The following is a 57,138-nucleotide window of genomic DNA, read 5'->3' on the forward strand; positions in this document are numbered from 1 at the left end:
GAAGGCATGTCACATGACTGAATACGTTCTCCCCGAGCTGGACTACGACTACGCCGCACTCGAACCGCACATCTCCGGCGAGATCATGGAACTGCACCACAGCAAGCACCACGCCACGTACGTGGCGGGCGCCAACAGCGCAATCGAGCAGTTGGCTGCTGCACGCGAAGACGGCACGATCACCGCGAAGGCGCCGCTGCTCAGTAAGAACCTCGCCTTCCACCTCGGCGGCCACACCAATCACTCGATCTTCTGGAAGAACCTCTCCCCCAACGGCGGTGAGCGACCAGAAGGCGAGTTGGCAGCCGCGATCGACGAGCACTTCGGTACCTTCGACGCATTCGTCAACCACTTCTCCGCTGTAGCAACGACTTTGCAGGGGTCCGGCTGGGCGGTACTGGCCTACGACATGGTCGGGCAGCGCCTGGTCATCGAGCAACTCACCGACCAGCAAGGCAACATCAGCATCGGTATCGTTCCGTTGCTCATGCTCGACATGTGGGAGCACGCCTTCTACCTGCAGTACAAGAACGTCAAGGCCGACTACGTGAAGGCCTACTGGAACGTCATCAACTGGGAAGACGTTGCACAGCGATACGCGACGGCCACAGCCCCGACCGGCTTGATCGTCCCCGCCTGATCGTCCCCACCCGATCACTGCCATACCACCCCGATCAGCCCAGCTCGGCACGGTGGCTCCGTTGCCGAGCTGGGTTTTTGCACCCCCGAGATCGATGCATGTGAAGGCAGGTAACATACACCGAGCGCGGCTGACTCGGCCGTCCGCCGATTCGACTCCGAGGGGAACCAGTGCTCGATATCCGTGGTTTGATCGCGACGTGGCGTCCGACGCTGGACACCGCAGCGCGCAATGCATGGGGACTCTCGTTCGGCGACGGTGTCGAGAAGGCCGAACGCACGCCGTCGGTGCTGATCAGCGAAGGTCCACACCGCGATCTGTATCGCTTCGGCGCATTGTGGACGCCCAGAGGGAATCCGGTCCTCCTCGTACCTCCCCTCGCGGTTTCAGCCGACTGCTACGACCTTCGTGCAGGCCAGAGCTTCGCCGCACACCTACTGGATGGCGCGAACACGCCCTACCTCCTCGACTACGGGACCATGCGGTACTCCGACCGCGGAATGGGTTTCGAGGCCTGGGTCGACGACATCATCCCGGAAGCGATCCGTACGATCTCGGACTTACATGACGGCGCACCTGTTTCGCTGATCGGGTGGAGCCTCGGCGGGACCATGTCTCTGCTCACGGGCTCCGCTCACGCCGACCTTCCGATCGCATCGATCACGGCAATCGGCACGCCAATCGATTACACGAAGATTCCCGCTATCAGCCCGTTGAGGCTGATCGGCAAATACACGGGCGACACCCCGCTCACGTCCGCGACCAATCTGGTCGGCGGACTGCCTGCTCCACTCGTTCAGGCGAGTTACAAGGTGACGGCGTTGCAGCGCGAAGTCCTCAAGCCATGGTTCATCGTCCGCAACCTCCACAACACCGAGACTCTGGCTCGCATGGAATCGATAGACAAGTTCATGGCAGCCATGCCTGGATACCCGGGCAAGGCATTTCAGCAGATCTGCGAACAACTCATGCTCGGCAACAATCTCTACAACGACGCTGTCACGCTTGCCGGACGCGAGATCAGACTGTCAGCTCTGAGCGTTCCCGTTCTCGCGATCGGCGGCACCACTGACGTGATTGCACCCATCGCTTCGGTGGAAGCAATCACGTCGGTCCTCACCGGCGCGCCGTCGGTCCGGTTCGAGAAGGCGCCGGGAAGTCACCTCGGGCTCGTTGCCGGCCCCACCGCGAGAGACTCCACCTGGGCGCACATCGACGAATTCTTGAAAGAGAATGCACCGCAGTTGGTTTCGACCAGCTAAATCACGGCGTCGTGATGCCCGCGGCCACAGCTGCCTTGTGCCAATCCGGGAATTCACTCAGCAAACGGGTGTACAACTGGGCGTCGTCGACGGTGTCGATGTCGTCCAGCGCGAAGAATCCGGCATTGTCGACCACCCTGCCGTCGAGGTCGTCGAGCTTCTCCAGCACTCCGTAGTTGGCCTTGCCGATTCCGACGAACTGCCAAAAGGCCGGGAGCCCAGACGCTTCGCGCATCAATTTCGTGATTTCCTTGCGCTCGCTGAAGCCTCCGTCGGTGAAGAACAGGACGAGCGTCGGCGCCGAACCACGTGTCAGGCCGGAGAGAATCTCAGTCATGATCGGCACTTCACGATTTGCGGCGCCGATCTTGTCATAGTTGAATCCGCCGTGCGAGCCGCGCAAGTGCAGGTAGGTATCCGACCACTCTTCCGCGTCATGGACAGAGATCTCGGGAAGCTTGACGAAGCTGACTGCATACAAGTACGGCTCCAGCTTGCCGTCGTCGTCGAGCTGGATCGCAACGGGAACCATGCGTTCGACAACACGATGCACCACTCTGGTGCGGTACTGCTTGGCCATACTTCCGGTTTTGTCGATCACCAGGACCACTCGCGCCCGAATTCCGTTGCCACCCTTGGTCAGCAGGACCTTGGCCACTTCGCGCTTTCGGAGGTCCAGTTTTTCCCGCTTCACCATCGAGAGTTTGGCTTCGTCGGGCACGGTCCGAATGCCATCTGCCGATTCAGCCGAGTCGGGTCGGCTCTGCGGTTCCTCGTCGACCGAGACTCCGAATGCAGTGACCAGATCTGCCAATCCGCTGTCCCAACCCGCCGAAACGTTCCGAACCTTCCAGTCCGTGCCGCGGCGATAGATCTCGACGAGGACCGCTGCCCTCTCACTCGTCAAACCCAAAGCCTGAGCCACGATAGCGATGGAACCAGCCTGCTCCACCACGACACCAAGGCCCCCGACAGCAGAAAGGGTTCCGTTTGCCGCCGCATCAAGCGCCACGGCAACACTCAGCTGGTGGATGTCGGCGGGCAACCTCGCAATGTCGATTTCGATGACGCCGCCGGACTCCAAGCGCACCGCACCTTCGGGCGACACCGGCTGATTGAAGAAGACAAAATCTGCGTCGTTCCGCACCTTGTTCCGTTCGTCGAGCTGGAACACCATCAGGTCCACCGTGCCCGGGGCGCTACCGTTCACCGCCACCTTCAGCGAAGTTCCGTCAACGACTGTGTTCGCTCCACGCGCCAGCTCCATGCCTGAAGATTAGCGGGCCACCAAAGAATCAACGGCCCCGCAGTCGGAAGAATCACAGCACACTTTCAGCAATCGCCAGGATTCTCGAGGCAGACTGTTCGTGGAAGATTTGTCGCACGCGGGACCAAGAGCCTGAACATCGACAGAATCTTAGGGTCGATCAGGAGGTCACCAAATGCCGCACGGCCAGGCGCGCACCATCCCGATGTTGCCACTCCTGCCACCACTGACGAATTTCGACGACGCAAGTCGCTCGATCGTGTCCTACCTCGACGAATATCTTCCGCTGGCACTGTGGTCGATCACGCGGTTCGACGGGTCGAATCAAATCTTTCTCACCGTCTCACCCAACCCACTTCACATCGAAGTCGGCGAGACCCGGACTTGGCAAAACACCATGTGCAGCGAGGTAGTCCTCGGAAATGCGCCGCCAGTCTCATCGAATCGCGCACTCGTACCTGCACTTTCCCGAGATGACAGGTGGGAAGGCATAGGCGCATACGTCAGCATCCCAATCCTTCACAATGACGGCAGTCTCTTCGGCACTCTGTGTGGCGCCGACCCGATTACGGGCGACTCCGTACTCGAGGACAACCTGGCCCTCCTCACTCTCCTGTGCCGACTCCTCGGAACGATTCTCGATGTCGACTATCAGCGCGCGCAGTCAGTGCGACTGGCCGAAACTGCGCAACTCGATGCCGAGACCGACCCGTTGACAGGTCTTCTCAATCGGCGCGGGTGGAACCGCATCCTCGAGGCCGAGCAAACTCGGTACCGCCAATTCGCCGATCCGGGATCTATCATCATCGTCGATCTGGACGGCATGAAGACCATCAACGACGAACTCGGTCACGCCGCGGGTGACGAATATGTTCAACGGGCCGGCAAGATCTTGGCAGCATGCGCGCACCCTGGTGCGGTGGTTTCACGGTTGGGCGGAGACGAGTTCGGAATCGCTCTGCCCGATACACAGCCGCGCGCCGTCGACTACCTGGTCGAGTGTTTGGAGAAGGCGTTCCGGAATGCCGACGTCTGTTGTTCGATCGGTCGAGCCGACTTTTCCATGTTCCAAAGCCTTTCCGAGACTTGGGATACGGCCGATGCCGAGATGTACCGCCACAAGCGCTCGAAGCACTGATTCGACTCCCCCACGGCCTGTTGGCACCGCATCGGAGGATCCCTTCGATGCGGTGCTGGCCCGTGTTCTGTTGTGCCTGAGGTTCGTCCTCAGGTTTTGAAGGTGGTGTTCGCCGGCCGCGGGTGCTGCTGCGGGTCGATCGAGGGTGGTGGGATGAACCACGGTTTGTTGTCGACGCCGATGCGGATCACCCATTTCCCGACGAACCCGGATTTCCGGTGCATCAACCGGTGATGCGAACGGCACAGTAGGACAAGGTTGTTCATCACCGTCGGGCCACCGTTGGCCCAGTGCCGGATATGGTGCGCATCCGTCCACGCAGGCACGCACGTGCAGCCGGGGAACGCGCAGCCCTTGTCTCGGGCGATCAACGCCACTCGCTGCTCCGCGGACACTAATCGCTTGCCGGGTTTCGCATCGAGCGGCGCCCCGTGATCGTCGAGCAGAACAGTCGAGAGGAAACAATCGCACCCGAGGAGTCTGGTCTGCGAGACCGACAGTGGCCCGAGCCACGGCATGTGCCCGACATCGAGATCCGACACAGCCATTCCGTCATCAGTTGGTGTTGCGGCGCAGTCCCGATGCTCCGCCAGATCACGCGCGTTGATGTGCACGTTCACGTGCGGACGCTGGCCACCGTCGGTGCCGGTTTTGGCGCAGTCGAGGTAGCGGCGGATCAGTTCGGTGAACCCGTCCGCGGTCCGCTTCGCCGCCGACCGGGTATCGGGGGTTCCATCCGGTGCCGGGGTGGGCATCGTCAGATTCGACAGGGCGGAGAGCAGCATTTCACCGGTGAGGGCGTCGAAATCTCCGCGCACCACCACCCGACCATTCAACGTCGACGCGATCCGCAACTCATTCCGATCCACATCCTCGGCGGGCGGAACCTCATCGGACTCGAACACTCGCTCCAAGGTCGCGATCACGTTCCGCACCTTCGTCGTCGTCGCCTCCACACCCGACGCAGCAGCCAACAACAAATCGATACAGCGAGGGAGCGCTTCCTCCGGCATGCCCTTCGGCGGTGATTCGCAGAACGCCACGATCAACACGGCATGCTCGAAGGAGCAATCCCCGACATCGAACCGGGCCGCCACCGCCGGAAAAGGCCGCAGCGCCGCACCCAGGGCGGCGATCTTCTTCCCGTCCCGAACCTGCAGCATCGTGTTTGCCGCCAACCAGCAACCCACCCCGCGGCTCGCAATCACCTGATCATCGGGACGCATCGAGAGTTCGTCGACCACCGCCACACGAACAGCCTCGAGACGAAGAATCTCCGCACTCGCCGACACCGCAGCAGCACGCAACTCAGAAGCCGTCAACCGCCACATGCGTCCGCGCAACCCCACCGCAGAACCAGACACCACATCCGACAACAGAACACTCATTGAATCCCCCGATCCCCACCCCAAACAATACTCGAACACGTGTTCGAGTCAATACCTTGCTACCAGCACAAATGAGAGCGGGGAATAGTTCGATCGATCCAGGCGTATTATTTGAGTAAGCAATACTTGCGAGCGCAAATAAATGGAGGCTGTCACCGATGACTACCGACGAACGTCGACGCGGTTCCGTCTGGCGTGACCTAGTGGTCAGCCACAGCGTCATCCTCGGCAAGATGGAGGCGGACCTTCGAACCACCACCGGGCTCACCCTTGGCCAGTACGACGTCCTGCTCCGACTGCACGAAGCGCCGGGAAACACGATCCGAATGGGCGATCTGGCCGAACTGGTCCTGGTCACCACCAGTGGCGTGACGCGCGTCGTCGATCGATTGGTCGAGGCAGGACTGGCAGAGCGCGTTCGACCGGAAAACGATCGACGCGTCGTGACGGTATCGATGACGCCTGCGGGCAAGAAGACGCTTCGAAAAGCGTCCGCCATACACACGCGAGGGATCGCCGAATACTTCTCCGATCTCATTGAAACCGAGGAGCTTCCGGTACTCGAACGCTTCTTCTCCCGACTTGCCGCACATCACACGAATCAAGGCGGCGCATGCGATGCGCACGTAGAACAACTTTCCATCACCCCCACGAACAGATAGCGAGAAACAACATGGCTTTCGAATTGGGCGTCTACCATTTCGGTGAACTCACCCCAGATCCCACTACCGGCGCGATGATGAATCCCGGTGTCCACCTTCGCCATTTAGTCGAGCAGGCAACCGTTGCCGATCAGGTTGGACTCGATGTCTTCGGCGTCGGCGAGCACCATCGCACCGACTTCGCAGTCTCAGCCCCTGCAGTTGTGCTCGCGGCAATGGCTCAGGCTACCGACAACATCAAGCTGTCCAGCGCCGTAACTGTACTCAGTTCCGACGATCCCGTCCGTGTGTTCCAACAGTTCGCGACAGTCGACCTGCTTTCCGAAGGCCGTGCCGAGATCATTGCCGGCCGAGGTTCGTACACGGAGTCATTTCCGCTTTTCGGGTACGACCTGTCCCAGTACAACGAACTCTTCACCGAAAAGCTCGATCTACTACTGAAACTGCGCGACGAGAACCCGATCAACTGGGAAGGGCAACTTCGCGCACCACTGACCGACGGTGACGTGACGCCCCGCCCGGACCGTCAGATTCCGGTGTGGATCGCAGTCGGAGGTACTCCGGCCTCTGTCGTCCGTGCCGCGAAACTGGGCCTGCCCCTCTCACTGGCCATCATCGGTGGAAGTTACCAACAGTTCGAACCGTTCGTCGATCTGTACCGCAGGGCTGCAGCGGAGTTCGGACACGATCCGAAGAAGCTCGCTGTCTCGATTGCTTCGCCAGGATTTGTCGATACCTCGAAGCAAACAGCACTCGACACGTCGTACCCGTATTTCCAGGCCGGGTGGATGCAGAATCATCATCAGCGGGGGAACGGAGTTCCCATGCCGCGCAGGGCATACGAGGCGCAGGCAACCACCGCGGGTGCGTTCTTCCTCGGCGGCCCGCAGGAAATCATCGACAAGACGATGGCGCAGTACGAACTGTTCCATCATGACCGCATCATGATCCAGATGGGGTTCGGCAATGTGCCACAGAAGGACATGCTGCGTGCGATCGAGATCCTCGGCACCGAAGTAGCCCCCGTTGTGCGTAAGGAAATCGAATCACTGAAGTCGTCCCAAGAATAGGAGTTTCGATGAGCACACCGCTCAAAATTGTTGCCGTTGTCGGCAACCTTCAAAAACCCTCCAAGACTCGTGCCCTCGTCGACCTGATCGTCGAAACCTTGGGAGACTTCGAGCAGATCGACACACGAGTTTTCGAGATCGTGGATCTGATTCCAGGTCTTGCATCTGCTCTGGATCGCGATCACGTCGACTCAGTGACCGCCGAAGCGCTGGCAGCAGTCGAGTCCGCCGATATCGTCATCGCGGCGTCACCGGTGTTCCGCGGCTCGTACACGGGAATGTTCAAGCATTTCTTCGATCTCGTGGACCAGTACGCGCTTGCCAACACTCCGGTGATTCTTGCTGCGACAGGTGGCAGCGACCGCCACGCTCTCGTGTTGGACCATGCCCTGCGTCCACTGTTCGCTTTCTTCCAAGCGCTGACCGCTCCGGTCGGGATCTATCTCAGCTCAGGTGATTTCGACGGAACGACTATCCTCAACCCCGAGGTATTCGAGCGTATCGAGATGGCAGCAAAGGACGTCCTGCCGGTAGCGAGGATGCTCGCGGAGCGGGATCGAGTTGCGCTGACGTGAACGCCCCTCATTCGCACAACACGGCAACAGTTGCCGGTCTGAGGATGATCGAACAGCTACGTCAGGTTCACGAACCTCTACGAGCCGATATCGAGGTACTCGAGAACGCCCTGCAACTGTTGTCGGACGAAACCGCCGATCTGACTCGGATACCCGAGATGATCGACAATCTGACGATCGCGGATTTCGTCTGGCAACTACGGGTCAACTGCGACTTCTACTGCAACACGCTGACTCTGCACCACACCATCGAAGATCAACGTATGTTCCCCGTAATGACCAGGAACTTTCCCGAGTTGGCCCCTGCGGTCGAACGACTGCAGGCAGAACACAAGCTTGTCGGGGAGATCGTGTCGGAAGCCAAGCGTGCGTCACTCGCGCTGAGCACCGAATCCTCCACGGTCAATCGGGCACACGCCGCAATCTCCGAATTGGCGGATCATATGCAGTCGCACCTCGATTTCGAGGAGGCCACACTCTTTCCGTACTTCCGACGGATGGATCGCGACTGGCATTACGGCTGATCGTGCACACTCAGTGATTCTTCAGCTCCATCGCAGTAGCGTCGAAAGGGCCACCTCATGTCAGGAGCCCCCATGACCAACCCGGATCAACCCACCGTCCAGCAATCCGTTCCTCAGCACCCGATTCGACCGCCCGTCAATGCGGGTTGGGCAGTGGTCTCGCTGCTGTTCTTCTGGCCGCTCTCCTTCTCCGCTTTCACGCACGCCTTCAACGTGTATCCGCTGTGGGCCGACGGCGATGTGGCCGGGTCGCGGTACGCGTCCGATCGAGTGAAACGACTCGGTCAGATCTCGCTGTGGATCGCAGGCGGGCTACTACTCCTGGTCTGCATCCTGTACGCGATCGCGGCAATCGTGTGGTTCGCCAACGGTGGCCACGATTACGGGCCGCGACGTATGCGCTGAACAACCACCCTGAAACAACAACACTGAAACAACAACACCGCAACAACAACACCGCCGAACATCACCTCATCAATCGATCGATGAACTCCATGGTCTGGTCCATCGAAGCGACCGTCGTTTGGCCGTGGCTGATTCCGCTGAGTTCTTGATACTCGAACTGCGTTCCTCGCGAACGCATGTCGACCAGTTGCGCCCAGGTAAGGGCGACAGGAACCGTTGTGTCCGACACGCTCTGCACCACACGCAGTGACCGGTCGTAGCCGTCGACCGGCACCTGCATCATCTCGCGAAACAGATCGTGGAAGCGTGGCGTCCACACCGACCGAGAAAACAACGAGCTCAACTGGATTCGTTCGGCGCGAATGTGGCGGCCGAGATCTCCGGCGCACAGTGTCCGAGCCTTTTCCATCCACTCGATCCCCTGCGGCGAGAGAACCTCCCGAATGTTCTCTTCGGGTCGTTGATCGTCGATCCCGGCCAGAACGTACAGCGCGTATCCCACCAACCCGGTGATGCCGATGTCGGGAAACAGCGGTCCGCCCAACGGAAACAAACCTTCCATATGGGTGGGGCCGGCAACAACGACCGAGCCGCGGAAATCCAATTCCGGTGCACGAGTGGTGGCCTCGTGTCCCGCGAAGTACGCCGCATGACCGCCTTCGGACAAACCCGCGACCATCCACCGCGGACTCAGCACACTGCCGTACAACTCGTGCGCAGCCCGCACGATGTCGACCGCATTCGCGCCGGCGGCATGTCCGTCGAGATAGGCCAGCACCCCGTCGGTACCAAGTCCCGAGTAGTCGGTAGCGACTACCGCGTACCCCTGCTCCAACCAGCGTTCGATCGGTTCGATCTCACCCGGACCGAATCCGGTCGACGAGGGTGCACACTGATCCGCACTGCCCAAAGTTCCGTGGGCATAGGAGATGACGGGCCAACCGCCCGCCGGTGCGGCACCTTCCGGCAGAAACACGGACCCTGACGACTCCCCCCATCTGTCAGCGGTACGCAGAGTTCGATACACGACCCGCTGCGTCTCACCGGCGCCGACCGGAAACACTGCGGCCGAGAGTTCGCCATAGGACTCCAGCGCGCCCGCGACTTCCGGTTCGTCCGTCGTCGCCGCGGCAGCACCTGACCCCCACCCGAGACTCGACAACAGAATGCTCGCCACCACGGCCGCAACAAAGGTTCTACCCGAACGACTCACCACGCCAACCCCTCCCGACCTGTGCAGAGCATGATGTCGATATGCAGATCATCATCACCGGTCACAGCCTGCCCGGACGTGAGTGTTCCGAAACCGCAACCTTCGAAGGGCGCAGCAACATCCACGTCGGCGTTCAGCGCCGAGGCAAGCCACACGAAATCCTCGACCTCGTACCAGGAGATACCGAGACAGTGCGATGGGAACTGACAGCGAGTCTGGAGCGAAAGTCCGGTGCCTGGGACATTCTCGGTTCACACATCCAGGGTCCACCTCGCGGACGCTTCATCTACCTGTCCTGGGTGACGGTATCCGATGACCAGACGTTCGAGATGTTTCGGCGCGCAAAGCTGATGCTCGACGCGATCCCCGAGCACATCGTCGAGCAGGCCGACGCTTCCGGCGTACTCCACGGAGACCTCGGGCTCACCGACGCCGCAGGTAAACCACTGTGCGCGGCAATCCGACCACCAACGATCACATGGTCCTCCTCGCCTTACTGAGCATCGTTCAGTAGTGTGGTGATCGAGCACTAACTCTGCCGGTGGCCCCACATAGTCGATACGGAGTCCGAACTGATGAGCACCGAACACCTCGATGTCCTGATCGTCGGCGCCGGCTTGTCCGGCATCGGTGCTGCTTATCGACTCCAGACCGAGCTCCCAGGAAAGTCGTACGCAATCCTCGAGGCCCGAGCGAACAGCGGCGGAACCTGGGACCTCTTCAAGTATCCCGGCATCCGATCGGATTCCGACATGTTCACGCTCGGCTACCCGTTTCGCCCGTGGACAGATGCCAAAGCAATCGCCGACGGTGATTCGATCCTGCGGTACGTGCGCGACACCGCGCGAGAGAACGGGATCGACAAGAAGATTCGGCACAACCGGAAGGTGACGGCCGCATCATGGTCGTCGGCGGACTCGACCTGGACAGTCACGGTCACGACCGGCGACGAAGACGAAACATTGACCTGTAACTTCCTCTATCTCTGCAGCGGGTACTACAGCTACGACGGCGGATACACCCCCGACTTCCCCGGACGTGAATCGTTTGCCGGTGAGGTAGTGCACCCCCAGTTCTGGCCCGAAGAACTCGATTACTCCGACAAGAAGGTCGTTGTGATCGGAAGCGGCGCCACCGCAGTCACTTTGGTCCCCACGATGTCGCGGAACGCAAGCCACGTCACGATGCTCCAGCGATCACCGACGTACATTCTGGCGCTGCCGTCCAGCGACAAATTATCGGACACCATTCGCGCGGTACTGCCGAATCAACTCGCGCACAGCATCGCTCGATGGAAGAGCGTCGTAGTGAACCTGAGTTTCTACCAACTGTGCCGACGCAGTCCGGCGCGCGCAAAGAGGATGCTGAACCTCGCGATCAGTCGTCAACTCCCGAAAGACATCCCCCTCGATCCTCACTTCACACCCTCCTACAACCCCTGGGACCAGCGCTTGTGCGTCGTACCCGACGGCGATTTGTTCAAAGCCCTCCGATCCGGCAAGGCCTCGATCGAGACCGATCACATCGACACCTTCACCGAGACCGGGATCCTTCTCGCGTCAGGTCGCGAACTCGAAGCTGACATCATCGTCACTGCAACAGGATTGAAGATGGAGGCGTGCGGCGGGATGTCCATCGAAGTGGACGGCGAACCCGTCACCCTCGGTGATCGTTACGTCTACAAGGGCATGATGATCAGCGACGTACCGAACTTCGCGATGTGCGTCGGCTACACCAACGCCTCGTGGACTCTGCGAGCAGATCTCACGTCGATGTACGTGTGCCGACTGCTGACGGAGATGGACAAGCGCGACTATTCGAAGTGCGTGCCGCACGCGACCGAAGAAATGGACCAGCGGCCGATCCTGGATCTGGCGTCGGGGTACGTCATGCGTGCCGTGGAACAGTTCCCGAAGCAGGGATCGAAGTCACCGTGGAACATGCGTCAGAACTACATCCTTGACCGTCTTCACTCCACGTTCGGGAGCATCAACGACCACATGACGTTCTCGAAGGCACCAGCTCGACATTCGACGCCGGTACCGAGCAAGAGTTGAGCGGACCACGAACAACCAGGTAGAGCAGTCTGGCGAAGCCACCAATCGATCCGACGACAAAGAACACGCCAGAACCTGCGACCACGGCACAGAGCGCACCGAGAACGATGATCGTCGACGCCTCTACCATTCGACCGGCTGACTCCGATCCTAGAACGTGTATTTCATCAACTCCTTCGTTCATAAAACTATTTTCAGCCAACCGTCCAGCCGGTTTGTAGGGACTTTAGTCACGAGTCGGGTCAAAATGGACTCATAATTGCAGGTCAAGCGTTCAGTTGGCCACTCCGGTCGGATGAACTGCAGACCGTTCCGTAGTGTGCGCATCACAGAAAGTGGAACCAACGCCGGGGGGAACATCATGAAGGTCGTCGTTTTCGGGGCAACAGGAATGGTCGGCAACAGCGTCCTGAGGGAATGCCTCGACGATCCACGAATCGACGAAGTCGTGACCGTCGGCCGCAATCCGTCCGGTACAACCGCCCCGAAGATCGTCGACATCGTTCACCGCGACATGCTCGACTTCTCGGCGATCGAAGCCGATCTGACCGGCGCGGATGCCTGCTTCTTCTGCCTCGGTGTCTCCTCTGCCGGCATGAACGAAGCCGACTACACCCGCATCACGCGTGACATCACGCTTGCCGCCGCCACGACACTGTCGGGTGTGAACCCTCAGATGGTGTTCGTCTACGTGTCCGGCGAAAGCGCCGACTCCACCGAAACCAGCAAGACCATGTGGAAGCGAGTACGTGGCGCGACCGAGAATGCGCTACTCGCACTCCCTCTCACGACCTACATCCTCCGGCCGGGATTCATCCGTCCGCGCCCGGGATCGCCGTCGAAGACCTGGTGGTACAAGGCCTTCTATCAAATCTCCGTGCCTCTCTACCCACTCTTGCGCAAGGTTTGGCCCAGCAGCGTGACCACCAGTGAAAACATCGGCAGGGCAATGATCACCCTCGCGGCAAACACGCCCGATCTTCCCGACCGCGTCCTTCGCAGCGACAAGATCAACGAACTCGCGCAGGCCTGACAGTCTTACCTCGAAAGACGAAGCCGCGGGCGACGAGTTCCAACGCCACGGCGACCGAGCAGGTTTGCGCCAACAGCAGCCCTGCCAGCACAAGAATTTGCACGGCACCGGCTTGAACGGCCGACCCCGTCGCGAGCAAAACGCCGACAAAAGCTCCCGGCAATGTCACGAGGCCGACGGTGCGCGTCTGGTCGACTCCCGGTAGCAGGGCGTCGGAGGCTGCGGTGCGGGCTACTTCCCACCGTGCATCGCGCTGGGAAAATCCAAGGCTCAGTGCGGCTTCGACTTCCCCGTATCGATCATCGACGGCGCCGAGTCCGCGTTTGGCTGCCATCGATGTTGCAGTCATCGCGCCGCCCAGAACAATTCCGCCGATCGGCACCAGAGCGATGCCTTCCAGCGGAACCACTCCGGACAGCAGCATCAGTGGCAGAACCACACCGATTCCCGACGCCAAGGCGATGGTCAGCCACGCTCCGGACGTTCCTGCGCCGCAGCGTCGTGCCGCGGTGAACGACGCCGCAGCGAACATGCCGACGAGCACGAGGAGCGCTGACCAGATGTGAGCCAAGGCTGCGGCGAGGATCAACGAAATCGCAGCCAACTGAAGAGCGCCACGAGCGAGTGCGCCGGGGACTACCCGAACGCTACCGAGAGAGGTGAATCGGTAGACGAGCGTGGCGACAAGAGCCATGACGATGCAGAGGACAGCCAGACGGATGCCGGAGTCGGCTATCGAAAGGCTCATAGGTCACAGTGTTCCCTACGAGCCGAGTCCGATTCGAATTCGAGAACCGCTCAGAAAACCCAACCGCGAAGAGCGACGAATCGCAGGCCACCGACAATTCCACTCACTGCGATCACAAGCCCGGCTTGAAGAAGTCCGTCGGCTCCGGGGAGAAGGAAGCCGAGCGCACTGATGGCGGCCGAACTGGCGATCAACCCGACCAGAGCGAGTCCACCGCCTTCCCACTGCGCGGTGAACCAGTTGACGCGATCCGCGGCATGGAAGGTGAGCCGGCGATGCAGTTCGTTGGCCAGAATGGTGCTCAAGACTGCACCAACGGCGTTGGCGACCAGCGCTCCGTCACCGCGCAGCGCCAGAAAAGCGGCAAAGTACAAGATGTTGCTGGCTCCGCCGACGAGGGCAAAACGAACGAGCTGAGCAAAGGCGCCGTCGCCGGCAAGAGCACGAAGCCTCGTTGCCGCGAAACCTGCACTCCGCGTACCCACCATCGAGATCGGATTGCTCCCGACCCAGATGTCAGACGTGCTCATATCGGCTTCTCTCATACGGACAATCGGAACCACACGTTCCGCTTAGTAATATAGCACTAACGGAATCGATCATTCCGCTTAGTGCCGTAGACTGTGAGGATGCCGACAACACACCCCGACGCTTCTCATGCGGGGACCTCGGCCGACTGCTCACAGCCGCGCCTTCGGTCCGACGCCAAGGCCAACCTCGAGCGCATCCTCAACTCCGCTCGCGAGGTGTTCGCTGCCCAAGGACTCGACGCCACGCTGGCGGACGTCGCCAAGCACGCCGGCGTCGGCGTCGGCACCGTCTATCGCCGGTTCGCCAGCAAGGACGAGCTGATCCAGGCCCTGTTCGACACACGGTGCTCCGAGATCGAAACGATTGCCGCCACCGCCCGGGAGATGCCAGACGCCTGGGAAGGTCTTGTCTACTTTCTCGACGTGATCTCCCTGCGCATGGCAGACAACCGCGGATTCGGCGATCTCCTGATGGACGGGCGCTTCGCGTCCGACACTTTCGCTCGCGCGCGCGCCGGGATCGCTCAGCACACCGCGGCACTTGTCAATCGCGCCAAGGAACAGGGCACCCTGCGGAGCGACTTCGAAGTCAACGACATTCCGCTTCTCATGCAGGTCGTCAAGATGGCCCAGAAGTTCGGCGGCGACGAGGCCCCTCAGGCTTACCGCCGCGCACTCGGGTTCATGATCGACGGACTCTGCGCGTCCCGCACCGGCCATCGCGAGTTGCCCGTCCCGGCGCTTTCCTCCGAACAACTCGATCACGTCCTTCATCGGTTTCAGGCATCGCCCGATAAGAACTGCTGACTCGATTTCGGGGTCGACGCCGCAATGGCGTCGACCCCGAAATTTGCTGTCAGTGAGCGATTACCGGTTCACCTTCCGGCGAATCCGGAAGCAGTCCACTCCGAAGAACCAGTCCGGTCAAGACCGCACCGACCGCGAATATGCCTGCGGCCCAATAGAACGTGGTGGTGTAACTCTCGACGGCAGCCTGTGCCTGGGTCAGCGGATTCATCTCGCGGCCCACCAGGTAGTTGGTGGAAGCCGAGGCTGCAATCGTGCTGAGCAGTGCAGTTCCGATCGAGCCGCCCACCTGCTGCATCGTGTTGACCGTGGCAGATGCGACGCCGGCATCTTCGTGATGCACGCCTGAAGTTGCTCCCTGCATCGACGGGGCGAAAATGCTGCCCATGCCGAGTCCGGTGACGACGAGCCCCGGCAGAATGTGGACTGCATAAGTGCTGTCCACGGAAATCTGGGCCAGCAGCGTCATTCCGATCGCCGCGATGACCATTCCGCTCACGATCAGCACTCGCGGACCGACGCGCGGTAGCAAAACCGCTGTCGAAAGCGTTGCCGCTGTCACGATTCCGAACACCATCGGCATGAATGCGAGGCCGGTCATGATCGGGCTGTACCCGAGGATCAGCTGCATGTAGTACGTCAGGAACAGGAAGACTGCGAACATGCCTGCGCCGGAAAGGAAGATCGCCAGGTACGAGCCAGCCCGGATTCGGTCGAGGACCACCCGCAGCGGAAGGAGCGGGTGCTCGGACTTGGTCTGCCAGTAGATGAACGCCGCCATGAACACGACGCCGGCAACGAGCCACGAGATAGTGGGAGTTGCACTCCACCCGTCCGATTCGGCCTTCGAGAATCCGAAGACGATGCTGAACAAGCTGATCGACACCAGGATCGTTCCCGGGATGTCGAGCTTGGGTCGCGAGTCACTGGTGTGCGGCGCGAGCAACAGGACTGCTCCGACCAGGGCGATCGCCGCGAAGAAGAGATTCACGAAGAGGCACCAGCGCCAGTCGACCCACTCGGTGAGTGCGCCGCCGAGCAGCAGTCCGATGGCGCCACCACCGCCGGCAACGGCACCGAAGATACCGAAAGCCTTGGCACGCTCACCGGGATCCGTGAATGTCACGGACAGCAGCGACAGGGCTGCCGGGGCGAGGAGCGCACCGAATACGCCCTGGCCGGCACGAGCGGCAACAAGCATTTCGAAGTTGACGGCTGCGCCACCGATGGCGGAAGCCACTGCGAAGCCGATCAGGCCGACGATGAAAGTTCTCCTGCGCCCGAACAAGTCGCTCAATCGACCGCCGAGTAGCAGCAAGCTGCCGAACGCCAATGCGTATGCCGTGATGATCCACTGGCGGTCCGAATCACCGAACTCCAGTGAGCGCTGCGCAGCAGGCAGCGCGATGTTGACGATGGTGGCATCCAAGACCACCATCAGCTGCGCAATTCCCAGAACCGCGAGAACCAGCCACCGCTTTGCGTGGTTGTCCCCTGAAGGCGCTGAGGACTGCTCGAATTCAGTCCGTTCAGCAATGTCTGACATAGTCCCTCGCCCAACCTATGCGGAGATGGCTTCTCCGGTTAGCAAAAACGCTACACGAAAACGGAGAGGCTGTCTCCACTTGACGGGTAGAGTGGGGACATGAGTACCGCAATGGAGCGCCCCCTTCGCGCCGATGCTGCACGTAATCGGCAGTTGATCATCGACGCCGCACGTGAATTGTTCGCCGAAGAAGGGATCGACGTCACACTCGACGACGTCGCCCGGCGCGCGGGTGTCGGCGTCGGAACGGTCTATCGGCGGTTCGCCAGCAAAGAAGAATTGATCGATGGAGTCTTCCAACAGAACTTCGCCGACATGGCGGCGGCTGCGGACGCGTCACTCGCCAATCCGGATCCGTGGGACGGCCTGGTCACCTTTGCCGAATTTGCCTGCAGCCGTATGTCGGTCAACCGCGGGCTCAAAGACGTCCTGAATGGAACCGACGAGGGATGCGAGCAAGTCGCATGCCAACGATCCATCATCGAACCGTCGGTCGAGAGGATCTTCTACCGGGCCCAGGAGGCCGGGATGCTGCGCCCCGACGCCGTACCGACGGACCTGTTCGGCCTCATCTTCATGGTGGGCGCAGTCACCGAATTTGCTCAGCCCGTCAACCCGACCGTGTGGCGTCGATACCTCTCGGTAATGCTCGACGGCCTACGCACGGAGGGCTTGCACCGTGACGCACTCCCCCTTCCTCCGCTGAGTTCGGAGGAATTGCACGAGGCCAAGCAATGCCTGAAAGACCGCCGCCGTTGAGCGGTTCGGTCAGATCTGCTCACGAGGAATGAAAATCCACATCACGATGTAGATCAGAAACTGCGGGCCGGGCAGCAGGCACGAGAGCACGAACAGCAAGCGGACAGTCGACGACTTCCAACCGAAGTATCGAGCGATTCCGGCGCACACCCCACCGAACATTGCTCCCGAGCGGGCGCGGGTGAGCTTGCGGGTCTTCATCGGGGAGGTCATGTGTTGTTTCCTTTCAACGGAACTCGCGGTTCATCCGCGTCGACCTCCACTATCCGCCGCCGATCCACCTGTGCGCATCAGGCCATGGACCCATCTTTTCCGTCGCGGTGTGTCCTCAGGTACGAGTCCGTCCCCGCGTCGGACTCAGGGTTCTCCCCCACACCCCAGCCTCGAACCCCAGCCTCGTACCTCAGCAGGGAAACATGCGTCGAAGCCGTTTCGGAGCCGCAAAAGGTTGCCAGTTGTCCACGTCCTGCGCCAGACGATCGGCAACCGTCCACAACGCGGACGGGTTGTGGGTCAACCCCATGTGACTGCCTTGCACCGCAATGCTTTCCGACAGGCCTGCCGAGGTTTCACAGCACGCTTGCCATGGAACGATACCGTCGTGCCTGGAGTAGACCGACGTAGCAGGAACGGAAATAGGCGATCCCTGTTCGGATTCGATGCCGTCGACCGGAGGCAGTATCGCGTGATTGCCGGACAAACGAGCGTAGAGAGATCCGACTCTCGTCTGCTCCAGACTGGTGAGAGCGAAAGGACTTCCGAGTGTCACTACCTGACGTACCGATTCCGGCAGATCCCTCGCCAGCTTTCGAGCGTAGATACCGCCCAGACTCCAGCCGATCACCGACACCTTCTGCTCGTATCGATCTGCTACCTCGGCCAATGCGGCAGGCAATCCGTCGACCACCGTCGCCGTCGGACCGGTGTTCAGACCCAGATTCCAACCGTGAACCCGGTATCCGAGAAAGCTCAGGTACGTCCTCAAGGCGAGAGTCGACACGTCCGAAGTCAGCAATCCGGGGAGAACGAGGACCGGATGCCCGTCCCCACGCGGCGATCGAAGCAACCAAGGAGCCGCGAGAAGCAGTGAAGCGATGTCGACCAGTCCGCGCGTCGGCTCGCTCAGACACATCGCCAAGGATGGTGGCCCCGGAACGAGTGGGTCGACTTCACGAATCAGCGTCGATCGCTGCGCCCAATCGAATTCGGCCTCCGCGAAATCGATCGCCGAGACTTCCGCAACTACGGACACCTGAACTCCTGTCGGCCGGTGCCCTCGTCGGGGCGTGTGGTGGGGCGGTTCCGCGAGCTGTGTGCTCAACCCGCGGAACCTTGTCCTCATCCACCACCGGTAGCGAACCAGGACCCGTTCTGCCCACAGATTCGTGACCAAAGGCCTCTCGACCACACGAACACTGTGTGATCCAGAACACTAGTTTTGATTACGTTGCATCTACGTTGCGTACGTGTTTCGTCCCCGAAGGAGAACAGATGGCATTCACGGAAGAAGAAATCGCATACATGCAGTCGCAGCCACTGGCGCGCGTAGCGACGCTCTCACCGCACGGGCAGCCAGACGTCGTTCCATTGGCCTTCGAATACGACGGGGCCCACTTCTGGATCGGCGGGGGCGGCCAGAGTGTCCTGAAAACCAGGAAGTTCCGCAATATCGGGTCAGGACAACTCGAAGTAGCCCTCGTCATCGACGACATGCCGTCATTCGAGCCGTTTGTCGCGCGCGGGATCAGGATCTACGGAATCGCTGAACAGCCGATCGAAAGGGTAGGAATGGTCGGTCCCGGAATCTATTCACGCATCACGCCGACAGTCTCGTGGAGTTGGAACTTGGCGGGAGAACCGGCAGGTGACACCTGGTACGAATCTCACAAGACTGTTCACACGCAATAGGTCAGTTCGGGCAACTCTCGGGTGGCAGGTTTTCGGCGGCCCACGTTGTCAGTTCACTGAGAGCGGGGAGCAGCGCCTGCCCCGACGCCGTGAGTTCGTACTCCACAGCGATGGGCGGGCCGGCGTCGACGGTCCGCGTGACCAGGCCCGCACCAACCAGTTCGGTCAATCGGTCCGAGAGCACGGAGTCGCTGATCTTGCCGACTGCACGCTTGAGTTCCGCAAATCCCGCCGGACCACCGAGGAGCGTCGCCAGGATCACACCGTTCCAGCGTTTGCCGAGAAAGCTGAAAGCGCGAGCCAACGCCGCGTCACAGACGCGTGGTTGGTGCTCGGCTTCACTCTTCCCAGGCATTGCTTCATCCTAGGCCCGAGGCCACGGTGGCAGGTCAACTCGCCGCAAGAGGGACTCCTGGGCGACGGTTGCAGCCAAGACGCCGTCGCGTGTCCAGAAGTGGCCCGTCGAGAATCCCCGACCATCAGTGGCGGAGTTGCTTTCCTGAGCGAAGAGCATCCACTCGTCGGCCCGGAAGGGTCGGTGAAACCAGATCGCGTGATCGAGTGACGCCATCAGCACTCGCGAAGGTCCGACCATCAACGACCGGTGGGGCTGGACGTCGAGTGATGCCGTAGAGGCCAAAGACAAGTCCGACGCGTAAGTAAGCACACCAGCGTGGAACAACGGTTCGTCAGGAAAAGCGTGATTCGGTTTGAACCACACCGACTGTGCGACCGACCCCCGCTCGCGCTCACCCTCGTCCGCAACGAATCTCATGTCCATCGCGCGATGTGTCTTGTTGTCGCGGAACTCGTCGGCGCGCGCACTCGCCCAGCGCTCGTATGGATCGGGAAGGTCCTCCGGAGCAGGTACGACGGGCATCTCCCCCTGTCGATCGGTGCTGTCCTCCGGAAGTTTGAAGGACACGGACAGTGTGAAGATCGGCGTGCCCAGTTGCAGGGCAGTGACCTGACGGGACCAGTACGTACGTCCGTCACGAAGACGACCGACTTCGTAGGAGATGGGCTGCCGCGGATCGCCTGAGCTGAGGAAGTATCCGTGAAGGGAATGCACCACCGCAGTCGCAGGCGCTGTCCGGCCGGCAGCGGTCAAACCCTGCGCCGCGAGATGCCCACCGAAGATACGCCCGGGAGAACCTGCGTGACAGTAACCCTGAAATCTGTCGGAGCCGCGATCCTCCAGGCTCAGCAACGTGCGCAGATCGAAGGACTCGAGTTCTCGCGATTCGGTGAGCGTCACGTCCACAACGTCCCTGCATCGACGGCTTCAGCGGCGGGGGCCGACGGCAGACCCGGATCGGAGCGGGAAAATCGCGGCGCCGGACGATGCTGAGTGACCCCGTCCAGTTCCACGAGCGAACCACGCTGGGCAACATGGGGATTGGATGAGGCTTCCGCAAACGCCAGAACCGGTGTCGTGCATGCGTCGGTGCCGTCGAAGATCGCCGCCCACTCGTCGCGTGTCTTGGACGCGAACACATCGGCAAACACTTTCTTCGTTTGCGGCCATGCACTCTTGTCGTTCTGGCTCGGCAACGTCGCGGGATCAAGTCCCAAACCGGCCAGAAGTAGTGCATAGAACTGTGGTTCGACGGCACCGACTGCCATGTATCTGCCGTCGGATGTCTCGTAGGTGTCGTAGTACGGGGCCCCGGTGTCGAGCATGTTCACACCGCGTTCGTCAGACCATCGTCCGAGACCGCGGAAACTCCACATCATGTGTGACAGCGCCAGCGTCCCGTCGACCATGGCGGCATCGACAACCTGACCCTGCCCGGACTTCTGTCGCTCGAAGAGCGCGGCAAGTATTCCGAACAACAGAAACATCGAGCCACCACCGAAGTCTCCCACCATGTTGAGCGGCGGAACCGGACGCTCACCGGCACGACCGATCGCGTGTAGGACACCGGTCAGCGAGATGTAGTTGATGTCGTGCCCGGCAGCCTGCGACAGCGGCCCCTCCTGACCCCATCCTGTCATCCGGCCGTACACCAGGGCCGGATTCCGTTCCAGCGCAACATCCGGGCCGAGACCGAGCCGCTCGGTGACCCCGGGACGGAAACCCTCGATGAGCACGTCCGCACGCTCGATCAATCCCAGAACGATGTCGACGCCGGCAGGGTCCTTGAGGTCCACCTCGCAGAAACGACGCCCACGCTGGGTCTGATCCCGTGGCTGACCGGGGCCGGGGATCCGACCGGCGCGCTGAACACGGACGACGTCAGCGCCGAGATCAGCGAGCAACGTCGCTGCGTGGGGACCTGGACCGATTCCGGCAAGCTCTACGACGCGAAGTCCGGCGAGCGGTCCGCGGCCTGTGGTGGTACCCATGATTGTCCCTCGGTTTTCTCTCGTCTCGAAATATTTGTGTAAGTACGGGTTTCAGCCGAGCAACGACGGCAGCGCCCGGGCGAGGTTGCGTTCGTGAATCTGGGAGGCGCCCTCGTAGATGCGCAACGCACGCACATCCCGCCACATACGCGGTACCGGGTGATTGCCGACGATGCCGACCCCGCCGAGCACCTGCACCGCCCGGTCCCCGACCACCGACGCCATCTCGGTGCAGTACAGCTTTGCCGCGGCAATCCGATGACGCGGCGGCGTTCCGCGGTCGAACTCACGGGCGCAGTCGAGGATCATCGCTCGTCCTGCCTCGAGTTCCGCATAGCTGCGTCCGAGCATCGCCTGCACGGCACCGAACTCGGCCAAAGGTTGGTCGAACTGCTCACGAGAACCCGCGTATTTCATTGCCTCCGCGAGCATCCGAGTCGCCTGACCGACTGCGGTCGCGGCAACGTGGGTGCGAGCCTGGTTGATTCCGCGCATCGCGTGAATCATCCCCAAACCTGTTGCACCGCCGATCAACCGGTCGGCGCTCACCACAACGTCACGCAAGCTGATCTCGGCGACTGGGCCTTCGGCATGACCGTTCATCAATTCAGGCACCCGGGTCTCTACCCCCGGCGATTCCCGATCTACGAGGAAGGATGAAATCTCGCCGTCCGCGGTGCGGGCGAACACCACCAGAACATCAGCCCACGCTCCGTTGGTGATGAAGCGCTTCTCACCGTTGATGACGTAGCCGTCCGGGGTGTTGGTAGCGGTGGCGCGCACGGCGGAGGCGTCACTACCCGCCTGCTCCTCGGTGAGAGCAAACGCCATGACGCACTCCCCCGCCGCCATCGCCGGTAGATACTGTTCGCGCTGAGCGTCGGTGCCGTATTCGAGGAGGATCTGCGAAGCCAGTCCGATACTGGTCGAGAATCGGGAACGGTACACCGCCGATGACCGGGTGAACTCGAAAGTCAGCAGCACCTGCTGTTCGACGGTCCACCCCAATCCACCGACGCTCCTCGGAAGCGTGATGCCGAATAGTCCGATCTCGGCCATCCTTGTCACGAGGTCAGCGGGAACCTCACCAGCAGAGACCATTTCGTTCTCACGAGGAATGAGCTCATTGTCGGTGAAATCGCGGATCACCTGCCGATAGGCGTCGAAATCGAGGTCGCGAATCTGTGGGTCGATCACGGTTCTACTCCTGGAAGCATGTTGGGAAGATGGCTGTGTCACCGGTAGGTCTCACGCAGAGTGCGCTTGAGGATCTTCCCTACCGGCGACAGCGGGAGCGCGTCGACAAAATCGACCGACCGCGGCGCCTTGTACCGAGCTATACGCTCGCCGACAAAATCTCGGAGTTCATCACCGCTCGAATTGTTTTCAGGTGTGCGCACCACCACTGCATGGACGCGTTCTCCCCATTTGTCGTCGGGTACTCCGATGACCGCACAACTGCTCACACCGGGATGCTGGGACAGGGCGGCTTCGACTTCGGCACTGTAGACGTTCTCGCCGCCCGAGATGATCATGTCCTTGAGTCGGTCTACGAGAAACACGTAACCATGCTCGTCCATGAAGCCGAGGTCACCGGTATGCATCCATCCACTGCGCACCGCGTGCGCCGTCTCCGCCTCGTTGTTCCAGTAACCCATCATGACGTTCGAGCCCCGCACGACGACCTCACCGATATCGCCGCGCGGAAGCTCTGTGCCGGTTGCGTCGACAATCCGCACCTCGGTGTGTGGCGCAGCACGTCCCACTGATCGAAGTCGTTCCGGGTGATCAGGATTGCGGTGGTCGTCGTCGCGGAGAAGTGTTGCTGCCGGGGCCAACTCGGTCATTCCGTAGCCCTGGCGCAGTCGAAGATCAGGTGATCGTTCGATCAAGCGCCGAACCAGTGGTTCGGGCATCGGCGATGCGCCGTAGGTGATCGAGGTGAGACTGTCGATCGGCAGACCTGTCCGATCAGCGTATTCGAGCATCGCTTGCACCATTGTCGGCACGAGCAGAGATTGTGTAACTTCCTTCTCTGCAATGGTTTCGACGAGTTTCTCGACGGTGAAGTCCCCCATCAAAACGTGCACGGATCCGGTAACCGAGGCCTGGACCAAACCGGCGAAGGCTGCGAGGTGGAACAGGGGCGCCACGTGCAGGGAGCGGCCTGGCAGATTCGGCTCACCACTACCGGCAAGGACTCCGAGCACCGATGTCAGGATCTGGCCTGCGCTCAGCATGACACCTTTGGGGCGGCCTGTAGTTCCGCCGGTGTACATGAGCAACGCCAAGGCATCGGGATCTGCGTGAGTATCGGGAATCGGACCGTGCAGCGCCAAAGCAGAGTCGTAGTCGACCGTATCGCCGGGGAGATCCGCCGCACCGAATACGATCACGGTCTCCAGTACAGCGCACCGATCACGCAGTTCCAGCGCAGCGGGCAGACGCGGTCCGTCCACGAGAAGCACTGTGATTCCGGCATCTTCGATGTGAAATGCCATCTCGTCGGGACTCCAGCGGTTGTTCACCGGGGACGCGACCATCGACGCCCAGGCACAGGCGAAGGAGTATTCGATATACTCGAGACAGTTCGTGGCCAGTATTCCTACCCGGTCACCTCGTTCGAGCCCGTACGACGTGAACATACCGGCCAATCGCGCAACGCGACTCTCCAGTTGAGCGAACGTCAACTGGCGCTGCCCGTCAACGACGGCGATCGCGTCGGGTTCACGCTGGACCGACCGATGTAAACCCTGAGTCAAGTACATTCTCGTTCACTCTCCTGATCCCGATAACAATGTGTTCCAGTTCTTTTCAGCGGCCCGTGAAGTGCGGTACTCGTTTCTCGAGGAATGCCGAGCGCGCTTCCTCCACGTCTTCGGAATACGCGCACGTGATCAGCCGGTCGGCTTCGTCCATCAAGAATTCGGACAGCGGCCGCGACATCGCCGAATCGAGGTTCAGCTTTGCACCACGCACTGCCAACGGTGCCGAAACAGAGAGCCGCTGAACAATTTCCGTAGTCCTCGATTCCAGCGATTCTTCGGCGAAAGCCTCGTGAATCATTCCGAATGAGGCAGCGCGATCAGCTTTGATTCGTTCGGACAGCAGCATCAATTCCCGCGCCTTCGATGTGCCCGCTGCGCGGGTCAGCAACCACGCCATTCCCATGTCACCGGACATTCCAGCCCCCAGGAAGGCCGTGTTGAACATCGCATCGGCTCCGGCATAGCGAAGATCGCACGCCAGAGCGAGACTCAAGCCGGCGCCCGCACAGCCACCGCGAATCACCGCCACCGTAGGCTTGGGAAGCTGCACCAAAGTTGGGATCACCCGTGAAACATCAAGCAGGCGAGTGCGATCCTCTTGCTGTGAATCACCCCGCACTACACGGCTCGACCGATCACCGGACTGATCGCGACCGACCGAAAAGTTCCCTCCAGCGCCCGTGAGCACGACGACTCTCACGGCCCCGTCACCGGCCGCCGACGTAAGCGCGTTCTGCAGCTCGGTGAGCAGCGTGTACGTAATCGCGTTGCGTCGATCCGGTCGGTTCAGAGTCATCGTGGCGACACCGTCATCGACGTCGTAGAGAAGCTCTGCCATGGTTTCCCTCGATTCGTTCAGAACCCGGCCGCTTTGGCGATGATCGTCTTCATCACTTCGTTGGTTCCGCCGTAGATGCGCGACACACGGGTGTCCGCGTACAGACGCGCGATGGGGTATTCCAGCATGTAGCCGTAGCCCCCGTGAAGCTGCAAGCACTTGTCGATGACCTCGGCTGCCGTCTCGGTGCAGAACAGCTTTGCCTTGGCGGCGTCGGCAACACTGAGGTCGCCGGTCTCGTGTAATTCCAGAGCCCGGTCGACCATGCACTGAGCAGCCTCCACCTTGGCGATGCACTCGGCGATGACGAACTTGGTGTTCTGGAACTCCGCCACCGCCTGGCCGAACACCTTGCGGTCACGCACGTAGGCAGAAGCGAACTCGATAGCTCCGACGGCCGCGGCGGTCTGGGTGACCGCGATCATCAGTCGCTCCTGCGGAAGGTTGTTGGCCAGGTAACCGAACGCTGCGCCTTCCTCACCGAGTAGATCCTCGGCCGGCACCCGCACGTCGGTGAAGGAAAGCTCTGCCGTGTCCGAAGTGCGCATGCCGATCTTCTCGAGCTTGCGACCGACCTCGTAGCCTTCGCTCGACGTGTCCACTGCGAGGATGCTCAACCCGGCGCGACGGTTCTCTGCCGTCGGCGGTGACGTACGGCAGATCACGAGAACCCGATCAGCCTGAACGCCGCCGGTGATGAATGTCTTTGCGCCGTTGAGAACATAGTGAGTGCCGTCCTCGGACCGTTTGGCCGTGGTCTTGATGCCCGCCAGGTCCGAGCCGGTGCCCGGTTCGGTCATCGCGATGGCAGTCATCATGTCGCCACTGATGAAATCGGGCAGCCAACGCTGCTTCTGCTCTTCGGTTCCGTAGGTCAGGATGTATGGCAGGACCAGGCCGGTGTGTACACCGAATGCGCCAAAGCTGACTGCCGCACGAGCCGTCTCTTCGGTCAGGGCAGCCTGGAACTTGAAGCTTGTTTCACCCGCTCCGCCGTACTGCACGGGAACCGTCATTCCGAGAACGCCGAGCTTGCCGAGCTGGCGATAGAAGTCGCGGGGCACCATGCCCTCGCGCTCCCAATCGGAGAAGTTGGGCACTACCTCGGCTTCGATGAAGCTACGGATGACCTTGCGGAAATCCTCGTGCTCTTCGTTGAATACTGTGCGCTGCATTGTTTCTCCTGGATATTGTGAAATGAAAGTGAGTAGTGCTCAGCCGAGGATTCGCACCCGATCGCGGGTGGCGTTGACGGCGCAGAGCGCGATGACGGCACCGATGACAGTCGCGATTCCGAAGATCTGGAATGCGGTGGCGTATCCCTCGGCCGGGGTTGCGGCGCTGTCGACGATGACGCCGGTGAGGTAGGGAGCGATCAGACCGCCGGTGGCCATCAGAGCCATGAAAACACCCAGTACCGAGGCCATCTGCTGCGGCGGGCAGATTTCGGAGATCGCTGCGTTGAACTGCGGAATGATGACCGTCCCGATGCCGTAACCCACTGATACCACGAGCACCGCAACGATCGGAGTCTTGATGAACGGCATGCTGACGAGGGCAAGCCCACAGATCAGCAGGGCAATTCCGGGAACGATACCGCGCAGGATCCGAGAGCTGGCACCCCGCGCCATCAGCCTGTCACTGATCGACGTGCACAGGAACATGAAGAACAGTCCCGCGATGCTGGGAATGCCGAACATGGTTCCCGCCTGAACCCGCGAGTATCCAAGTCCCACTTCGAAGTACGACGGCAGCCACGTGAGCACCACCGTGATGAGAGCGTACATGGTGAACACCGCGGCAAGCGCACCGAGGAATGTCGGCGTGAAGAAGATCTTCGTCAGCGGCACCTTGGCGACAACCACCGAGTCTGTGGCCGTTGTGGTCTCCCGCTCGGACTTCCTGACCGGCCGCTGCATGTACGGCCCCTCTTTCCAGGTGAACAACCACAGGACGCACCAGACCACGCCGACCCCGGCAAGGATGATGAACGTTGCTCGCCACCCCCAACTGGCTACAGCCAAGGCCATCAGCGGCGCGATCGCAATCTTCGCGATAGAGGCACCGGAAGCCAGGAAAGCTCCTGGCAGACCACGCTTTTCCGCAGGATGCCACGAGTAGACACCCGTGTGAACCAGCGCACCCGCTGGTCCCTCGAAGAATCCGAGCATCATGCGCGTGAACAGAAGCATGCCGAAACCGGCAACCACGACGAGCGGGATCATCGACGCTGCCCACCCCAGTGAGAGCAGAACCAGCAACCACCGCAGCGACATCCACTTGTGCAGTACCCCGGCAAAGAAGCCACCGACGGTGAAGGCCAGGAAGAATGCACTGCCGACCAGTCCGATCTGTGCAGAGGTCAGCCCGAATTCCTTGGCCAGCGGCTGTGCAACCAGGCCGAAGACTGCCTTGTCAGCCCAGTTGACGACGACAAGGAGAACGAGAACTCCGGTGAGCCCCCATGCCCGCACTCGGGATTCCCCTACTTCTCGCGGTGGTGCGGCGGTGGGAAGAGCCGGCTTGCTCAACGTCATTCTCATCGATCCTCTCAGGCAAGTGCGACAACTGCGCCACGGAGTGAGCGCAATGCGAAACAGAAGCTGGGTGAACTGATCTCAGCACCGAAGTACTGGATGCGGGACTCGGAGACCGGTCCGGTGCGAACCTGACGTGGCCGCTTCGACCGTCAGGCACCTACTCTGTGACGCACGCCACCTTGCCGCCCAGAAAGTAAATCATCAATCGGCATGCTGACGCAATAGTCTCGCAAAATCATCCACACACCTCGGCGAACCATCGAAAATTGCAACGAAAGTCCCACGTAAAGACGCACTGTGATCCAGTAGACAAAACTCGAATCGTGGTGTTAAGTAAATTTCCATCCGATCAATTAGGAGACAATCGTGACCAGAAAAGTCCATGTTGCCGGAGTGGGAATGATCCCGTTCACCAAGCCGGGCAAGAGCGAGAACTACAACGTCATGGGAGAGACCGCCGCCCGTGCCGCCCTCGACGACGCCGGTATCGACTACTCGCTGGTCCAGCAGGCCTATGCCGGCTACGTTTACGGCGATTCCACTGCCGGACAGGCCGCCGTCTACGGTCTCGGGCTCACCGGAATCCCGGTCATCAACGTCAACAACAACTGCGCCACAGGCTCGTCGGCCCTTTTCCTCGCACGCCAAGCCGTCGCGAGTGGCGCCGTCGAATGCGCATTGGCTGTCGGCTTCGAGCAGATGAAACCCGGTGCGCTCAAGCGAGTTTGGGACGACCGCCCTGCCCCGATGTACCGTTTCGACGATCTGATGACCGAGATCCAAGGCGTCCACGACGCACCGCGCGCAGCCCAGATGTTCGGTGGCGCAGGACTTTCGCACATGGAGAAGTACGGCACCAAGCCCGAGACCTTCGCAAAGATCTCGGTCAAGGCACGTAAGCACGCGGCCAACAATCCCAACGCGGTCTTCCGTGATCTTCTCACCGAAGAGCAGGTACTGGAGTCACCGCACATCTTCGGCCCGCTCACTCGTTACCAATGCTGCCCACCCACCTGTGGTGCCGCTGCCGCTGTCGTCTGCAGCGAAGAGTTCGCCCGCAAGCACGGGCTGGCGTCTGACGTAGTGATCGAGGCACAGGCCCTGACCACCGATACACCAAGCACTTTCGAGGACCGCGACATGATGAAGGTCGTCGGCTACGACATGACGGCTGCCGCAGCCTCGCAGGTTTACGAAGCCGCCGGCATCGGACCTGAGGACGTTCAGGTCGTGGAACTGCACGACTGCTTCTCCGCCAACGAACTCATCACGTACGAAGGTCTTGGCCTCACGCCCGAAGGTACTGCCGAGAAGTTCATCCTGGACGGCGACAACACCTACGGCGGACGAGTAGTCACCAACCCGTCGGGAGGCCTGCTGTCAAAGGGCCACCCCCTCGGCGCCACCGGTCTTGCCCAGTGCGCCGAACTGGTCTGGCAACTGCGCGGTCAGGCCGGCAAGCGGCAGGTCGAAGGAGCACGAATCGGACTGCAGCACAACCTCGGACTCGGCGGTGCGTGTGTGGTCAGCATCTTCAAGAAGGTGGGCTGACATGGCGCTCGATCCGTCCGTCGTCGGAACGATCATCCCGGGCCACGAGGCACTGGTCGAGCGCGGACGCCTGCGCTTCTTCGCCCAGGCCATCGGTGAGACCAACCCGATCTACGGAGACGTCGAGGCCGCCAAGGCTGCGGGGCATCGTGACCTGGTGGTACCGCCGACATTCCTGTTTTGCCTCGACATGGAAAAACCGGACCCGTTTGCCCTGGTCCGATCGCTGAAAATCGACATGAGGTACGTCCTGCACGGCGAGCAGTCCTTCGAATATCACGCACTCGCCTATGCCGGCGACACACTTGCCTACAACGGCAAGGTCACGGACGTGTACTCGAAGAAGAACGGCGCCTTGGACTTCCTTGTCCGGACCGCCGAGGTCACCCGCGACGGCGAGTTGATCGCCCGCCTCACCAACACCCTGGTCGTTCGAAACCCTAAGGCGCAGAAATGAAAACAGGAGACGTTCTTCCCTCCCTGGAATTGCCCGAGATCAGTCGCACCACTCTCGCGCTCTACGCCGGCGCTTCGGGTGACCACAACCCGATGCACATCGATCTCGACGTCGCTCGCTCCGGCGGAATGGACGACGTGTTCGCACACGGCATGCTCTCGATGGCCTACCTCGGTCGATTGCTGACCAATTACGTTCCGCAGGAACGCATCCGCACCTACAGTGTTCGCTTTGCCTCCATCACACCGCTGCACGCCAAGCCGACGTGCACCGGGACCGTCACCAAGGTCGAGGACGGCCTGGCCCATCTCGATATTGCCGTCACTCTCTCCGACGGCACCGTCACCCTGCGCGGCGACGCCGTCGTAGCCGCTTGAAAACTCTCTCTACCGAAAGGAACCCCGACATGGGCAAGCTCGACAACAGGACAGCACTCGTCACCGGATCCGGCCGTGGTATCGGCCGCGCCATCGCCATGAAGTTCGCCGCGGAAGGCGCGAGCGTCGTAGTCAACGATCTTGATCCGGGCCCGGCCAAGGAGACGGTCGAGGAGATCATCGCGGCCGGTGGCAAGGCAGTGGCGTGCGTCGGTTCGGTCACCGAAGAAGGTTTTGCGGATCGATTCGTCAACACCGCAATCGATACCTTCGGCGGCCTCGACATCATCGTCAACAATGCCGGGTTCACCTGGGACAACGTCATCCAGAAGATGACCGACGAACAGTGGGACACGATTCTCGATCTGCATCTGAAGGCACCGTTCCAGATCCTGCGCGCCGCTCAGCCCTACATCAAGGCCAATCCCACCGACTACCACCGCAAGGTTGTCAACATCTCCTCCAATGCCGGAGTGGTGGGCAATGCCGGACAGTCCAACTACGCAGCCGCCAAGGCCGGCATCATCGGCTTGAGCAAGACCCTTGCGCGTGAGTGGGGTCGTTACAAGGTCAACGTCAATGCCGTTGCATACGGTCTGATCAACACCCGCCTGACGGAAGCGTCGGCAGACGGTAACTCGACCATCGACGTCGAGGGTCGCGAAATCAAAGTCGGCGTCAACCCACAGCTCCTGGCGGCAGCCGAGCGGACCATCCCACTGGGCCGCGCCGGACGTCCGGACGAAGCGGCCGGCGCGGTATTTGCGCTCTGCCTGCCCGAAACCGACTACGTCAGCGGCCAATGCCTGGTGTGCGACGGCGGCAGTCGCTGACCTCACGTTTCCCGAAAGGAGCGGTCCCCATGTACTTGACTCAGTCTCTGCAACGATCAATGCAGCAACGCCCTGACCAACCCATGACCGTGTGTGGGGACCGTATCCGCACCTGCGCCGAGGTCGGCGGGAGAGTAACCCGTCTTGCGGGCGCTTTCCGTGACCTCGGTGTGCAGGTAGGCGATCGCGTCGCGATACTGTCGCTCAACTCCGATCGCTATCACGAGTACTTTTTTGCCACCTGGTGGATGGGAGGCGCTGTCAATCCGCTCAACACCAGATGGAGCGCTGCCGAGATCGCTTTTGCGCTGGACGATTCCGATACACGAGTGCTGGTCGTCGACGACACCTTTCTGCCGCTACTCGACGAGGTACGGGTGTTGTTCCCACAGCTCGCCGTAGTGATACATGCCGGCGAACTGCCGACGCCGGCCGGCGCTCTCGACTACGAGAATCTGATCGCCTCGAGCGAACCCACACCGGACCTGCGACTCGGCGGCGACCACTTGGCCGGAATCTTCTATACCGGGGGAACCAGCGGTCACCCCAAGGGGGTCATGCTCACCCACGCCAACCTCGTGACGTCGAGCCTCGGCGCAGTGGCCAGTAATCGAACGCCTGGTACCGACGGCCTGGCTCTGATCACCGCCCCGATGTTTCACCTTGCATCGCTGGCAAATTGGATCGGTCGTAACACTGTCGGGGCGACGTTGGTGATTCAGCCAAGTTTCGAACCGGCCACCGCACTGCGCTTGATCGAGCAGCACAAAGTTACGTCGATGCTGTTGGTACCCACGATGATTCAAATGCTGATTCGTCATCCGGACCGGACGAACCGGGACCTGTCCAGCATCCTGGCCGTGCAGTACGGTGCTTCCCCGATCTCCGAAACCTTGCTTCGGCAAGCGCAACAGGCTTTTCCGCAGGCAGCCTTCATGCAGGGGTACGGCATGACCGAGGCCGGACCCGGACTCACCAGCCTGAGCGCAGAAGATCACGTCGACGCGACCCGCCTGAAATCTGCCGGTCGGCCGATGGGACACGTCGAGATTCAGGTGGTCGACGAGAACGGAAACGAGCTTCCTCGCGGTGAGGTCGGCGAAATCATCGCCCGCGGCGGCAACATCATGTGCGGCTACTGGAATCGGCCGGAAGAAACACGATCGGCATTGCGCGACGGTTGGCTGTACACCGGCGACGGAGGCTACATGGACGAAGCCGGGTATCTCTTCGTCGTGGATCGGCTCAAGGACATGATCATCTCGGGTGGCGAGAACGTCTATTCGACGGAGGTCGAAAACGCGCTGGCCACACATCCGGACGTGATCAGCTGCGCTGTGATCGGCGTACCCGACGATCAGTACGGCGAGCGAGTCCACGCGGTCCTGGTCGTGCGTCCCGGGGTGTCTCTGACGTGCGAAGAAGTCCGCGCACACTCGAAGACGCTGATTGCCGGCTACAAGTCTCCGCGAAGTATCACCATCGTCGAGCAAATGCCCGTGTCCCCGGCTGGCAAGATACTCAAGAGAGAACTCCGCAGGCAGTTCTCCGACTTGGCAACCAGCACCATCACCTGACCACGCCACCGACCTCGAGGGCCCCATGACGATCGATACATCGGACGGCACACCTGCGGCCTCGCCGGACCGGCCGGCCGCGCCGAAAACGACCCCGAAGAAGACGCTGCGCCCACGCAACCGCAAGGCGCAGATCATCACCGTGGCTCGTGAACAGTTCGGCCGCTCGGGGTACCACAACGTCAGCATGGAAGGCATCGCGTCTGCGGTGGGCATCACCGCAGGCGCGCTGTACCGCCACTTCCCGAACAAGCAGGAACTCCTCGCGCAGGCGATGCTCGACGGCTCGTCTTCGATCCTCGCGATCCTCGACGAGGTCGATCGAACCGATTCCAAGGTGGTCTTCACGGCACTGGTTCGTTACGGACTCGACAACAACTTCCGTAGTCTTCTCTTCGATCAGGAGGCCCGTAACCTGACCCCTGAGCGCAGAACGGAGGCGCGTGCCGGAGTTCGGGAAGTCACGAGCCGGGTCGCAGTCGCCCTTCGACACGAGCGTCCCGACCTGTCGGTTCCCGATTCCGTCGTTCTGGGGTGGGCACTCACCAGTATCGCGTTCAGCCCCGCTCGACACCGCACGACGCTTCCTCGAAAGCGCTTCGAGGCTCTGTTAGCCAGGTTGTTCGATGTCGTTCGTACCGCTCCGGTCCTTCCCGAGGAGCCGGCGGCACAGCCGCAGCCGACTTCGAACTTCAGCCACACTTCGCGTCGCGAAAGTTTGATGGGCGCCGCAATCACGCTGTTCGATCAACGCGGCTACCGATCCGTGACAATGGACGACATCGGCAGCGCCGCCGGTGTTCCGAGTTCGAGCATCTACACCCATTTCGGAAGTAAAGCCGAAGTGCTGCAAGCAATTCTGGCCCGCGGGAACGAAACACTCCGGCTCGGCCTGGTCCAGGCTTTGAGGAACGCAGACTCACGGGAAGACGCGATTGCCCGCGTCGTGCATTCGTACACCAATTCGGTGATCTCACCTGACAGCGCGATTGCCATTCTCATCGAAGAAACAGCGAACTTGCCCGAAGAAGCGCAGGCCTCGACGCACATTGCACAACGCGAGTACATCGACGAGTGGGTACACCTGCTCGGTAACGAAACCGCGGATGCACGGGCGACGGTGTTGGCAACCATCAGCATGATCAACGACCTCACGCGCGTCCGACTCGAATCACGACAGTGCGCGATCGAGGATCTGGCGGTGAGGATTCTCGCCACCCAGACGGTCTGACTCGTCACTCCCCCACGCTGAACCCTACGACTGGTGCTACCGTATCCAATTACTTTCTTTTTACTAGCAACTAGCTTTACCGGGTAACGCTCGGATGAGCTACAACGGAAACGGAACCACCGATGTCACTCGACGCAGCCACCCCATTTACCGCACAGCAGCTCGACGCAGCCGGCCGTGAACTGCTCTTCACAGCAGCCCGCACGGCAAACTCCTTCTCCAACGAACCGGTCACCGACGACGAACTGACTGCGATCTGGGAGCTCGCGAAGTGGGCACCGACCGCGGCCAACACCAATCCACTGCGCGTGCTGTTCGTGCGTACGGAGGAGGGCAAAGCGCGCCTCGTCGAGCACATGTCCGACGGCAACAAGGCCAAGACCGCATCGGCGCCTGCTGTCGCGGTTCTTGCCGTTGACACCAAGTTCTACGAGCACATTCCGGCACTGTTCCCCATCCGTCCGGAGATGAAGGACTACTTCGAGTCCGACGACGCTGCCGCCACATCGAGCAGCAAGTTCAACGCCGCACTGCAGGCTGGTTACGTGATCCTCGCGATTCGGGCGCAGGGCCTGGTCGCCGGCCCGATGGCCGGCTTCGACGCCGACGGCATCGACGGCGAGTTCTTCGCGGACGGACGCTTCAAGACCACCCTGGTGGTCAACATCGGCCATCCCGGCGAGAACCCGTGGTTCGACCGTCTGCCGCGGCTGTCCAATGAGGATGCGCTCAGCTGGGCCTGAGGCCGACTCGTACAGTTCCCACAATGCGGGAGGGTTCTCCGGAGCCCTCCAGCATTGCTGTCTCGAGCGTTTGCTGTCTCCAGCACGTTTCAACTCCGCACGCAGTGGGTACCTACCCGCGTCCCGCAAAATCTCACGTCCAGAACAACATCCGACACGCTGCAATCGGAATTAGTTGCAGTATCTCAGTTTTTGGACGACAGTCGAGGGAAACCCCTCGGCCTACGGAGGCTGCGGGGAAAGCCCTTGTGCGCCGGTCGGTGTCGAGGGAAGACGTTCGAGCGAGCAGAAGTCCGAAGAAAGTGGGTTCGGAAATATGGGCGCCCTATGGGATTTTGTCGTTGCACGACGACAACAATTGATGACCGACTCGTACCTACATGTTTCAGCAGTTATCCAGTCCGTGATCATCGCGACGATTGCCGCCGTGATCATCGGCATACTCGTCTACCGGAGCCCGGCGGGATCCTCCATCGCTACGGCATTGGCCAGCACGATCTTGACGGTTCCTTCATTCGCCCTCCTCGGACTGCTCATTCCGATTCTCGGTCTCGGCGTCGCTCCCACGATCACCGCGTTGATCTTGTATGCCCTGCTCCCGATCATTCGGAACACGATCATCGGTCTGGATGCGGTCAACCCGGCGATCACGGACGCAGCCCGCGGTGTCGGAATGAATCGCATGCATGTTCTGAGTCGAATCGAGCTGCCGATTGCGTGGCCGTCGATCCTCACCGGCATGCGGGTCAGCACACAGATGCTCATGGGCATCCTCGCCATCGCGGCGTACGCCAAGGGTCCTGGTCTGGGAAACCTGATCTTCTCCGGACTCTCGCGTGTCGGTAGCCCGAACGCTGTTCCTCAAGCGCTGGTCGGCACCGTACTGATCGTCATTCTCGCTCTGATTCTCGACGGAATCTACGTCGTCATCGGTCGTCTCACTACTTCGAAGGGGCTGCAATGACTGAAACCATTCCGTCTGACGTATCTGCAGATCAGAAGGTATCCGGGGTCGAGATCGTTCTCGAATCCGTGACCAAGCGTTACCCGGGCCAGAAAGCTGCAGCGGTGGACAATGTTTCACTGACTGTTCCGGCCGGTGAGATCGTGGTCTTCGTCGGACCTTCGGGTTGCGGCAAGACGACGACGATGCGCATGATCAACCGTCTGATCGAACCCACCTCGGGCAAGATCACCATCGACGGCAAGGACGCGCTGTCCATCGACCCGGACAAGCTTCGCCGCGGCATCGGCTACTCGATTCAGCAGGCAGGATTGTTCCCGCACTTCACCATTGCGAAGAACGTCGCGACGGTGCCCGGCCTCATCGGTTGGGACAAGAAACGTATCGCAGCTCGCACCGACGAGATGCTCGACCTCGTCGGCCTCGATCCCGATACCTATCGCGACCGCTACCCTCGCCAGTTGTCCGGTGGCCAGCAACAGCGTGTGGGCGTGGCGCGGGCGCTGGCTGCCGATCCCCCTGTCTTGTTGATGGACGAGCCTTTCGGTGCCGTCGACCCGATCACCCGCGGCCTGCTGCAGGACGAACTGATGCGTCTGCAGTCGGAGTTGGGTAAGACCATCGTCTTCGTCACCCACGATTTCAACGAGGCAGTCAAACTCGGTGACCGTATTGCCGTGCTGGGCAATCAGTCCAGCATCATGCAGTACGACACTCCGGAAGCGATTCTCGCCAATCCCGCAAACGACATGGTCGCGGGATTTGTCGGGGCGGACGCCTCGCTCAAGCAGCTGACCCTGACACGCGTGCGCCAGATCAAACTCAAGCAGTGCCTCACCGCCCGCGAAACCGATTCGGTCGATGATTTGAGAACCGCACTCGCAGCGCGTAAGTGGAAGTGGGCCTTGATTCTCGATCAGCGTGGACGGCCGCTTCGCTGGGTCTCGCCCGGCCACCTCGCCCATGCGTCGACGCTTCGAGGTGTCGGTAACGAGATCGGCGAAGCCGTGTCCATCCAGTCCACCCTGCAGGATGCCTTGGAAGCTCTTCTCGCTGAAAGCAATGCGTCCACTGTGGTCACCGGACGGCGCGGCGAGTATGTCGGTCTCATCACCATCGACACACTGGTCAGCCATCTCTCCGAGATGCGCGAGGAGCATGCGCACGACCACGACGAAGAGCCAGACACCGAGAACGTCGAGGGTTGAACATGACTGCCACGACAGAGGAGCGCGTCTCCGCGCCTGCGATGGAACCGGACGCCCCCGATCTGGGTGCGGCCGAGAACGCCGCCACGCGCCGTGCGGAACGGATGCGACTGTATGTGCAACCGGTCATCGTCCTGATCCTGGTTGCGGGCGTGTTGATCTGGGCATTCAGCCGAGATCTCAACGCGACGCAGAAGGCGAGCATCAATCTCGACAACATCGTCACACTGACCTGGCAGCACGTACTGATCACGGCCGCCGTGGTCATCATCGTCGTCGCCATCGCGGTTCCACTCGGAACCCTGCTGACCAGGCCGAAATTCACCCGATTGGCACCGTTCTTCGTGGGAATAGCCAACATCGGAGCCGCGGCGCCTGCCATCGGCCTGCTCGTGCTGTTCTATCTCGCAACAAGAACGACGGGCTTCTGGATAGGCGTGTTTCCCATCGCGTTCTATTCGCTGCTCCCGGTGCTGCGCAACACCATCCTCGGCTACCAGCAAGTGGACAAGACCTTGATCGATGCCGGGCGCGGGCAGGGAATGTCTTCGCTCACGGTCCTGCGTCAACTCGAATTCCCGATGGCCGTCCCGTACATCCTTGCAGGACTGCGCACTTCGCTCGTTCTGGCAGTCGGCACCGCGACGCTGTGCTTCCTGGTCAGTGCCGGCGGGCTCGGCATTCTGATCGACACCGGATACAAGCTCCGCGACAACGTCACCCTCGTGGTCGGTGCGGTACTGGCGGTGTCGTTGGCCTTGCTGATCGACTGGCTCGGCGCGCTCGCCGAAACTTATCTCGGGCCCAAGGGATTACGATGACCAAGACTTCGATCACCAGAACGTGGGGCTGGAAAGTCGCGGTTGCCACGATCGGCCTCACACTTGTCGCTTCCTGTGGCCTCGAGTCCGGTGGCGCACTGCCCCTGGCTGTCGGTCCCGGCAGCATCGAGCCGGTTCCGGAGCTCGAGGGTGTGAAGATGACCGTCGGCTCCAAGGACTTCACCGAGCAGATCGTGCTCGGATACGTCATCGAATTCGCGATGGCCGCTGCGGGCGCAGATGTTCGAGATCTCACGAATATCCAGGGCTCGAACAGCACTCGTGACGCACAGTTGAACGGGCAGATCGACCTTGCGTACGAGTACACCGGGACCGGCTGGATCAACTACCTCGGCAACGAGACTCCGCTTCCCGATTCGCAGGCGCAGTTCGAGGCCGTCCGTGATGCGGACCTTGCTGCGAACGACATGGTGTGGACCGATCCGGCGCCGATGAACAATACGTACGCATTGGCGATGAGCAAGGAGACCGCTGAGAAGACCGGCGTCAAGACGGTTTCCGACTACGCGAAGTTGGTCGAATCCGATCCCGGCGCCGCAGTGACGTGCGTGGAGACCGAGTTCAACGTCCGCCAGGACGGATACCCCGGCCTGGCAGCGAAATACGGTTTCGACGCCTCGCGTGCTCAACGCCAGATCCTGCAGACCGGCATCATCTACCAGGCCACAGCCGACAGCGATCAGTGCAAGTTCGGCGAGGTGTTCACCACCGACGGTCGCATCATCGCACTCGATCTCGTTCTGCTCGAAGACGATCTGCAGTTCTTCCCGAAATACAATCCGGCATTGGTCATGAAAAAGGACTTCGCGGAAGCACATCCGGAGGTTGCCGAAGTCATGGCGCCGATCTCGGAGAAACTGACCAACGAGGTGATGACCGAGCTCAACCGGCAGGTCGACGTCGACGGCAAGGAGCCGGCGGACGTGGCTCGCGACTGGCTGGTCTCGGAAGGCTTTGTCACCGCTGAGTGATCGGCGGACCGCAGCACAGCCGAGTAGTTACCGCTTGCGTCCCACGCAGAACACCCGCCGGAACGGAAACAGCGTTCCGGCGGCTGTTGCGGGATACGCCTCCCGCAGCAGATCCGAATACTGGCGCTCGAACTCCGGAGCGTCGGCCTCGCCGAGAACGTCCAGCACCGGCCGAAGTCCAGTCCCCCGAACCCATCCGAGCACCGGATCAGCACCGGCCAGCACATGTACGTACGTCGTCTCCCAGGCGTCGACGTCGAATCCGTGCTCCTGCAGACGCTGCGCGTACGCAACCGGACTGTCGACGCCTTCCGGGCCGCGTAGGACGCCACCCAGTCGCTCGCTCCATTCCGCGGACTCCGCGAGGCTTCGCATGAGCGCATGTGACGGTGCATCGAAGTTTCCCGGAACCTGCCACGCCAACCACGACCCGGATGCCAGGGTGTCCGCCCACTGGTCGATCAGCTCACGGTGGCTCGGAACCCACTGCAATGCAGCGTTACTGACGACCACGTCGTAACCCGAGGCATCGAAGGACATGATGTCCCCCAACTCGACGGTGACGTTTCCCGGTAGGTCTGTCGGGGCCTGCGCCACCATTTCGGGAGACGAATCGAAACCGGATACCGAGGCGTCCGGCCATCGTTCCCCCAGCATCGCGGTCAAGCTACCTGATCCGCAGCCGAGGTCGGCTACCCGCGTCGGGTCTTCGGTCGCCACCCGTGACACCAGGTCCACGAACGGGCGTGACCGCTCACCCGAATAGCGGCCGTAGACTTCGGGATTCCACGTGACAGTGCGCATGAACCCATCCTGCACCCTGTTCCTGAGAATTGCCGCCCTCTAGATCACCGACGCGGCACCACGGTGGACAGTACGTTCGGCAACCTCGACCAGTCCGCGGTGATGTAACTTGCGTGATCACCGGCCAACCGGTCGAGACGCTCGCTCGCCTCGGCTTCGGTGGCATGCACACCGTCGATCTGTGGAGCGACCTTGTGCGCGTCGGTCATGACGAGCAGGTAGCCACGATCGTGGTACCACTGCGGATCCACAACGCCCGAGGAGTAATCGAGGGCATCGCCGTCGAAGATCACGAACCACGGGCGGATGCCCGGGTCGGCGTAACGGTCGATTCGTGGGTCTCCCGGTGACGCCCGGTGAACAGCGGGAAAGGCGGCGCCGAGTTGGACGAGCCCGGCAGCGGACAGATCTCGCAAGTGCGTCGCGTACTGCCGGTCGGTCCACTCCGTGTCGAGCGGGTTTCCCTCCTCGATCGTTCCCGGAATCAGCTCGAACAGAAATTTGCCGTTCATCTCGGACATGCTCGGCCATCCACGGTCGGTGACGGCGGCATCCGGGCTCGAGTAGGACTCACCCATCAGATCGGATGGAGTGAAGACCGCGTTCCCGAGAGTCCCGAGGATCAAGGCGTCGAGATCGGCAGGTCCGCGTCCGTAGCCGGTGGTGAAGCCGTCCTTGAGTTCCAACTTGATCATCACCGGAGGATGCTCGGGGTCGGCTTCGTGCCACGCCCGCATATCTGCCAGGCATCCGCGCAGTCCCTGATCTCGCAGACCACTTCGCAACCCGGATGCGTCCTGCGCACCGACGCAGTTGCTGTCACTCGCCACCGGATTCATGTGCGAGACACGCCAGTCCGGACCACCGCCGTTGGTCCACAGATCCAATTCGAGCAGCGAGGCCCCGGAGTCCAAAGCGTCGGCGAAGTACGGAAACGTCGCCTTCTCGTAGGAATTGTGGACGCCGACGGACGTGGCCTCGGAGAACGAGCGAGCTCGGTCCGCAGTCGCCTCGGCACCGGCCGTGGGAGCCGAGACGACCGAGACGACCGCCGCGAATGCACTCACACCGGCTACCAGAATTCCACGCATGTTCGACACTCTCGCAGAAATCACGCCGCTGCAGGACGGAATCGGAAGAGACAACTGGACAATCGTCCTAGACTGCATCGAGGGTGAGGCGCGGTCTCAGGCGGTGAGTGAAGGAAATTATCAGGCAAATAGCATCATGGCTGGAACTGATCCGAGTCGGAGCACTCGGCCCACACCCGCAGAAGGAATCGCATGCAGCTGACTCAATTCGTTCACCGATCCCTGCGAGCATCACCCGATGCGGTGATGACGATCTTCGACGGCCGGCTGCGCACGTGCCGGGAATCGGTGGACCGGATGAGCAGACTCTCCGGAGGGTTTCAGACTTTGGGCCTGCGCACCGGTGACAGAGTCGCAATCTTGGCATCGAACTCCGACTACTACCACGAGGCGCTCCTGGCCTGCTGGTGGTTCGGAGCAGTGGCCAGTCCGGTCAATTCTCGCTGGAGCACGGCGGAAATCACGTACGCCCTGGAAGATTCAGGATCGACGGTATTACTCGTGGACGAGAACTTTGCTTCCGTCGGATCTACCCTTCGCGAGGCGTGTCCAGGCCTGACCACTGTCGTCTACTGCGGCAGCGGCCCGGTTCGCGACGGAATGCTCGACTATGAACGGGTGATCGCGGAGGCGACTCCGGTCGACGATCTGCGCGTCGGCGGCGACACGCTGGCACTACTCCTCTACACCGGCGGGACCACCGGAGTGCCGAAGGGCGTGATGATCAGTCATCAAGCGCTGATGACCTCGGCGCTTGGTACTCTCGCGGCAGGCAGCGTGGCTGTCAGCAACGGAACGAACCTCGCGATCAACCCTCTGTTTCACATCGCCGGGATAGTTGGATGGTTGGCTCAGTCGCTGATGGGTGGCACCCAGGTGTTCATGCCGAACTTCAGCCCACGCACGTTCCTCGAGGCCGTTGATCGCCATCGCCCGACAACTGTGGGTCTGGTGCCGACGATGCTTCAGATGTTGGTCGACTACGAAGACTCGACCACCTATGACTTGTCCAGCGTCAGGATCCTGAGATACGGCGCCTCGCCCATTTCGCCGACGCTTCTCGAACGAGTCATGCAAATGTTCCCCAACAGCTCGTTTGTGCAGGGCTACGGGATGACTGAAACCGCGCACATCAGCATGCTGAGCCCGGCTGATCACCTCGAAGGTGGTGATCTCCTCCGCAGCGCCGGTCGAGTACTGCCGCACTGCGAGGTGAAAATCGTCGACCCGACCGGCGCGGAACTCCCACCCGGCGAGGTGGGCGAAATCGTCACGTTCGGCAGCCACGTCATGCTCGGATACTGGAACAAACCGAAAGAGACCGCAGAAGTGCTCCGCGACGGGTGGATGCATACCGGCGACGCCGGATACCTCGACGCCCGCGGTTACCTGTTCATCGTCGATCGCATCAAGGACATGATCGTCACCGGTGGCGAGAACGTCTACTCCACCGAGGTCGAAAACGCTCTGGCACAACATGAATCCGTCGCGTCCTGTGCCGTGATCGGCCTGCCCGATACCCAGTGGGGCGAGCGTGTCCATGCCGTAGTCGTCCTTCGGCATGGTTTCGACGCCGACGCCGACGAACTGCGCGCTCACGTGAAAACGCTGATCGCCGGTTACAAATCTCCGCGTACCTTCCAATTCGTCGATGCATTGCCACTGTCGGCAGCGGGCAAGATACTGAAGCGCGATCTTCGTTGCAACGCAACGTAATCCTCTACGACAGTCAGGATTACAGCTGCAATGTCGGTTCTGGATCAGTGATCAAGCGGTGCAGTGACGGCGATGCAGCTACGGCCTCTCCCAGTTGCGTGGCGCTCGCGATTTCGTCGCCGAACTCCGATCGCCAGGCATGCAGTCGTCTGGTGAGTTGTTGCAAGCGGTATTCGCGGGTCATGCCGATCGCACCGTGTGCCTGGTGGGCGGCGCGCACGCTCGCGAGCGCATTCTGCGAAACCACCAATTTGGTTGCACACACTTCGAAGTCGGCGTCGCGCCGGGTGAGCGCGTGCGCCGTGCGATCCACGGCCAGTGTGGACATCGATGCCATCTGTGCGAGGGTGACGATATGCTGCTGGACGGCTTGGAATTGCGCGATGGGCCTGCCGAACTGCACCCGCTCCGACACGTAGCGCCGGGTCAACGTCGACACCGACTCCATCGCTCCCGACATCTGCACCGAGCGCAAGAACGCGCCGAGCCTGCTGAGAATCCGCGGGTCGACCAAGTTGTCGCCATCGACAATCCGCGCTTCTGCGAACGTCAGGCTCTGACGCGGTTGCCCGGCAAGATCCGTCCCTCCACCGATCTCGGCGTCGGAGATGTTCAGGAGTACAACGCGATCACCGAGAACTGCTGCCAGCACTGATGCGGCGCTACCCCACGGCACATCGTGAAAGGTGCCCGACAGGAAACCGTCGTTGGTGCGACGCACATCGTCGCGCTGCGATCCCGGCGCGACGGTTGCGATTCCGGAGGGCACCGGTAGCCCGGCCGCTGCTGCCAGCCTACCCGCGAGGTACGTCTCGGCGAGCGGCAACGGCGCAGCGTGCCTCGCCGCCGCGCGCTGGACAGTCACGGCGTCGAGGAGCGAGCCACCGGAACCACCAACGGATTCGGGAAGACCGACCAGTGGCAACCCCAGTTCGACTGCCGCGCTCCATAATCCGGTGGGCAGACCGTCCATCTCCGCCTGCGCTACCACCTCGGTGCCGGACTTCTCGGCGAAAAATTGCTCTACCATCGATTCGAGGTCGGCGTCGAATGTGTACGCGTTGATCTCTGACCCCGAATTCATCGGTTCAATCCTTTCACGATCACGGTGCGGAGAATTTCGTTGGTGCCACCGCGAATCGACCACGACGGCGCCACCAGCACGGCCCGTGCGAGCAGTGACTCGTACGGGTCGTCGGAGGCAAGGTCTGGAGCCCGGCCGAGGTGCCGTGCCACGGTGGCAACACAGTCCTGTTCGAAGCGTGTTGCCATTTCCTTGATCAGCGCGGCCTCCGTGACCGGCGAGCGACCGGAGTCGACCATCCGTGCAATGGACAGCGACATCCCACGAAAAGCCCAGCAGCGCGCCGTAATCGAGCCCAGATCGGCGAGGGCAGAGGGACCGCCCTGCGCCGCCTGGTTGGCTGCCCAGTTCTCGAGGACCGGCATCAGCGACATCCAGCGGTCGACGCCACCTCGCTCGAGTGCGAGTTCACCGGTGTTTTGTCCCCAGCCCGCTCCGACGTCTCCGAGGCGACGCGAGTCCGGCACGAAAACGTCCTGGAACGACACCTCGCAGAAGTCCTCGCTTCCGTCGATGAACGGAATGGGTGAGACGGTCAGGCCCTCGCTGTCGCGATCGACGATCAGCTGAGTGAGTCCGTTGTGCTTGTCTGCCGAGGTTCGCAGCAGGGCGAGTATGTGTGTGGCGTGGAAGGCGCCGGTGGTCCAGATCTTGGTGCCGTTGACTTTCCAGCCACCATCGACACGTTCGGCGCGAGTGCGTACCGATGCCAGGTCCGAACCCGAGTCGGGCTCACTCATCCCGATCGAGAACGAGAACTCACCGATCGCGATACCGGGAAGGAAGTACCGCTTCTGTTCTTCCGTGCCGTTGGCGGCGATGCTCGGACCCGACTGTCTGTCTCCGATCCAGTGATAACCGACCGGCGCTCCCCGCGCGAGAAGTTCTTCGACGACGACCAATCGATCCACTGCTGACCGTCCACCCCCGCCGTATTCCTTCGGCAGTGACATTCCGAGCCACCCACGGCTACCGAGATCTCGCGAGAACGCTGGATCCACAGCCCCGGACATCCCGAGTCCGAGGGGGTAGCTGCCCGGGGTTAGCCGCTTGTCGAGGTACTCCCGCACTTCGGCCTGAAGCGCGAGTTCCTCGATCGTCAGTTCTGTTGCGTCGAAACGCATGGACGTACTGCGTACCACCATCGTGACTTTCTCCTTCGCGGCAGCGGACAGGCTTCAGGGTACCGAGCCGAGGAACGAATGCATGAACCGAACCGTCTGCAGCAGCGACCGACCCGCCGCACTGTTCACGAACACGGAACCCTGCTCAGGAGCAGACGAACGACTCGACCATCCGTCGTTCGTCTGCCCTGTCTGCCAGTGGCCACGCCAACAGCATCAACACGATCCGAACCACCCACTGCGACTGTTGACCTTCGGGATCCAATCCAGCAAGTTCGAGTGCAGTACGCGGTAGCAACGGAGAAGACACGAGATACTCGTCGATACCGTTGGCCCGCGCCGCCGCAAGGCCATGGCTCGTGGCGGCGTCGGCTCTGATCGCGTCGACGGCGACGAGGATCGACTCCACGATCCGCTGGTCGCCACGCAGTGATTCGACGGCAGCCGCAACCTGGCTCGCCACGGACGCCGCACCTCGCGACAACAGCCCCTCACGGATCGCGGACTTGCCACCCACGTAGCGGTAGAGCGTCGCCCGCGAACAGCCTGCGCGGGAGGCGACGTCGTCGGCATTGAACCGATCGAATCCCTGTTCTCGAATCAGCTCTGCTGCAGCCGCGAAGATGCGCTCGGTTGCGAGTTCACGGCGGTTACCGCCGGCCAACCAGTCGGCGGCGCGGCGCTCGTTTGCACCGGTCACTCTCCGTCACCTCGTCTCACTCTGAGACAGATTCAATCAGAGATCTCAAGGCTACGGAAGGCCGCGAGCCTCTGACCTGGGAGAAGTACGAGGGGGTTGAAGTGCGTGAGATTTTCTCAAAATGCCAGTTCAGAGGCATTTTCCACCTGTTGACTTCTGCTCGACGGCCGTGAAATCTTCCATTCGTGACACCACCGACGCTGGACATCAACCCCTTCCTCCCGTCGAATATCGACGACCCTTACCCGCTCTACGACGTACTCCGGCGCGAGCACCCCGTGTATCGAATACCCGATACCGACTTCTATCTGGTGTCGACGTGGGAACTTGTCACCGAAGCCGTTTCCCGTACCGAGGACTTCTCCTCCAACCTCACCGGCGTACTGGTTCGAACACCGGACGGATCGGCCGTGACGTTCGACATGAACGGCGGCGGGCAAGCCGTTCATGTCCTCGCGACCGCCGACGAACCCGACCATCAGCACCATCGCAAACTTGTCCTGCCGACACTGGTCGCCAAACGCATACGAGCACTCGAGCCGACGATGCTCGAGTACACGCAGCAGTTGTGGGACAACGGCTTCGACGGTCGACAGATCGAATGGGTCACGTCGGTAGCGGACACACTACCGCTGCAGATGGTTGCCACACTGATCGGCCTGCCGGCACACGACGTCCACCAATTGCTGGCGTGGTCTTACGACAGCACCGAACTTCTCAGCGGCATCGTGACGGCGGAACGGTTGACAGACGTCGTCACCTCGGCGGCCGAGCTCACCGGGTACCTCTACGGCAAGTTTCGTGAGGCGCGGACAAACCCGGTCGACGATCTACTCGGAGACCTCGTCCACTGCTGTGACGCAGGCGAACTCAGCGAAGACGTGGCCGTGCTGATGCTGGCGCAACTCGTCGGTGCGGGTGGCGAATCAACCGCCGGACTGATTGCCAACTCTGCACGGCTTCTCGCCGAGCGCCCCGAGATACAGACGCAGCTGCGCGAGGACCCTCTACTCGTGAGCGCATTCCTGGAGGAGACGCTCAGACTCGAGTCGCCTTTTCGCGGACACCACCGACATGTCAATGCGGACACAACACTCGGCGGTGTGGCGCTCCCCGCCGGCAGTCATCTCATACTGCTGTGGGGCTCGGCGAACCGCGACCCGGAGTCGTTCGCCGAGCCACACGCGATGAACCTCGACCGGGCCAATCTCCGAGCGCATTTCGCCTTCGGCAAGGGAGCACATTTCTGTGTCGGGGCCGCGCTGGCCAGGCTGGAAGCAAAGACCGCCATCGCCGTACTTCTCGAAAACAGTTCGCACGTCACAGTCGATTCCGAATTCCCGCCACGTTGGGTCCCCAGCATGTTCGTACGCCGCCATCAGAGTTTGCGTCTCGCTGTCACCGGATAGTTTCACTCAGTTGTCGAAATTGTGGGCTATCCAATCGATTGTCTGCATTCCGAACAGGTCTGTCCCCCAACCGTATGGATCCGCGACTGCGCGATCCATACTGCAGTCCGTAGGCTGATAGCTCACGTCCGTCCCTCGGCTTCTGTACGTGTCCGCCAGTTCTCGCGCATCAGCTGCCGGTACAAGTGACATCGGGGAGTCGTCCTTTGCGCACGACGTTATCAATACCTTCGACGCCGGAGCACCGTGGCCCAATACGTTGTCGTCGTACGCACGCTGGAAGCTGGGTTCTGTGATCGGATCGATTCCCGGCGCGAAAAGGCTTGCCAACGGCACGAACGGAAGCGTGAAGTACGCCGGCATCTGACACTCACCCCGGTACACGTCGGCAATCGCTCGGCCCACGGGATTGAGCTTGTCGTTCAACTTCATCTCGGGATACCACGGTTCGAGACCGAGGAGCGTCGCAAATCCGAAGCCTGCGCCGACCGAGGAATCTGTTGTCTCCATGAATGTTCGGGGCTTGATCACCATGCCCTCGAGGACTGTCGAGACGATATCGAGTTCCGGCGCGTAGGACTGCGCAGATTCTGCGGCGAATGCCGAACCGACTCCACCACCAGCGATTCCGAACAACGCAATCTCCGCATCCGGATTCAGCTCGGAATCCTGCAGCTGAAATGCTGCGCGCACTGCATCCAACTGGGCGTGCCCGGCGAACTTACCCGCGAAGACCCCGTGGGGATCACGGTCTCCGTTGTTCCCGACGTCGGAAATCACTACGGCATAACCTTTTCCGAACATCAGCGCCAGCGGACCCAAGGCCGACCAGGAGGCGCCGTCCAGCGGATCGCCGCCGGTCCAGTGTGAACTCGGATGACAGTAGCCGCCGACGCTGTCGTTGGCCTCCTGATAGCTGATGATCTTCTTCTCCGACGCCGGCGTTCCGTCGATCGGGATCATCATGATTCCAGTGCTCACTACCGGCGTCGAACCGTCGATTCCGGTTGTGACATACATGATCTTGTAGGCGTCGAGCTGTCCCGGTTTGTATCCGGTGAACAGTACATCCACCTTCTTCGACTTCAGGAGATCACCGGGACGCTCGGCGCCGGTCAACACCGGCTCGTCGTAAAACGGATCATCGGCGGTGAGTGCAGTGAAGATCTCCTCTTCGGATGCGAACTCCCCTGAACTGAGAGCACCGACGGTGAACCCGTTGAATACCTCTCCCAGAGTTGGGGTGTCGGTCCGAAACTCCTCGGATACAGGAGTTTGCACGTCTTTCGGGACATCACTGTCCGGCACCTCAGCTCCAGCCGTTGCTGGCAGGACCAGCGCAACGGTCAGCGCCACCAGCGGCGCCAACCTTCGGAATGTGGCCGACGACATCACTGAACCGTCACTTTCAAACTGGAGAGGGCCGATTCGAGAGTTCGTGGGAGGGTCATCATCGGGCGGTGGCTCTCCAATTGAATTTCGTAGGGAACACTCAATGTGGCTACGAGCCGTGGCCAATCTTCTTCGACCATCGCTCGGTACTTCGGCAATAGCTGTGAGGTGATGTAGTCCCACCGGTCCTCGTACACCGACCAGTTCCAATCCGGCAGTGGCATCGTCACGTTCGCGGTGCGTCCGTCGGCGAGTGTCGTCGTGAACTCGAGGGGCCGGAACGAGCGAGGCGGGACCACGCCGGCGACCGAGGGCGAGCCGGCAACGGTCGATGCGTAGGTGATCGCTTCTCCCACATCACCTTTGTAGGCGCGCACGGTATCCCACTGGTCGCGGATGATCACCCCTTGCTCACGTTGGAGCAGCGCAACGTTCCCCAGTGCGATCCGATTCGAATCACTGGACGCGACATCACGCCAGGCGTCCATGACATCCTTGCCGAATAGTCCGGCAATCTGCATTTCCTCCAGTGCAGGAAGCCCTTCATCCACGTATGCCTGATGCATCGGCATCAGATCCGAGAAGATGTTCTTCTGCATCACCAGGATCATCCCCAGCACATAATCCAAGTCGTCCGCCGTGACGTTCCTGCCCACCGCCGCGAGTGCGCGCAGCCCTGCCGGCAATTGGTTCAGCGCTTGCACGCCAACCTGATCCGTGAACTGAGAAACTATCGAATTGGCAACCTGCTGGAGATTCGGAAACGAGTACACGTCCGCCATCAGTTCGAAGTCGATCAGTCCCCCGCCGAAGTCTGCGCCTACCTGTCCGCCCATGCCCGCCCACTGCAATTCCGGGTGACCGAGTTGCAGATCCTCGTAGTAGCGGTACGACTTCACCAGGTTCGTGCGATTAGCCGACACTCCGGCGCGCGGATTCCACGATGAGAGATCGATTCCGGCGGCTTCCGTGGCAGCGACCAATCGATACTGAAACAGCAAGGCCGCATAGGATTCCGGACTGCGACCACTGGCGCGGGCTTCTTCCACAAGGGCTTGCAAGGTGCCGAGATCAGTCGGCAACGCGGGATGGACACCGCCCGGACCGTGTTCGGCATTCCGATTCACCAAAGGCAGATTCACATACTCGTCCAGTTCGGACGCCGACGCTGATGTCTGGACCGACAGCAACGCGGACATCGCCAGCGCACATGCCGCCGTGGCTGCCAATACGTCGCGCGCCCAACGACGTCGCCGAACTACGGCCCCCAGGTTTAACCGCATATCGGTCCTCGTACTCAGGTCGGCAATCGCCCCGATCGATTGCCGACACCAAACTTACTTTGCAGTAAGATAGCTCGAGACCTGAAGAAATACCAATTCCGTACGAGCACTCTTGGCACTTCTACACGTCGTTGCCACCTGCAGTTGCTTATCCCGTTCCCGAATCGCCGAAACCTCACCAGCGGGCGACCGGCCGGTTACCTGTTGCCCGACACGATCAGAGCATGCGGATCCACGCCTGTGCCCCCGGGTCCGCAGACTCGGGGGCACAGACGAGATATCGAGTGATCAGCCGCTACCCGAAGTCAGGCATGTTCTGCCCGCTGTCCTTGTAGAACTTCCACGTGCCGTCCTGCGGCGACTCCATGATGCGGTAGACCTCGGTTGCCCCGACAATCCACAACTGGCCGTCGTACCAGTGCAGAGTGGAACCCGATTCGACACGGCCACTTGCGAGTTCGTTGCCGTCGGCGTCGACCACTGCAACCTTGTTACCACCCGCAGTCCAGCCGCCGATGAGGCCGCCACTCTCGACTGTGTCCATGAGAACCGGCTTCGGATCAGCCGAGGGAGTGGTCACCGGCGACGTGGTTTCCGGGGTGGTCGGCGCCGGAGTCGTCGTGCTCGGTGCCGTCGTGGTCGTGGCCTCGGTTGTACTGGTCGGCTCGGTGGACGTTGTCGGATCGACGGTCTCGCTCGTGGACGGAGCTTGCGTGGTGGTCGTCTCCAACGCATCCGGCTCGTTCGGCACCATCGCTTCGGCCTGCATCCTGCTCAGAGGGTTCGCTCCGTTGGGTGCCGGGGTGCTCGGATCCCAAGTGGAGACGTTCTCCCATGCCTGGTTGCCAACGCCTGTCCCTGCTCCGCCTTCGCACTGGGTTTTGCTGTTGACCCAGTTCTTGAACGACATCCCCTGTCCGTTGGGCGCAACAGCAAAACCGGACGACTTCGCCGGCCCGTTGAGGGTGTAGACGCGGACATACAGCCCGGTGCGCCCGTCATCGGCCAACCGCCAAGTGCGGGCTTCAGTACTAGAGAAGGTTTTCGAGGTTTTGACTGTGTTATTCGACCTGTTCATCACCTCGACGTAGTAACCCGTCGCTCCCGGCACCGCCGCCCATGCGATATCTCCCCGAGGATCCCAGTCCCAAGTTCCCCAGTAGGTAGTGCAGGTCACTGACGAGGTCAGCGGAGTCGGATAGAAGTTGCCCGTCGCCACTTGTGCGCCGGTCGAATTGACCGCGTCAGTCGAATTGGCCAACGTCCCGGTGGTCTGAGCCAGGCCGAAAGCCATTGCAGCAGCGCCGCCGATGGCGATCAACGACCGCAGCGACTTCATGCGGGTGCTAGCCCGACGCATTTCAATCATTATGAGCCTCCTGAAGCTCCCCGCAGGTTTCGTCAGCATCGACGCGGGCGTCATTTGTAGTGGCGGCGCGGGCATTCTCCAGACGCCGGTCTTTAGTTCGTCCAAATGCGATGACCAGCACCGCGCCTACCAATCCGCCGCCGAGGAAAGTTGCGAGCGGACTGGAAAGCCAAGCAACGACATAGCCGAGCCCACCGACGCTGGCGAACACGCGGTCTGCCTCGGTAATGGTGTACGGCAGCCGATCAGCCACATTGTTGGCATCGCCCTTGAGCGTGGCGAGCACGGTGTCCGCTCCTGCCGATTCGAGTTCGACCACGCGGTGGGTGATACGCACGCCTTGGTCGTTGTCGACGCTGATCACGTCGCCGACAGCGAGTTCAGTTGCAGGCACGGTCTTCGCCAGCGCCAGCGCACCGGTGGAGATTGCAGGTTCCATCGAACCCGAGCGGAACACCAGTGGTTTGATCCCGAATATCAGGGACGCGAGAGTGGCGATAATGCAGATGAGCCCGGCGACCGCAGCCACATTCAGGGCAATTTCCTTGCCGCGACTGCGTCCCACGGTCACCTCCTCATCGGTGCTGTCCATCGCGATGATCACTGCCCCGTTGCGGTGAAGTTGAAGCCCAGATCGGCGATCTTGAACTGCTCCGTCTGACCTGCGGTCGAATCAACGGTCACCTTGATACACACCTGCTCCGAAACACCGGCAGCGAGTGATCTGCCGGAGACGAGTGTCGGGTTGCCGGAGAACGCTTGCTGCGTCCCGATGATCGGTCCTGAACAGGTACTGCCGTCGTTGGCACCGCTCTGATGTAGAGAAACCTTGAGCTTCCCGATCAGCGCGGACGAGCCGGTGGCCGTTGCCGATACTGCCCACTGGAAGTCGGCCGTTCCGGTGTTCTGAACCGTCAATGCCCCGGCCTCACTCTGGCCTGGCAGCATGCTGTTGCGCTTGAGTTCGGTGAATTGGTGTGCGGGCCGCTGGTTGTCGACTTTCAGCTGGACCGACGAAGTGCTGAACATGCCGGTGGTCGCGGTAGCGCTGTCGGACCACGCCGCCATCGTGCCGACCGCTCCGAGGCCCAGGACCATGCCGAGTGAGAGCACGGCCCGGGTACGTATCCAACCGGTCTCGCCCAGACGGCTTCGCATCCGCGCCCCGAGACGCGCGCCGCCGCCCGATTTCTGTTCTGTAGACATTCTGCTGTCCTATTTCGATTCGGAGTTTGGTGCCGATGGATCGGCGGGCAATACCGGCGCGCCGAGTTCAGGGCCGGAAAGAGTCGGGTCGGTGCCACTTTCGTCGTCATCGGCCTTGCCCCGCTTGTCGCGGATGCCACTGACGACCATCCACACGGCATATACAGCCAGGCCCGCAGCCACGCCCGTGGTGAGAATCGAACGCGATTGCCCGTTGATCACCGAGTTCACCCGGCCCAGATACGGCACCGAGTAGATGACCCGACCACGGATCTGCTCGGGCACCAGCGACCACGAGTCGGCGACGGGGTTGTTGTCGCCGCGAGTGTGGATGCGACGCTCCCCTTCCCCGGTGTAGTAGATGCCCTCGATGCGGTGGGTGACCACCGCTGGATCGCCGGAGACGGGCTGGAACGTGATCACGTCCCCGGTGGTCAGATCCTCGTTAGGAGTCGGCTTGACCACTATGAGCGTGCCAGGGGGCATGGTCGGTTCCATCGAGCCGGTGAGAACCGTGTACGCGGTGGAGCCGGTGAGTCGAGGGATAACGACCATCACCGCGAGAACGCCGATCATCAACAGCAACAGCACCCACGAGACGATGGTGCGAGTCCACCACCAGAGGGTGGTCTTCTCTCCTGAGTCTTGTTCGGGATCATGTTGCCGCTCAGATGTTTCCACGTGTGCGCTGTGCCGGGGTCGATACTCGGCACGTTCGCCCGCGCGCCGGCTTCTCGCGGTGACGGTCACGACTGGCTCACTGAGCTTGCGTCGAAGGTGAACGTCGCGTTGGACTGTTGGCTCGCTGCCGCGCCCTGGCCCAGCGTGGCCCGCAGGCACAACACCTGCATCTGCCCGGCCGGAACCAGCTGCTCCGAAAAGGCCGCACCGTCCATGGCGCCGTTGTAGAGCTCAGTGCCCACGTCACCAGTGGCGGTGCAGGCCGCCTCGTTGGCTACCTTGGCCACGCGCAGGCTCAGCGGCGGTGGGGTGGCGCCGTTGAGTACAACATCGGAAAGCACGTAGTTCATCTGCACATTGCCGGAGTTGATCACCGGCAAGGGCATCTGAATGCTGTCGCCCGGGCCCTTGTTGTCCAACTTGAACCCATCGAGGTTGAACTGCTTGACCCCTTCATCGCCGGCAGAGATATCGAGCATGCCTGCCTGAATAGTGCCGCCGGTCGATTCTGCGGTATCGCGCCACAGCGCGCCGGTCTGCTGCACCGAGACGAACCCGATGAGCAGAACCGACGACGCTGCGATCGCCCATTTGTACTGGGTCTTCACGTGACCTTCTTTGGCTTAGTTGAGCGTCTGCTCGAGGGTGACCGCGCCGCCGGCGAGGCTGGCGGTCTTCGTCTGACCGGTGTTGTCGCCCGCGGCCCCCGCGTTGAATGTGATGGTGGTCGTGAACGTTGCCGCCTGATCCAGGCCGGCGGTGTACGTCGTCACGGTGCCACTAGCCGGGGCCACGGTCAGCTGATTCAGCGTGACGAGGTCTCCGGTGACCCCCGTGAGCGAAGGCGTCAACTTCGCCTTCAGGTTCGTGCCAACGAGGTCGATGCTGTAGTTCGCGGTGTAGGTGACGACATCACCGGGCACAATCAGGTCGCTCGCGGGATTGAAGGTACTGCCGTTTGCCCACGTCCACACGCCGGCGCCGACCTGCTCGACCGACAGCGAACCTGCGCCAACCGTCTGCGGAGCGCCGCCGTTGGTGGACGAGTTCCACGCGGCCATGGTTCCGGCACCGCCTGCAAGCAGAACGGCAGCCGCACCTGCGGCGATCGCACCCTTTGTGGTCTTGTTCATCTGGTATTCCTCCTGTGCAGTTCGCGGCGGGACATCCGACGCGCTTGGTTGAGCCCGGGCCGTGCGGATGTGCACTCCGGTGAAACAGCCCCAGGAAGGGGCATGGGAAATGAAGCCGCCGAATTGAATTCGGTGACCGAGAATGCCGGCGATGCGCGGAGATGGTCGAGATCGCCCCGCGCATCGCGAGTTCTAAGTGGCCGGTTGGGCCGGAGTGGTTATCCGCCGAGGCTTCCGAAGAGGTCCAGGCTTCCGAGCGAACCGGTGCTACTGCCGAGCGAACCGCTGCTGCTGCCACCCGGATCGGTAGTTTTCGCCGTGACCTTGACCGTGACTCCCGCGGAGGCGGGGCTGGTCCCACCCGCATTTGTCGCAGTGGCGGTGATCGGATGACTGCCGGGTGTGGTGATAGTCAAGTTGCAGCTGAAGTCCCCACTCGCATCCGCGGTGGCGGTGCAGGTGGCACCCCCTCCGGTGACAGTGACGGTGCTGTTCGGCTCTGCCTTGCCGGAGACCTTGACGGGTGTACCCGCCTCTACCTCGGCGGCGCCCAGAGACAAGTCGGTCGGAGCACTGGGGGCGACCACAGCAGGCTCGCCCTCCACCAGAACCAGACCCCAGCCGGGGTTGATCTCGTATCCCTGCAGGACTTCGCTGGCCGGGATACCAATCATGAAACCGACCATCACGTTGACGTTCTGCGCGAGAGGCGTCTTCACCAACTCGATCCGAGTCGCGGAATTCGCATCCGGTCCGATCACGAATTGCTGGCCGACCTGGCTGCCGATTTTGCCCCGCACTGTCGCGGTGCCGCCGCCAGAGACGGACCAGCCCTCGCTGAAGAGTGTGAGCGTAGCGGGAAGGTCGCAGACATTGCGGACGTCGAAGGCCATCTGCGTGCCCTCATCTCCGGGAATCGGGATGTAGTCGGTTCCATCGGGCCCGAAGGCTGGCGGCTTGACCCACGGTCCACCGTTCTGGGACATCTCCAGGCACTGGTCAGTGATGTCGTCGCCCGGGGCAGCCACGGCGGTACCGGGAGCAAGCAGCGCACCCGAGGTCGCGAGGAGCAATGCAGCCGGCAGCGCCGCCAACACAGCAGTGGCGCGCCGGGGGAGACGGGATTCGCGTCCGTCCCCGACCGGGAAAAATCGAGGCATGTGAAGACTCATTTCGTCTGTCCCGTTGCCGGGCATTGGGGTGGTTAGACGACAGATCCAGGTACATCCGCCATCGGTGCCGAACATGTTGCAGAAGGCTTGCGAGCCGAACCGTGACGCTGTGCATGCCCTCGCTCATACATAGCTACTGCTCCGCTTCGGATCAATTTTTATCACACGTATCAGCTTTTGTGGCGGTTTTACTGGTCAAACGTTCAGGAGGAATTCGAACACTCCATGCGGGTGAATTATGCGCGCTGACCAGTACTGTTGGAAACAGTTAGCTGCGCTTCGTAACTTGTTCCCGAAAAACCTTTTGGTGCCGAAGGGGCGATTCGTTCCGCTCGTTACGAGAACACGTTCTACATACTCTTGGTATGTCCGAGGATATTCACGAACGAACTCGCCGAGAACAGCGACCCTCGAGCAAACAGAAGGATCGAACCGTTTCGAGCACGTGCTGCATTTCGTTCACGAACGCCACGGACACGGGCATCGTCGATCGCTGCGCCTCGCCGGATCAGACGGCCATGACAAACCCTCGCACGCTCCGAAACCAGCACTCCACCAATAACTTTGTCCGACCATCGAATAGCGACTGCCCCTGGTGCATCCAAAGCTGTGGGCCGGGAAGCAAATTCGCTACCCGGCCCACGTGCGTCTACAGTTGCGAAGCCGGTAAGGAGTTGACTACCGGTACCCAATCCCAAGGTAAAACTACGAGCACCTACACCTCGAAGACGGTCTCACCGCCGACAACCGTGCGCAGGACCGACAGTTCGTTCAATTCCTGAGAAGCGCTCCGCAACGGATCTCCGTCGAGCACAACAAAATCCGCCAAAAGTCCCACCGCTATCCGACCTTTGTCCGATGACTCACCGGTGAGACGGGCGGCAGCGCTTGTGTAACCGGCCAACGCATCGGACGCGGAAACCCGTTGCTCTGCACCCAGAACATGACCTTCTCGCGTCACACGGTGTACGGCTGTGTTCATCGTGAAGAGCGGGTTCACGGGAGTGACAGGGCAGTCGCAATGCAGCGCGTAGGCAAGCCCCGCCGCCACGACCGACGCCACGGGGCTGATCCGCTCGCCGCGACCCGGCCCCAAGAACCGATCACGGTGCCGGTCGCCCCAGTAGTAGACGTGGTTCACGAAGATCGACGCCACCACCCCGAGTTCGACCATCCGCGCGATCTGATCTTCCCGCAACGTCTGAACGTGCTCGAGTCGATGCGAAACTTCGATGTCCGGACGTGCTGCACGTGCCGCTGCAATTGCGTCCAGTGCAAAATCGATGGCTTGATCACCGTTGGTATGAATCGCAACCTGCCGGCCGGCAGCGTGATGTTCCGCGACGAGTGCCCCGAGTGCACCTGCCGGGATTGCCATTCCGCCGCAGTGGCATCCGCCCAGATCGTGGTACGGCTCGGTCAGCGCAGCGGTGTGCAACTGAATCGACCCGTCCGAAATGAGTTTGACGCCGCCCACACGAACTCGATCTGTCGAATCGGCGAGTTCGCCCAATTGATCGTGAACCCCGTGGCCGAGGTAGAGGCGCGCACGCAGACGCAGTTCACCATCAGCGTCCAGTTGTCGGTACGCCTCGTACATCTCGGCTGTGACGTACATGTCGTGAAAACTTGTCACGCCCACCGAAGCCATGACTTCCTGCGCCCGCAGCATCGCGACCTTGGACGCATCCGGATTCATATCCGGAACAAGTCCGTGTACCAGAGACATTGCCGGAACCTCGCACAGTTCACCGGTGGGTACACCGTCACTGTCCCGAACGATGACACCACCCTCCGGATCGACCGTAGTGACATCGATCCCGGCCTTCTCCAGTGCGACCGAGTTGACATAGATCCCGTGAGCAGACAAGTGCCGCACCAGAATCGGATGCTCGGTGGATGCCTTGTCCAGATCAGCTGCGGTCAGACCTCGATCCTCCGCCACAAGGCTGTCGTCGAAGCCCCACGCTTCTATGGGCTCGCCAACTGGTGTGATCGCGGCCCGCGCGGCCAACGCCGCGATCAACTGCTCGATGGTCGGGCACGCACTCGTCGTTGCGTCGACCCCACTGAGCATCAAACCCCACATCATCGGATGAAGGTGCGTCTCGATGAACCCCGGAACAACAACCGCTCCGGCAAGATCGACAACGGAGGTTTCGGAATCGGTCAGCGCCGAGATCTCGGCATCAG

The 57,138-nt window shown here is 61.4% G+C and carries 58 protein-coding genes (1 of these 58 only partly in view); 27 read left to right on the forward strand and 31 right to left on the reverse strand.

Annotated features, from left to right (window positions below; translation table 11 throughout):
• Window positions 1-13 precede the first annotated feature (13 nt).
• Both ABX74_RS21045 and ABX74_RS21050 read left to right on the forward strand, forming a co-directional pair.
• Entirely contained in the window at window positions 14-640 is a 627-nt protein-coding gene (locus tag ABX74_RS21045; protein ID WP_047889626.1) for a superoxide dismutase, read from the forward strand.
• A 170-nt stretch (window positions 641-810) separates the two neighbouring features.
• Window positions 811-1,902, forward strand: coding sequence for an alpha/beta fold hydrolase (locus ABX74_RS21050; RefSeq protein ID WP_047889627.1), 1,092 nt, complete (start codon window positions 811-813; stop codon window positions 1,900-1,902).
• A gap of 1 nt (window position 1,903) precedes the next feature.
• Here ABX74_RS21050 and ABX74_RS21055 read toward each other — a convergent pair whose 3' ends face one another.
• Window positions 1,904-3,169, reverse strand: coding sequence for a vWA domain-containing protein (locus ABX74_RS21055; protein WP_047889628.1), 1,266 nt, complete (start codon window positions 3,167-3,169; stop codon window positions 1,904-1,906).
• A 175-nt stretch (window positions 3,170-3,344) separates the two neighbouring features.
• Between ABX74_RS21055 and ABX74_RS21060 the strand changes: the two genes are divergently transcribed.
• Complete coding sequence (locus ABX74_RS21060) at window positions 3,345-4,307, forward strand: GGDEF domain-containing protein (RefSeq protein ID WP_047889629.1); 963 nt, start codon at window positions 3,345-3,347, stop codon at window positions 4,305-4,307.
• A gap of 89 nt (window positions 4,308-4,396) precedes the next feature.
• On the opposite strand, the gene ABX74_RS21065 is transcribed toward ABX74_RS21060, so the two are convergent.
• Complete coding sequence (locus tag ABX74_RS21065) at window positions 4,397-5,695, reverse strand: HNH endonuclease signature motif containing protein (RefSeq protein WP_047889630.1); 1,299 nt, start codon at window positions 5,693-5,695, stop codon at window positions 4,397-4,399.
• A gap of 158 nt (window positions 5,696-5,853) precedes the next feature.
• Here ABX74_RS21065 and ABX74_RS21070 point away from each other — a divergent pair, with 158 nt between their 5' ends.
• The 5 genes from ABX74_RS21070 (at window position 5,854) to ABX74_RS21090 (ending at window position 8,931) form a co-directional block, all read left to right on the forward strand.
• Window positions 5,854-6,357, forward strand: coding sequence for a MarR family winged helix-turn-helix transcriptional regulator (locus tag ABX74_RS21070; protein WP_020908970.1), 504 nt, complete (start codon window positions 5,854-5,856; stop codon window positions 6,355-6,357).
• An 11-nt stretch (window positions 6,358-6,368) separates the two neighbouring features.
• Window positions 6,369-7,427 (forward strand): LLM class flavin-dependent oxidoreductase, encoded by a 1,059-nt coding sequence (locus tag ABX74_RS21075; protein ID WP_047889631.1) that lies wholly within the window; start codon window positions 6,369-6,371, stop codon window positions 7,425-7,427.
• Window positions 7,428-7,435: 8 nt separating this feature from the next.
• Window positions 7,436-8,002 carry an FMN reductase gene (msuE, locus tag ABX74_RS21080; protein ID WP_019745144.1) on the forward strand — a complete coding sequence of 189 codons (567 nt, stop codon included), beginning with the start codon at window positions 7,436-7,438 and terminating at the stop codon, window positions 8,000-8,002.
• On the forward strand, window positions 7,999-8,526 hold the full coding sequence (locus ABX74_RS21085) for a hemerythrin domain-containing protein (protein WP_020970656.1): 528 nt from the start codon (window positions 7,999-8,001) through the stop codon (window positions 8,524-8,526). The genes msuE and ABX74_RS21085 overlap by 4 nt, the downstream gene beginning before the upstream one ends.
• Before the next feature lie 72 nt (window positions 8,527-8,598).
• A complete protein-coding gene (locus ABX74_RS21090) occupies window positions 8,599-8,931 on the forward strand; it encodes a CD225/dispanin family protein (RefSeq protein WP_003940071.1) in 333 nt (110 codons plus the stop codon).
• Window positions 8,932-8,992: 61 nt separating this feature from the next.
• On the opposite strand, the gene ABX74_RS21095 is transcribed toward ABX74_RS21090, so the two are convergent.
• Window positions 8,993-10,147 carry an alpha/beta hydrolase gene (locus ABX74_RS21095; protein ID WP_047889632.1) on the reverse strand — a complete coding sequence of 385 codons (1,155 nt, stop codon included), beginning with the start codon at window positions 10,145-10,147 and terminating at the stop codon, window positions 8,993-8,995.
• 38 nt (window positions 10,148-10,185) lie between these two features.
• Between ABX74_RS21095 and ABX74_RS21100 the strand changes: the two genes are divergently transcribed.
• From ABX74_RS21100 to ABX74_RS21110, 3 genes are all read left to right on the forward strand, one after another.
• The gene (locus tag ABX74_RS21100; protein WP_019745148.1) at window positions 10,186-10,644 is read left to right on the forward strand and encodes a DUF5990 family protein; all 459 of its coding nucleotides are present in this window, start codon (window positions 10,186-10,188) and stop codon (window positions 10,642-10,644) included.
• 75 nt (window positions 10,645-10,719) lie between these two features.
• Entirely contained in the window at window positions 10,720-12,201 is a 1,482-nt protein-coding gene (locus tag ABX74_RS21105; protein ID WP_047889633.1) for a flavin-containing monooxygenase, read from the forward strand.
• Window positions 12,202-12,562: 361 nt separating this feature from the next.
• Window positions 12,563-13,234, forward strand: a complete 672-nt coding sequence (locus ABX74_RS21110; RefSeq protein ID WP_047889700.1) for an NAD(P)H-binding protein — start codon at window positions 12,563-12,565, stop codon at window positions 13,232-13,234.
• Here the strand turns inward: ABX74_RS21110 and ABX74_RS21115 are convergent.
• On the reverse strand, window positions 13,212-13,982 hold the full coding sequence (locus ABX74_RS21115; protein ID WP_047889634.1) for an ABC transporter permease: 771 nt from the start codon (window positions 13,980-13,982) through the stop codon (window positions 13,212-13,214). The genes ABX74_RS21110 and ABX74_RS21115 overlap by 23 nt on opposite strands.
• Window positions 13,983-14,032: 50 nt before the next feature.
• Window positions 14,033-14,470 (reverse strand): GtrA family protein, encoded by a 438-nt coding sequence (locus ABX74_RS21120; RefSeq protein WP_020908979.1) that lies wholly within the window; start codon window positions 14,468-14,470, stop codon window positions 14,033-14,035.
• A gap of 141 nt (window positions 14,471-14,611) precedes the next feature.
• Between ABX74_RS21120 and ABX74_RS21125 the strand changes: the two genes are divergently transcribed.
• Complete coding sequence (locus ABX74_RS21125; RefSeq protein WP_020970663.1) at window positions 14,612-15,319, forward strand: TetR/AcrR family transcriptional regulator; 708 nt, start codon at window positions 14,612-14,614, stop codon at window positions 15,317-15,319.
• Between the two features lie 49 nt (window positions 15,320-15,368).
• Here the strand turns inward: ABX74_RS21125 and ABX74_RS21130 are convergent, their stop codons facing one another.
• On the reverse strand, window positions 15,369-16,865 hold the full coding sequence (locus tag ABX74_RS21130; protein ID WP_003940566.1) for an MFS transporter: 1,497 nt from the start codon (window positions 16,863-16,865) through the stop codon (window positions 15,369-15,371).
• Between the two features lie 99 nt (window positions 16,866-16,964).
• On the opposite strand from ABX74_RS21130, the gene ABX74_RS21135 reads away from it, so the two are divergent.
• A complete protein-coding gene (locus ABX74_RS21135) occupies window positions 16,965-17,624 on the forward strand; it encodes a TetR/AcrR family transcriptional regulator (protein ID WP_019745154.1) in 660 nt (219 codons plus the stop codon).
• A 9-nt stretch (window positions 17,625-17,633) separates the two neighbouring features.
• Here ABX74_RS21135 and ABX74_RS21140 read toward each other — a convergent pair whose 3' ends face one another.
• Window positions 17,634-17,837: a PspC domain-containing protein gene (locus ABX74_RS21140; protein ID WP_019745155.1), complete on the reverse strand. Its 204-nt coding sequence runs from the start codon at window positions 17,835-17,837 to the stop codon at window positions 17,634-17,636.
• A gap of 190 nt (window positions 17,838-18,027) precedes the next feature.
• Window positions 18,028-18,876 carry an alpha/beta fold hydrolase gene (locus ABX74_RS21145; protein WP_047889635.1) on the reverse strand — a complete coding sequence of 283 codons (849 nt, stop codon included), beginning with the start codon at window positions 18,874-18,876 and terminating at the stop codon, window positions 18,028-18,030.
• A 239-nt stretch (window positions 18,877-19,115) separates the two neighbouring features.
• Here ABX74_RS21145 and ABX74_RS21150 point away from each other — a divergent pair, with 239 nt between their 5' ends.
• Complete coding sequence (locus tag ABX74_RS21150) at window positions 19,116-19,532, forward strand: PPOX class F420-dependent oxidoreductase (protein ID WP_029256158.1); 417 nt, start codon at window positions 19,116-19,118, stop codon at window positions 19,530-19,532.
• Window position 19,533: 1 nt separating this feature from the next.
• On the opposite strand, the gene ABX74_RS21155 is transcribed toward ABX74_RS21150, so the two are convergent.
• The 8 genes from ABX74_RS21155 to ABX74_RS21190 are packed head-to-tail and all read right to left on the reverse strand — an operon-like array spanning window position 19,534 to window position 27,961.
• Entirely contained in the window at window positions 19,534-19,887 is a 354-nt protein-coding gene (locus tag ABX74_RS21155; RefSeq protein ID WP_047889636.1) for a winged helix-turn-helix transcriptional regulator, read from the reverse strand.
• A 9-nt stretch (window positions 19,888-19,896) separates the two neighbouring features.
• The gene (locus ABX74_RS21160) at window positions 19,897-20,790 is read right to left on the reverse strand and encodes an acyl-CoA thioesterase (RefSeq protein WP_047889701.1); all 894 of its coding nucleotides are present in this window, start codon (window positions 20,788-20,790) and stop codon (window positions 19,897-19,899) included.
• Complete coding sequence (locus ABX74_RS21165) at window positions 20,787-21,881, reverse strand: CaiB/BaiF CoA transferase family protein (RefSeq protein ID WP_020908984.1); 1,095 nt, start codon at window positions 21,879-21,881, stop codon at window positions 20,787-20,789. The genes ABX74_RS21160 and ABX74_RS21165 overlap by 4 nt, the downstream gene beginning before the upstream one ends.
• Before the next feature lie 51 nt (window positions 21,882-21,932).
• Entirely contained in the window at window positions 21,933-23,078 is a 1,146-nt protein-coding gene (locus tag ABX74_RS21170) for an acyl-CoA dehydrogenase family protein (protein WP_041815228.1), read from the reverse strand.
• Window positions 23,079-23,116: 38 nt separating this feature from the next.
• A complete protein-coding gene (locus ABX74_RS21175; protein WP_047889637.1) occupies window positions 23,117-24,649 on the reverse strand; it encodes an acyl-CoA synthetase in 1,533 nt (510 codons plus the stop codon).
• Between the two features lie 46 nt (window positions 24,650-24,695).
• Window positions 24,696-25,487 (reverse strand): enoyl-CoA hydratase/isomerase family protein, encoded by a 792-nt coding sequence (locus ABX74_RS21180; protein WP_047889638.1) that lies wholly within the window; start codon window positions 25,485-25,487, stop codon window positions 24,696-24,698.
• Between the two features lie 17 nt (window positions 25,488-25,504).
• Entirely contained in the window at window positions 25,505-26,662 is a 1,158-nt protein-coding gene (locus tag ABX74_RS21185) for an acyl-CoA dehydrogenase family protein (RefSeq protein WP_020908988.1), read from the reverse strand.
• A gap of 39 nt (window positions 26,663-26,701) precedes the next feature.
• Window positions 26,702-27,961, reverse strand: a complete 1,260-nt coding sequence (locus tag ABX74_RS21190) for an MFS transporter (protein ID WP_081098313.1) — start codon at window positions 27,959-27,961, stop codon at window positions 26,702-26,704.
• 432 nt (window positions 27,962-28,393) lie between these two features.
• Between ABX74_RS21190 and ABX74_RS21195 the strand changes: the two genes are divergently transcribed.
• The 11 genes from ABX74_RS21195 to ABX74_RS21245 all read left to right on the forward strand — a co-directional run bounded on the left by ABX74_RS21195 (window position 28,394) and on the right by ABX74_RS21245 (window position 38,781).
• The gene (locus tag ABX74_RS21195) at window positions 28,394-29,578 is read left to right on the forward strand and encodes a lipid-transfer protein (RefSeq protein WP_047889640.1); all 1,185 of its coding nucleotides are present in this window, start codon (window positions 28,394-28,396) and stop codon (window positions 29,576-29,578) included.
• A gap of 1 nt (window position 29,579) precedes the next feature.
• Entirely contained in the window at window positions 29,580-30,035 is a 456-nt protein-coding gene (locus tag ABX74_RS21200) for a MaoC family dehydratase N-terminal domain-containing protein (RefSeq protein WP_020970674.1), read from the forward strand.
• A complete protein-coding gene (locus ABX74_RS21205) occupies window positions 30,032-30,412 on the forward strand; it encodes a MaoC/PaaZ C-terminal domain-containing protein (RefSeq protein ID WP_020908992.1) in 381 nt (126 codons plus the stop codon). Before ABX74_RS21200 ends, ABX74_RS21205 begins: the two co-directional genes overlap by 4 nt.
• A gap of 29 nt (window positions 30,413-30,441) precedes the next feature.
• Entirely contained in the window at window positions 30,442-31,245 is an 804-nt protein-coding gene (locus ABX74_RS21210; RefSeq protein WP_020908993.1) for an SDR family NAD(P)-dependent oxidoreductase, read from the forward strand.
• 29 nt (window positions 31,246-31,274) lie between these two features.
• Window positions 31,275-32,822, forward strand: coding sequence for an acyl-CoA synthetase (locus tag ABX74_RS21215; RefSeq protein WP_020970676.1), 1,548 nt, complete (start codon window positions 31,275-31,277; stop codon window positions 32,820-32,822).
• A 25-nt stretch (window positions 32,823-32,847) separates the two neighbouring features.
• Window positions 32,848-34,053 carry a TetR/AcrR family transcriptional regulator gene (locus ABX74_RS21220; RefSeq protein ID WP_047889641.1) on the forward strand — a complete coding sequence of 402 codons (1,206 nt, stop codon included), beginning with the start codon at window positions 32,848-32,850 and terminating at the stop codon, window positions 34,051-34,053.
• A 122-nt stretch (window positions 34,054-34,175) separates the two neighbouring features.
• On the forward strand, window positions 34,176-34,796 hold the full coding sequence (locus ABX74_RS21225; protein WP_020908996.1) for a malonic semialdehyde reductase: 621 nt from the start codon (window positions 34,176-34,178) through the stop codon (window positions 34,794-34,796).
• A gap of 316 nt (window positions 34,797-35,112) precedes the next feature.
• Window positions 35,113-35,760: an ABC transporter permease gene (locus tag ABX74_RS21230; RefSeq protein ID WP_019745160.1), complete on the forward strand. Its 648-nt coding sequence runs from the start codon at window positions 35,113-35,115 to the stop codon at window positions 35,758-35,760.
• On the forward strand, window positions 35,757-36,968 hold the full coding sequence (locus ABX74_RS21235; protein WP_020908997.1) for an ATP-binding cassette domain-containing protein: 1,212 nt from the start codon (window positions 35,757-35,759) through the stop codon (window positions 36,966-36,968). The genes ABX74_RS21230 and ABX74_RS21235 overlap by 4 nt, the downstream gene beginning before the upstream one ends.
• 2 nt (window positions 36,969-36,970) lie before the next feature.
• Window positions 36,971-37,789, forward strand: a complete 819-nt coding sequence (locus ABX74_RS21240) for an ABC transporter permease (RefSeq protein WP_082148537.1) — start codon at window positions 36,971-36,973, stop codon at window positions 37,787-37,789.
• A complete protein-coding gene (locus ABX74_RS21245) occupies window positions 37,786-38,781 on the forward strand; it encodes a glycine betaine ABC transporter substrate-binding protein (RefSeq protein ID WP_019745161.1) in 996 nt (331 codons plus the stop codon). Before ABX74_RS21240 ends, ABX74_RS21245 begins: the two co-directional genes overlap by 4 nt.
• Window positions 38,782-38,808: 27 nt before the next feature.
• Here ABX74_RS21245 and ABX74_RS21250 read toward each other — a convergent pair whose 3' ends face one another.
• Together ABX74_RS21250 and ABX74_RS21255 are read right to left on the reverse strand one after the other, a co-directional pair.
• Window positions 38,809-39,585 carry a trans-aconitate 2-methyltransferase gene (locus tag ABX74_RS21250; protein WP_047889702.1) on the reverse strand — a complete coding sequence of 259 codons (777 nt, stop codon included), beginning with the start codon at window positions 39,583-39,585 and terminating at the stop codon, window positions 38,809-38,811.
• Window positions 39,586-39,629: 44 nt separating this feature from the next.
• On the reverse strand, window positions 39,630-40,676 hold the full coding sequence (locus ABX74_RS21255; protein WP_047889642.1) for a phosphatidylinositol-specific phospholipase C domain-containing protein: 1,047 nt from the start codon (window positions 40,674-40,676) through the stop codon (window positions 39,630-39,632).
• Window positions 40,677-40,868: 192 nt separating this feature from the next.
• On the opposite strand from ABX74_RS21255, the gene ABX74_RS21260 reads away from it, so the two are divergent.
• Window positions 40,869-42,392: an acyl-CoA synthetase gene (locus ABX74_RS21260; protein WP_047889643.1), complete on the forward strand. Its 1,524-nt coding sequence runs from the start codon at window positions 40,869-40,871 to the stop codon at window positions 42,390-42,392.
• 19 nt (window positions 42,393-42,411) lie between these two features.
• Here the strand turns inward: ABX74_RS21260 and ABX74_RS21265 are convergent, their stop codons facing one another.
• From ABX74_RS21265 to ABX74_RS21275, 3 genes are all read right to left on the reverse strand, one after another.
• Complete coding sequence (locus ABX74_RS21265; RefSeq protein ID WP_047889644.1) at window positions 42,412-43,476, reverse strand: acyl-CoA dehydrogenase; 1,065 nt, start codon at window positions 43,474-43,476, stop codon at window positions 42,412-42,414.
• Window positions 43,473-44,621 (reverse strand): acyl-CoA dehydrogenase family protein, encoded by a 1,149-nt coding sequence (locus ABX74_RS21270; RefSeq protein ID WP_223257979.1) that lies wholly within the window; start codon window positions 44,619-44,621, stop codon window positions 43,473-43,475. The genes ABX74_RS21265 and ABX74_RS21270 overlap by 4 nt, the downstream gene beginning before the upstream one ends.
• A 124-nt stretch (window positions 44,622-44,745) precedes the next feature.
• A complete protein-coding gene (locus tag ABX74_RS21275) occupies window positions 44,746-45,300 on the reverse strand; it encodes a TetR/AcrR family transcriptional regulator (RefSeq protein ID WP_047889645.1) in 555 nt (184 codons plus the stop codon).
• A 185-nt stretch (window positions 45,301-45,485) separates the two neighbouring features.
• Here ABX74_RS21275 and ABX74_RS21280 point away from each other — a divergent pair, with 185 nt between their 5' ends.
• The gene (locus tag ABX74_RS21280) at window positions 45,486-46,709 is read left to right on the forward strand and encodes a cytochrome P450 (protein ID WP_047889646.1); all 1,224 of its coding nucleotides are present in this window, start codon (window positions 45,486-45,488) and stop codon (window positions 46,707-46,709) included.
• Between the two features lie 6 nt (window positions 46,710-46,715).
• Here the strand turns inward: ABX74_RS21280 and ABX74_RS21285 are convergent, their stop codons facing one another.
• The 10 genes from ABX74_RS21285 to ABX74_RS21335 all read right to left on the reverse strand — a co-directional run.
• Window positions 46,716-48,101: a lipase family protein gene (locus tag ABX74_RS21285; protein WP_411269031.1), complete on the reverse strand. Its 1,386-nt coding sequence runs from the start codon at window positions 48,099-48,101 to the stop codon at window positions 46,716-46,718.
• Window positions 48,101-49,384 carry a hypothetical protein gene (locus ABX74_RS21290; protein ID WP_053062066.1) on the reverse strand — a complete coding sequence of 428 codons (1,284 nt, stop codon included), beginning with the start codon at window positions 49,382-49,384 and terminating at the stop codon, window positions 48,101-48,103. The genes ABX74_RS21285 and ABX74_RS21290 overlap by 1 nt, the downstream gene beginning before the upstream one ends.
• 295 nt (window positions 49,385-49,679) lie before the next feature.
• Complete coding sequence (locus ABX74_RS21295; RefSeq protein ID WP_223257980.1) at window positions 49,680-50,744, reverse strand: hypothetical protein; 1,065 nt, start codon at window positions 50,742-50,744, stop codon at window positions 49,680-49,682.
• A gap of 1 nt (window position 50,745) precedes the next feature.
• A complete protein-coding gene (locus tag ABX74_RS21300) occupies window positions 50,746-51,357 on the reverse strand; it encodes a signal peptidase I (protein ID WP_019745192.1) in 612 nt (203 codons plus the stop codon).
• On the reverse strand, window positions 51,354-51,959 hold the full coding sequence (locus ABX74_RS21305; protein ID WP_019745193.1) for a SipW-dependent-type signal peptide-containing protein: 606 nt from the start codon (window positions 51,957-51,959) through the stop codon (window positions 51,354-51,356). Before ABX74_RS21305 ends, ABX74_RS21300 begins: the two co-directional genes overlap by 4 nt.
• A gap of 9 nt (window positions 51,960-51,968) precedes the next feature.
• Complete coding sequence (locus ABX74_RS21310; protein ID WP_223257981.1) at window positions 51,969-52,640, reverse strand: signal peptidase I; 672 nt, start codon at window positions 52,638-52,640, stop codon at window positions 51,969-51,971.
• A 65-nt stretch (window positions 52,641-52,705) separates the two neighbouring features.
• A complete protein-coding gene (locus ABX74_RS21315; protein ID WP_047889650.1) occupies window positions 52,706-53,248 on the reverse strand; it encodes a hypothetical protein in 543 nt (180 codons plus the stop codon).
• Between the two features lie 15 nt (window positions 53,249-53,263).
• Window positions 53,264-53,773 (reverse strand): alternate-type signal peptide domain-containing protein, encoded by a 510-nt coding sequence (locus ABX74_RS21320; RefSeq protein WP_020909027.1) that lies wholly within the window; start codon window positions 53,771-53,773, stop codon window positions 53,264-53,266.
• 218 nt (window positions 53,774-53,991) lie between these two features.
• Window positions 53,992-54,933 (reverse strand): Ig-like domain-containing protein, encoded by a 942-nt coding sequence (locus ABX74_RS21325; protein WP_223257982.1) that lies wholly within the window; start codon window positions 54,931-54,933, stop codon window positions 53,992-53,994.
• A gap of 727 nt (window positions 54,934-55,660) precedes the next feature.
• Window positions 55,661-57,138, reverse strand: the 3' portion of a protein-coding gene (locus tag ABX74_RS21335; RefSeq protein ID WP_047889653.1) for an amidohydrolase. Its footprint extends 118 nt past the window's final position; only the last 1,478 of its 1,596 coding nucleotides appear in the window; its start codon lies off the right edge, out of view; its stop codon occupies window positions 55,661-55,663.

It is taken from the genome of Rhodococcus sp. ARP2 (assembly GCF_001029585.1).
Lineage (GTDB): Bacteria > Actinomycetota > Actinomycetes > Mycobacteriales > Mycobacteriaceae > Rhodococcus_F > Rhodococcus_F erythropolis.

Coding starts and splice junctions, on each gene's coding strand:
- ABX74_RS21150 (WP_029256158.1), top strand. CDS start 19,116: ATGGCATTCACGGAAGAAGAAATCGCATACATGCAGTCGCAGCCACTG.
- ABX74_RS21130 (WP_003940566.1), bottom strand. CDS start 16,865: ATGTCAGACATTGCTGAACGGACTGAATTCGAGCAGTCCTCAGCGCCT.
- ABX74_RS21290 (WP_053062066.1), bottom strand. CDS start 49,384: ATGCGGTTAAACCTGGGGGCCGTAGTTCGGCGACGTCGTTGGGCGCGC.
- ABX74_RS21135 (WP_019745154.1), top strand. CDS start 16,965: ATGAGTACCGCAATGGAGCGCCCCCTTCGCGCCGATGCTGCACGTAAT.
- ABX74_RS21270 (WP_223257979.1), bottom strand. CDS start 44,621: ATGGTGGTACGCAGTACGTCCATGCGTTTCGACGCAACAGAACTGACG.
- ABX74_RS21100 (WP_019745148.1), top strand. CDS start 10,186: ATGCAGATCATCATCACCGGTCACAGCCTGCCCGGACGTGAGTGTTCC.
- ABX74_RS21045 (WP_047889626.1), top strand. CDS start 14: ATGACTGAATACGTTCTCCCCGAGCTGGACTACGACTACGCCGCACTC.
- ABX74_RS21205 (WP_020908992.1), top strand. CDS start 30,032: ATGAAAACAGGAGACGTTCTTCCCTCCCTGGAATTGCCCGAGATCAGT.
- ABX74_RS21250 (WP_047889702.1), bottom strand. CDS start 39,585: ATGCGCACTGTCACGTGGAATCCCGAAGTCTACGGCCGCTATTCGGGT.
- ABX74_RS21285 (WP_411269031.1), bottom strand. CDS start 48,101: ATGTCGTCGGCCACATTCCGAAGGTTGGCGCCGCTGGTGGCGCTGACC.
- ABX74_RS21165 (WP_020908984.1), bottom strand. CDS start 21,881: ATGGGTACCACCACAGGCCGCGGACCGCTCGCCGGACTTCGCGTCGTA.
- ABX74_RS21245 (WP_019745161.1), top strand. CDS start 37,786: ATGACCAAGACTTCGATCACCAGAACGTGGGGCTGGAAAGTCGCGGTT.
- ABX74_RS21230 (WP_019745160.1), top strand. CDS start 35,113: ATGGGCGCCCTATGGGATTTTGTCGTTGCACGACGACAACAATTGATG.
- ABX74_RS21070 (WP_020908970.1), top strand. CDS start 5,854: ATGACTACCGACGAACGTCGACGCGGTTCCGTCTGGCGTGACCTAGTG.
- ABX74_RS21215 (WP_020970676.1), top strand. CDS start 31,275: ATGTACTTGACTCAGTCTCTGCAACGATCAATGCAGCAACGCCCTGAC.
- ABX74_RS21175 (WP_047889637.1), bottom strand. CDS start 24,649: ATGTACTTGACTCAGGGTTTACATCGGTCGGTCCAGCGTGAACCCGAC.
- ABX74_RS21185 (WP_020908988.1), bottom strand. CDS start 26,662: ATGCAGCGCACAGTATTCAACGAAGAGCACGAGGATTTCCGCAAGGTC.
- ABX74_RS21110 (WP_047889700.1), top strand. CDS start 12,563: ATGAAGGTCGTCGTTTTCGGGGCAACAGGAATGGTCGGCAACAGCGTC.
- ABX74_RS21225 (WP_020908996.1), top strand. CDS start 34,176: ATGTCACTCGACGCAGCCACCCCATTTACCGCACAGCAGCTCGACGCA.
- ABX74_RS21120 (WP_020908979.1), bottom strand. CDS start 14,470: ATGGTGGGTACGCGGAGTGCAGGTTTCGCGGCAACGAGGCTTCGTGCT.
- ABX74_RS21320 (WP_020909027.1), bottom strand. CDS start 53,773: ATGAACAAGACCACAAAGGGTGCGATCGCCGCAGGTGCGGCTGCCGTT.
- ABX74_RS21235 (WP_020908997.1), top strand. CDS start 35,757: ATGACTGAAACCATTCCGTCTGACGTATCTGCAGATCAGAAGGTATCC.
- ABX74_RS21265 (WP_047889644.1), bottom strand. CDS start 43,476: ATGAATTCGGGGTCAGAGATCAACGCGTACACATTCGACGCCGACCTC.
- ABX74_RS21075 (WP_047889631.1), top strand. CDS start 6,369: ATGGCTTTCGAATTGGGCGTCTACCATTTCGGTGAACTCACCCCAGAT.
- ABX74_RS21115 (WP_047889634.1), bottom strand. CDS start 13,982: ATGAGCCTTTCGATAGCCGACTCCGGCATCCGTCTGGCTGTCCTCTGC.
- ABX74_RS21255 (WP_047889642.1), bottom strand. CDS start 40,676: ATGCGTGGAATTCTGGTAGCCGGTGTGAGTGCATTCGCGGCGGTCGTC.
- ABX74_RS21105 (WP_047889633.1), top strand. CDS start 10,720: ATGAGCACCGAACACCTCGATGTCCTGATCGTCGGCGCCGGCTTGTCC.
- ABX74_RS21220 (WP_047889641.1), top strand. CDS start 32,848: ATGACGATCGATACATCGGACGGCACACCTGCGGCCTCGCCGGACCGG.
- ABX74_RS21210 (WP_020908993.1), top strand. CDS start 30,442: ATGGGCAAGCTCGACAACAGGACAGCACTCGTCACCGGATCCGGCCGT.
- ABX74_RS21055 (WP_047889628.1), bottom strand. CDS start 3,169: ATGGAGCTGGCGCGTGGAGCGAACACAGTCGTTGACGGAACTTCGCTG.
- ABX74_RS21125 (WP_020970663.1), top strand. CDS start 14,612: ATGCCGACAACACACCCCGACGCTTCTCATGCGGGGACCTCGGCCGAC.
- ABX74_RS21180 (WP_047889638.1), bottom strand. CDS start 25,487: ATGGCAGAGCTTCTCTACGACGTCGATGACGGTGTCGCCACGATGACT.
- ABX74_RS21065 (WP_047889630.1), bottom strand. CDS start 5,695: ATGAGTGTTCTGTTGTCGGATGTGGTGTCTGGTTCTGCGGTGGGGTTG.
- ABX74_RS21260 (WP_047889643.1), top strand. CDS start 40,869: ATGCAGCTGACTCAATTCGTTCACCGATCCCTGCGAGCATCACCCGAT.
- ABX74_RS21090 (WP_003940071.1), top strand. CDS start 8,599: ATGACCAACCCGGATCAACCCACCGTCCAGCAATCCGTTCCTCAGCAC.
- msuE (WP_019745144.1), top strand. CDS start 7,436: ATGAGCACACCGCTCAAAATTGTTGCCGTTGTCGGCAACCTTCAAAAA.
- ABX74_RS21240 (WP_082148537.1), top strand. CDS start 36,971: ATGACTGCCACGACAGAGGAGCGCGTCTCCGCGCCTGCGATGGAACCG.
- ABX74_RS21325 (WP_223257982.1), bottom strand. CDS start 54,933: ATGCCTCGATTTTTCCCGGTCGGGGACGGACGCGAATCCCGTCTCCCC.
- ABX74_RS21155 (WP_047889636.1), bottom strand. CDS start 19,887: ATGCCTGGGAAGAGTGAAGCCGAGCACCAACCACGCGTCTGTGACGCG.
- ABX74_RS21200 (WP_020970674.1), top strand. CDS start 29,580: ATGGCGCTCGATCCGTCCGTCGTCGGAACGATCATCCCGGGCCACGAG.
- ABX74_RS21060 (WP_047889629.1), top strand. CDS start 3,345: ATGCCGCACGGCCAGGCGCGCACCATCCCGATGTTGCCACTCCTGCCA.
- ABX74_RS21295 (WP_223257980.1), bottom strand. CDS start 50,744: ATGCGTCGGGCTAGCACCCGCATGAAGTCGCTGCGGTCGTTGATCGCC.
- ABX74_RS21140 (WP_019745155.1), bottom strand. CDS start 17,837: ATGACCTCCCCGATGAAGACCCGCAAGCTCACCCGCGCCCGCTCGGGA.
- ABX74_RS21305 (WP_019745193.1), bottom strand. CDS start 51,959: ATGTCTACAGAACAGAAATCGGGCGGCGGCGCGCGTCTCGGGGCGCGG.